A 43594-nucleotide genomic window follows, 5' to 3' on the forward strand; every position below is an offset into this window, starting at 1 on the left:
TCTTTTATTCATTTTTCTATTCACTTCTTACTAATGGGTATTCATTTTTACTTTAAGTTGTCGTGCAATTTATTAGAATGGAATTTTTGAAAGAGCCAGCACCTTGAATGGGCTGACTCTTTCAATGTCACTTGTAATTGACAAACTGGAATTTACTTGTTTTTCTTCTCTTTGCTGCGTCTCACTAATGCGATAAATAGTTCAATGACTCCGCCACATAGCCATATGATACCTAACGCAATATTTTCTGCCCAGAACCAAAACGGTGACATAACAATCCATGTAATCGCTAAAATAAAAATTCCCCTACTGCTCATGATTTTCCTCCTGAAACTCCGATTTGTATAACAGTAGTCTAACACACGTTGTTTAAAAATACTACAGCCAAGCCAATGTCTGTAATTTGCCCTAAAATTTCATTTTATGGAATTTGGACTACTTGATTTTCTAATTGCATACGTAATTCGTGAAATGTATAATTATACTGTTGATACATCAGACACACAAATGTAAATAGGGACTTTGAAAAAACTTCGAGATATTTTCTACAATGCTTAAATCCATTCAGACAGCACGGACAGGCAAAAATCCTGCTCATCTTATCCCGAAGAGTTTCATAATCTCTCTTTTCTACCAGTTCATCCAGTTCTTCTTCTCTGAAAAATTCATTATCCCGGTTTTTCATGCATTCCCCTCCGACACAATTCGACACTTTTTATCTGTTTTTATAATAATTACGAATAACCTGCCTGTAAACTACCCGAAAGTGTAGGTTTTTCATTTACCCGGGAATTTTTTTAAACAGGGAATTTAAAACACTTGACCTGAAGATAAGTTCAAGTGCAGGAATTGCACTGCACAGTAAAACAGCAAGAGTCAGCTATTGCAAACTCTTGCTGTTCGAATATACCTTTAAAAAAGGGACTATTAATATTTCTATTTTCTCTGTAACCGTTTCTGCAGCACACCCTTTGGATCTTTGATTAAAAACATTACCAGCCAGATGATTAATCCTAAGACCACTACGGATATCCCCAGGAAAAAATCATTCAGCATGTCCACCGGTTCCGGTGTAAAATACGCTGCCTTTAATTCTATGTACTCAACTACCGCATCTACCAGCCACATCAGTGTGGCGCCCCAGTACATAAGACTTAAGGTTCCTATTCGCATCTCGTTGGTGCCGTCCTTAAAATACCATACCAAAGTTACAATCACTGCCGCAATGGCTGCTGTAAGTAAAGTCATTACTGTATCTCCTTACCTGTTCCGATAACCGGACGTTTCTCGATTACATTGGATACTGCCACCATACCAGCCCACACAGCCGTAACAAGTACTGCCATGGCAACACCGGTTGTTGCCATCTCATGGAGCATTGCCATCGCATCCTCCGGATTTCCTGCTGCTGTTAAAAATGGGAACCATGGTGTCACTTCGCCATGCCAGATATGTTCAAATGCCAGCAGTGCAGAACCGCCCCAAAGCATATGGTTTAACCATTTTAATTTATGAGAAAATGGTGTCTTGCTGTTCTCACTTAAGGTAAGTTCCTCTTTATTTGCGCGTTCCTCTTTCCCCTTTACCACATGCTCTGCAATTGTGGTAACTGCAGCTTCCGTTGCCGGAACTAAAAAACATGCCATATTTATATCCTCCTTATAAAACTTATACTTTTATTATATGAGGGAATTTTCTCAAAGTCAATTGTATTCGGCTGTTTCTGCGGGTTTCTTTCTACTGCATTTTTGCTCGAAGATATATACCATCACCGTAAGAATTGCGGAAGTTATCAACAAAAAGTAGAAATTTATTCCACGGGATACACACATGGATGCCGTAAGAAAAGTTCCCGGAAATACCCCGGCGAAAATGCTCTTATACATCAGCTCCGTAATTCCCTGTGCCCCCGGCAATGGCAGCATATCCACGGCGATATAGACGGATGCCTGGAGCATCATGACCGTAAGCGCATCTGTGCCCTTTAAATGAAAGCCAAGATATACAAGATAAGTCAGGAAAAATACACTACATCTTTGCAGCACCGTAAATAATGTAACCGCCACGATTTTGCCCTTATGTCTGGCAAAAAAATGCACCGTCTCCCGGTATTTTTCCGCAAAACCGGAGAGCTTTTCAATCCGTTCCTCCGAATGCTTTAGCAGATGTATCCGCACGCAGAACCGCTCCACTCCTGTCACAATATTGTGAAACAGCTTTGGTCCGAACATTACGATTAAAAGGAAAATCACCAGCACTGTATTTAACAGAAGTCCCAGATAAAAAAGCCACATATAGCTTCCCAGATAATTCTTTAGCGGATGATAGCCAAACAGCAGCATGAAAAGTCCAATCACCACCAGCACAAATTTGTAAAGCACTGCTACCGTCATTAAGACTACCGTACTTTCCGATATCTTTAACCCATCTTTTTTCATATGATAGAGCTGCATCGGCTGTCCGCCTGTGGCGGACGGTGTAATTCCCGAATAGAAAAATCCGATAAAAGAATATTTGATGCACCTGCCTGCTGCAACGGGATTTCCCAGTGCCCGCAGAAGATAGCAGATCATCAGCCCTTCTGCCGATACGAAGAAAATCCCCAGACCCATGGCCCCAAAGAGATACCACGCATCCATTTTTCTTACTGCCTTTGCAACCTCTGTCATATCATTTCCCCTACAGATAGCAGAGAAAGTCAGTGCCGCCAGTAAGAGAAACAGCAGGACACTGATGAGATTCTTTTTATTCTTATGCAATTTCTGTCCGATACTGCTCCATACGGATGAGCTGCTTAAGTTCTCCTTCATAGATGACCTCTTTCTGCTCTAATTCATAAAAATCTTTTGGAGTTACCAAGGAAAAATGCTTCGAAAAAAGCTTTAACCCATTTTCCTCTAGCACCCGGGCAACAAAGGAGGAACAGGTATAGCGTTTCTCCCGGAAGAATTCCTTCTGCAATAAAATAAAAGGCAGTCCTGCGATGCAGTAATGATATTTGTAGCGGTTTTCATAGCATTTTTTCAATTGCTTTCTGATATTTTCCTTCTGCTTTTTTGTGCAGTCTATGGCAAATATCATGTAACGCGCCGTTGGAAATGCCCGTATGATTTTCTCCTTTTCTTCCCGCTCGAAACCCGCCAGAAGCGGTATCGAAGGAAATCTTCTTCCCACGCTGTAGCACTCATCCAGCATCTCGTCCATGCCAAGCACCACATGTATGTAATCCTGCCGAATGGCTTTGCGGATCATCCACGCAAACAGCCCCGGCGTATCTACTAATCCGATGTATAATTTTTCCATTTTCTTATCCTCTTGTACAATTCCTGCTGTTTCTTATATTGCTTTTATGCAGCCTTATGCTGTAGTTTTTGCATTGTTGGCTGTCCTGTTTCTTACTGGAACTGGTACATTTTCCGTGCCAGGCGATAGCCGGTCAGGGTTACAAAGCCGCCTGCCGCACCACCCGGCAGATAAGTAAATCCGCTTAATCTCCGGTATTTTAAAATGCTATAAAGCTTTGGATGCAGTGCCTTTATATGCTCCCAGAGATTCTCCCGTTTCGCATAAGCTTCCTTATCTCCAATCAGCAGCAGGTGGATGGAAGAAATTGCCATCATGACAGAGATATTTCTTGTCATATAGGCTGCCAGCTTCGGATAAGTTTTTGACACCTCACCAAGGTTCACACAGTCTGACACCAGTTTGGTTACCTTAATCTGCTGGTCAATCCGCTTCATTAAGACTTTTTCATTTACGGACTGGTCATCTCTTCCCAGAAAATAGTGATACAAATCCAGATTCAGATAGCAGATATTTTTTACATAAGGTAATGGTTTATATGCAAATATGTTATCCACATAAAAAGTATGCTTCGGCAATTGCAGCCTGCAGTCCCGCAATATCTGGGTGCGGTAAAGCAACGCATGCATCACAAGGTACTGGGACGGCTTAAAATTGCCCATGTCATTCCAGGTACAAAGCTTCTTCTCCGGAAATACATTGGTATAGCGCATTGGCTTTGTCCTGTTCTCATAAAGGTGGTCATAGACGTAATTGCAGACTACCAGATCCACTTCTTTTTCCTGCCATTCCCATTCCCGAAGCTCTGAAAGAAGCTCCTTTAAACTTTCCTCATCCAGCCAGTCATCGGAATCCACCACTTTAAAATAAGTTCCTGTGGCTGCCTCAAGTCCTGCATTTACGCCGGAACCATGTCCACCGTTTTCTTTATGTATGACTTTCACAATATCCGGATATTCCTTTGCATACTCGTCGGCAATCTCTCCGGTTCTGTCGGTAGAGCCGTCATCTACAATGATAATTTCCCCTTCCTCTTTGCATACCAGAAGAGAATCTATGCAACGTTTCATATAATCCTGTGAATTGTAACAAGGTACTGTAAATGTAATTTTCTTCATTTTCCTAACCTCCTGTATCTCTGTTAACTAAAACGAATAAACTTTCCTTTTGTCTTCAATTTTCTTTTTGTGTATTACTCCATTAATACAATTACACAATTAAAGTAATTTGTCAATTTACATTTCCTTAAGATTTGTTAAACAATAAATAACAAATTTTTAAATCCGGCTTTTAAAATCTTATGTTTGACAAATTTTAAGTTACCCCCTATAATGGGGATAATTAAGGCAGTTACAGGCTTTGATGGGAACAAGTAATAGCAAAGGAAACCTACAGAGAGTCACCGGTTGCTGAGAGGTACAGGGGCAGCTTGTTATGAATACATCCCGGAGCTTCGCACCAAATATTCAACATTTGTCAAATTAGAAACATAGTTTGCAAGGGAATGGCTTATGCAAATTTGAATGAGTAGGCTGCGACGGATTAGCACACGTTATCGATGCGTAAGTTGCCAGGTATCCCTAAGGCACTGCAGATGGCAGTCCTGTCGGTGACGGACACTTACTGAGGCAGGTTATGCGAATAATCTGTGAAAAAAGGTGGTAACACGAGACTTCGCCCTCGTCCTTTCATAGGACGGGGGCTTTTTTATGTGGGAAACAGAATAAAAACATTTCCCAAAATTTTAAAAATTATATTTTCAGAAAGGATTTTTATTATGACTTTATATGATGAATTAGTTGCCCGTGGACTGATTGCCCAGGTAACCGATGAAGCTGAGATTAAAGAGCTCATCAACAATGGAAAAGCTACTTTTTATATTGGATTTGACCCAACTGCAGACAGCCTTCATGTCGGACATTTCATGGCACTTTGCTTAATGAAACGTCTCCAGATGGCTGGCAACAAGCCAATCGCCCTGATTGGTGGCGGAACTGGTATGGTCGGCGACCCATCCGGACGTAGTGATATGCGTCAGATGATGACACCGGAAACCATTCAGCACAACTGTGACTGCTTTAAGAAACAGATGAGCCGCTTTATTGATTTTTCCGATGATAAGGCTCTTATGGTAAATAACGCTGACTGGCTCATGGACTTAAATTACATCGAACTTCTTCGTGACGTCGGTGCTCATTTCTCCGTAAACCGTATGCTGACCGCAGAATGCTACAAACAGCGTATGGAAAAAGGCTTAAGCTTCTTAGAGTTTAACTACATGATTATGCAGAGCTACGACTTCTATACCTTATACCAGAAATATGGCTGTAATATGCAGTTTGGTGGCGATGACCAGTGGAGCAACATGTTAGGCGGAACCGAGCTGATTCGTCGTAAACTTGGAAAAGATGCTTACGCGATGACCATCAACCTTCTTCTGAATTCCGAAGGTAAGAAAATGGGTAAAACACAGTCCGGTGCTGTATGGCTTGACCCGAATAAGACTTCTCCATTTGACTTCTATCAGTACTGGAGAAATGTTTCCGATGCAGATGTATTAAAATGTCTGCGTATGTTAACCTTCCTGCCATTAGAGCAGATTGACGAAATGGATAAATGGGAAGGCAGCCAGTTGAACCAGGCAAAAGAAATCTTAGCTTACGAACTGACCAATCTGGTTCATGGCGAAGAGGAAGCCAAAAAAGCACAGGAGAGTGCAAGAGCATTATTCTCCGGCGGCAATCATGCAGATATGCCTGCTGCTGAAATTGCAGAGGCAGACCTTCGCGATGGCGTTATCGATATCATGGGACTTCTTGTTTCTGCCGGACTTTGTGCTTCCCGTTCCGAGGCACGTCGTGCCGTAGAGCAGGGTGGTGTTACCGTCAACGGCGAAAAAGTAACCGACATCAAGACCACATATACTCCGGATGATATCAAAAATGCAGAAGAATTTGTTCTGAAACGTGGAAAGAAGAAATTCTGTAAAATTGTAATGAAATAATCTATTAAAAAGCCAAAAGAGTTGTACCGATTTGTCCTGATGGACGTTCCGGTACAACTCTTTTTTGTCCTATAACTCGCTATTTCTTTCTAAATCTTATCGCTTTATAAATCCAAAGTCTTTCCATACTTTTCTAATACCTGTTTTGCCTGCTCTTCCGTTATCTGTAATTCTTCCTGCAGCAATGCCAGGATTTCGGCATCTGATTTTCCAAATTTACGACCGAGCTTTATGATTTCTACTTCTTTTCCCTCCTGCAAGCCTTCTTTCAAACCTTGTTTCCGAATCCGCTCTTCTCTCTCAAAACTCTTCATATATGCAAGACCTACCTCTCCATCCCGCTTGACTGCCGTTACCATCCGATGTAACTTTTTCAAGTTTTCAGATGGAGCATTCTCTATGGATGAATGCTCCATGTAATGCAGTAGCTGTTTTAATTCCTCCGGCGGGTTTCCTTCCCTTCCCCTTGTATACAGGAATATCGTCTGTGCGCCATCCTCATATTCTAATTCCGGTACTTCGATACATCCATTTTTAATTGTATACACCATGCGATTCAGTCCAAAGGGGTCATAAGTTGTAATAAAGATTACGATGACATTCCGAAGACTCCCATAGGTATCCCCTGCTGTCAGATTTCCTGCGTCAATCTTCGCATGGTAAAACCGGACTCTTCGGGGCAGTGATACGATTTCTTCTTTTCCATCATTCTGGTCTGGTTCTATATCAAAGATTTCTCCGTTCTCTTCATCCAGATATACATCCAGCCGAATGCCGTGAGTCTCTGTATTCTCTCCACAGAAGAAGCGCTGCGGCACTACTGTAAGCTTTCCTATCTGCCGACGCAGAATGCATTCCAAAATGTACCTCGCCGACTGTTCCCCGTAAATTTTGTGACTGGTCAGGCTGTTTACCAGAAAGTCATCCACCAGATTCAGTTCTTCTAAAGTTTTCATGTTTCCTCCTTTTCCCATAGTGCAAGGAAAAGCAGGATGATATACTTGGCTTTTCGTAAGAACGAATTTTCATATCGTTCAAACTTATTTGTCAGGTACTGTTATCATAATCTCATTTCCGATTCTGAAATTCCACCTATCCAATGCACTATGCGTTTGTTAATTGTAATTAGAATTTAAAAGCATAGAATTCATTGAATTGATACCAGAAATTTAGATTGGCTTTCGCCACTCGAAAATCAGAATATATGCTTTGTGTTGATTGTAACAAATGCCCTTGAAGAAAACAAGTAAAATATTTATAAAATAAACTGCCTCTCCATCCCACTTTACTGCCATTACCATCCGGTGTAACTTTTATCCATTATTTTGGGGTTTATCAGACACTAAAACGATACTAACTATTGCAAGTATAATTAACACATGCAGTATAATATGATATAAATCCGGAACATATCTTCCAGAAATGTTTACTACCTGAATACAATCCTTAAAATATTTTATCTTATTTTCTACATTTCCCATAAATCCATTTCCAAAGATTGTATACCACTCGTGGCTTAAAAATTGTGTTATAAACCACATGGAAAGCCATATCAAATGAATATATTTACCGATTTTTCCTGCAAAAACAAATAACAAAAATGTAACTACAGGAATAACCATAAACATCCATTCATCCCTGAATGCTCCCTCTACCAAATATTTGCTGCCAATTTTAACTCCTGTCATAGCAAGAAAATACCAGATTAATAGTATAACATTTGCTATTATCGCATATTTCTTTTTATCCATTCTTTTCTTCTACCCCCGGAACCGGTCTTTTACTTTCTCTACATATTGAACGCACAGTTCTTTCCGTTCTTCTACAAAGCTGCTGCAGCGCTCCTTCTTCTCTTCCACAAAACTGCTGCAACGCTCCTTCTTCTCTTCGAAGTAAATTTTACAGTACTCCTTCTGCTCCCCCGCCATATAAAGGTAACATTCTTTCCGGTCCCGCATCTGCCGTGCCAGCTTTTCCATTCTTGCACGGACGGTTTCCATATGTACGGTCGTATAAACCACATCAACTACAAAGAGAATATATAGGAAAAGTACCACTCTGGTGAGCACCAGCTCCGGAATTGCTGCGGTAAGCTGCATGATTACCGGATGAACGAAGCAGAGCAGTATCACGTTTCCGATTCCAAATATGATGCAGCCATAAAGACAGATTCTCCCGTTCAGATTATATCTGTATCTGGTATAATCCCACCAGCGTTTGTGGAACATACGCTCCATCGCATAAGAAGTAATATACTCTACTACGCCGGAGGTAAACATGGCTACCACAAAGATTGCCGGCACATTTCCAATCCAGCCGATGAGCCAGTAATTAAGCACTGCTCCCGCTCCATAAATCGGAATCCACGGACCTCTTAAGTAGCCACGGTTGATAAATTTATGATATTTTATCTGGGAGCAAATGGTAGATTCATAAAGCCATCCTGCTGCACTGTAAATCACAAACCAAAGGAAATAAATTCTGCCGGCTACCAGAAAATGCAGGAACACATTTCCGCATGTGCCCATAAATTCTCTTACCTGTACTAACATACTTCCTCTCTGCATCTGCGCTGTAAGGTCTCTCTGGCAGAACATTTCTTGTCAATCCAGCAGACAATCCAGCTTTCTAAATATTTCGGCGGCACCAGCGTCAGCGGAAACATATGCTTCTTGATAATGTCATGCTCTATCGGAGTTAATTCTACATCCATGCTGGCATTCCGCAATGCTACACCCGGATGGAAAAATCCATGCAGATGATGTGGCGTCAGCTGGTTATGCCAGTCATATAAGAAATAATCATGAAGCAACGCCCCACGGATCAGCTGCTCCATTTCTACTTTAAGCTGATGTTCCTTTGCAAAAAGGTAACTTTCATATGCCACCTGAACGCAATGCTCATATACTTCGGTGGTTCCATGCTGGATATGCTCTCTGGACTGCAAAATTCTGGTTTCTGCTTCAACCTGTTTTAATATATTCATGAAATAAGTATCTTTACTATAAGCTTCCATTTCTTAAACTTCCTTATCTCTCATCTTATTCCATCTTAATCAACATCATATATCACGTCAATGCCCGGATTCTTACGATTTTCTTAACCTGCAGTTACCAGTCTTCCCCAGGATATTTCATATTCCAGTCTTTTCTTATTTTTGTCATGATATCCATGACATCCCTTGAAAAAGCAAGCTTCATATCATCCGCATTCTGCCGGCTTACTGCCTGCTCCATATCCGTCAGTTCATATCGCAATGCATCTGCGGTACAGCCGCAGTCTATCTCTGTTTTTGCTCCTGTTACAGCATCTACAATGGTTGCTTTCTCTGCTCTTGGAAACTCCATGATTTCTATATAGCCCTTCTCGCAACTGATCATCGCCCGCTTTGGCTGCTTGGAATGCATGGAAAGTGCTACTACTGCCATCTGATTTAAATCATTTTTTAATAAAATGGTTGCCTGCTCGTCTGAACCAGTCGGTGATACCTTTCTCTGGCTGACAATCTCTTCCGGCTTTTTATCCATAAAGCTTCTTACAATGGAAAGTGCATATACACCGATATCAAGCATTGCCCCGCCTGCAAGATTCATATTGAAAAAACGGTTTTCCATATTGTATTCTTTAAAACTGCCAAAATTAATGGTAATCATCTGAACTTTTCCAAGCTCACCATTCTTAATGATCTCCCAGAGTTTTTTATAAAGCGGCATGTGCCAGATTGTCATCGCCTCTGCCACAACGAGATGGTTCTGTTTTGCCAACAGAACCATCTCGTTTAATTCTTTACTATTTAATGTAATTGATTTTTCTACCAGAATATGTTTTCCATGCTGTAATGCAGCTTTCATAAATTTGTAATGGGTATTGTGGGGCGTTGTAATATAAATAATATCCACTTCATCATCTACAAAAACTTCATCTATCGAATCATAAACTTTGGCAATCCCGTATTTTTCTGCAAATGCTACTGCTTTTTCATGGGTACGGTTGGCTACTGCATACATGGTTTTTCCCATTTTCTGCAATGCCTGCGCCATTTCATTTGCAATTACACCGGTACCCAGTACTGCCCAGTTTAAATCCTTTTCCATATTATTTCTCCTTTTCCCATTCCAGCATTCCAAGCTTCATGGAACCCAGTACACCCGGATTTTCACCCAGACCAGGTGCCACAATATAATCATCCATATGCTCTGAAATCATCGGATGGTAAACGTAGCCGTGTAACATCTCCTTCACATTCTCCCGGATCATGGCAAATAATTTCTCCTGGTGCATCACACCCCCCCAGAGAATAATCTTCTGTGGGGAATACATCAGAATATAATTGGTGATTGCCTGTGCCAGATAATCTGCCTCTAATTCCCATACCTCCGGCACGTCAGTAAGCTCCTTCGCTTCTTTTCCGTATCTTCCGAGAATGGATGGTCCGGAAGCCAGACCCTCCACGCAATGTGTATGGAACGGACAACAGCCGCCATAAGTATCTTTCGGATTTTTCTGAATCAGAATATGACCACCTTCCGGATGTACCAGTCCATGAACCAATCCGCCATTGACGTACACTCCCACACCAATTCCTGTGCCAACGGTAATATAAATGGCATTTTCGCAGCCTTTTGCTGCTCCCCAGGTCACTTCGCCCAGGATAGCGGCATTTACGTCCGTATCAAAACCTACCGGAACCTGAAGGGCTTCCTTCATTCTGCCTACAAAATCTGCTCCTGCCCAGCCCGGCTTCGGTGTTTTTGTGATATGTCCGTAAGTTGCTGAATTTCTGTTTAAATCCACCGGTCCAAAGGAACCGATGCCCAATGCTTCAATCTTTTTCTCCTGAAAATATGCAATCATTTCAGGAAATGTTTCATCCGGTGTACATGTCGGAATGGAAATCCTCTCCAATACCTCTCCGTTTTCATTTCCGATGGCGCAGACCATCTTGGTTCCGCCAGCTTCAAGTCCTCCAAAAATCATTGTATTCTCTCCTTTGCTCTATTAAATTTTAACCCTTTACAGCACCTGCTGCAATTCCTTTTACAATATTTTTTTGCATAAGAATATAGAATAAAATAATCGGAATACTTGAAATTACAAAGTTTGCTAAAATTAAATTCCATTGATTGCTATATGTTCCATAGAAGTACTGCTGTGATAACGGTAATGTCATTGGTTTTCCGTTTCCATATACAAGAAATGCTACCAAAAATTCTCCCCATACCCATAACGCATTCAAAACCGCAACTGTTGCAAGTATTGGACGCATCAGTGGAAGTACTATTTTACCAAGCATTTTAAATCTTGAACATCCATCAATTATAGCTGCTTCTTCCAGTTCCCGTGGCAAACCCACACAATAACTTCTGCATAAGAAAATTGGTACTGGCATTCCTAATGCAAGATAAACCAAAATTAATCCAAATAAATTGCCAACTAATCCAATTTTACGAACTACTACAATCAATGCTACCATATAAACCTGAAATGGAACAAATAAGGTTGTCATAATTACCAGCATAATAATACTGGACACCTTAGAATGCCATCTGGCCAATGCATATCCAGTAATTGCTGCAACCAATACTGTTAATGATGTTGTTACAACAACTGTAAAAATACTTGTCATAAAAGAGGATACAAAATTACTTTCCGTAATTATCGTAATATAATTATCCAGATTCCATGTCTGAGGCAGTGCTAATGCAGATGAACTAATTTCTGCTTTTGTTTTAAAAGAATTAATAAATACCAGAAGAAGGGGAGCTACAAATAAAATTGCAAACACAATTGTTACTGCATATTTTATTATGTTAAGTATAGTATTACTTTTCTTTTTCATGATAATCGCTCCTCCTTCTTCTTCATAATTGCGTTAAGTACAAGCGAAATGCCTGCAATAATCAGAAACAGGATGATGGACTGTGCAGATGCATATCCATTTCGGCTGGCACCAAATGCAGTTGTATATATTTTATATACCATGGTACTTGATGCGCCTACCGGACCTCCGGATGTCATAGTGTATGGCAGTTCAAATACTTTCATATGCGCTGCTACTGACAAAATAAGACAAGTCATAATTGTCGGTGCAAGAATCGGAAGCTTAATATACCAGATTGTTTTTAATGTTCCTGCACCATCGATTTTTGCAGCCTCTATCAAATCATCTGAAATACTCTGTAAACCAGCAATATATATCACCATATAATATCCAGCTACATTCCATATTCCAACAATAGCCAATGCTAAAATTACCAGTGATTTATTACCTAATAACGCTACTGATGTACCGGATATTGTTTTTGTCATTTCAGGTAAAACTTTTGTGTATACAAAATACCAGATATAACCTACAACCAGCAGACTCATTGTATTCGGAATAAAAAATATTGTCCGGAAGAAATTTTTAGCTTTTAATTTTGCATCTAATAAAAAGGCCAGTAAAATAGATACTAAATTTCCTGCAATAACCGCTATCAAAGTATAGCTCAATGTATTTTTTATTGTTTGTGTAAATGTCTTATCTTTAAATGCCTCTTTATAATTGTCGAACCAGATAAAATTATACTCTGTTTTCATTCCATAAGAATCGGTAAAAGAAAGCCAGAAACTTTGAACTACCGGAATTATAAAGAATAAAACAAACAATATCATTGCTGGCAATAACAGGCAAAAATAAAATAATGTCTCTTTTCTTTTTTTTCTCATGTACTCTCACATCCTGTTAAAAAAATCGGAGCTATTATATCAACTGTATTTTTTTCAGATCCGTCAAACTGACAAATCCAATCTACATTCGATACAACAGCTCCGGTATTATTATCAATTACTGCTGTTCTTTATATGCCTTATCCCAATACTCATCCAGAGTGGCAGCTGTTGTCTCCCAATCACTTTCGCCTAACATATAGTAAGAGAAGATCTCCCAGAGTTTATCTGTAAAGGTTGTTCTTAAAACTCTGTCGCCAAGCGGTGTAATCTTACCTGAATTAATGTAAGAATTAATATCTGCTGCAACCGGATCATAATCTACATTAACACCATTAATTGCAGAGGAAACTGCACATTTTTCTGCCCAGATAGTTCCAGCTTCTTCACTTGACATATATGCAAGGAACTTCTTTGCAATATCTGCATTTTCAGAATCTTTACAGATAGAAAGTGAAGTATCCGGGAAACATAACAGAACACTGTCATCCGGGTTATCAGAAACCGGGAATGCCATAATTCCAATATTAGCATCACTGTTTACTCCTCTGACACTTGATAATGCCCAGGAACCTTCAAAATAAAATGCATTCTCACCATTAGCAAAATTTGCTGCGCAGTCATCATAAGAAAGGTTGTATGCGTTATCCGGGTCACAGTATTTATAAACAACATCTGTTAACTCATCAAAAGATTTTTTCCAGCCTTCATCTGTTGCAAAAGAATGTTCTCCAGCATCACGCTCTGCACTCCAATCCGGATTTTTTGCATATACATTTTCTGCAAACAGACCAATTAATGCAATATACGGAACACTCAGGTCACTTAAACTGGAAGCAAATGGTGTAACCCCATTTTTCTGAAGTTTTTCACATGCTGCTACTAAATCTGAATAAGTAGTCGGAACTTCTATATCATTTGCTTCGAGGACATCCTTATTATAGAATAATCCAATCCATCCATTGTCTAATGGCATTGCATAAGTGCCATCATCATATATCTTATTTGCACCTGCCAATGTGTCTGAATTGATGTTAGATAAGAAATCTTCTCCAGATAAATCCAAAAGATAATCTTCATCAATTTCTTTCATCCATGTAACAATATCCGGCATGTCACCTGATGCTGCTCTGGAACGTAATGTGGTTTTTAAGTTATCAGAATTCATACTCTGCACTTCAATTTTAACTCCTGGATTATCTTTTTCAAAATTACTGATAATCTCATCCAGTGCTTCTTTTGGCGCATCCTCAACCTTACAGGACAGGAATTCCAATGTTACCTCGTCCCCTGATGAATCTGCATCTGCTGCTTTCTCTGTGTTTCCCCCTGTGCTTTCACTACTGTTGTCGCTTGTTGAGCCACAACCTGCCAACATTGAAATTGTCATTGCTGCTGTCAACATAATGGACACAATCTTCTTTTTCATGTAAAGTACCTCCTATAAAATATAATTTATTTATAATTCCTGGCGGAATTATTGCACCATATCATTATGCATTTAAGGAGAGCTTTGGTTTTTCAAGAATATGACTTAAGACATGGCAGCAGGCACCCAGTGGATATTCTTCCTGCTTTAAAGAGCCAACTCTTATTTCAATCTCATTTTCATATCCTCTTGTCAGATAATTCTTTGCCGTATTCTTAATTTCATTAACAAATTCGGTATCTTCAATCTGTGTACAACCACCAATAATAACTGTAGTAATTTCCAGTGTTTTAATCAGATTTGCTATCGCTATTCCAATATAAAAGCCGGAACGCTTTAATACCTGACGGCTGATCTCCTCTCCTTTTTCTGCTTTTTCAATAAAATCCTGTACTGTTAAGTGTTCTTCATCCTTTGAATACTCTTTGCCTGCTTCTAAACAAAGTTTTTTATATTCATTGTTCATCGCCATTTCACTTGCAAATGCATCCAGGCATCCACATTTTCCACAGGTACATAACGGGCCTTCCGGATTTACTGTAGTGTGTCCAATAAATCCTGCATTTCCCTGTCTTCCTTCTATCAATCTTCCGTGATAAAAAATTGCACTACCAATACCGGATCGAAGTCCTATGTAAATAAAGTTTTCTATATCTGATACCATGTATTTTTCTCTCTCTGCAACAGAAAGCAAATGTACATCATTTTTAATATAGACAGGTACATGGAATTTTTCTTCTAATATGTCCTTAATATGTATGTCATTCCAATTCTTAATACGTTCAATATGAACGGAAATTCCATTTTTTTCATCAATATTTCCAGGAAGTCCAAGTCCTATCCCCAATACCTTTTCCATACTGATGCCAACTTTTTTTACAATTTCTTCAATTTCATTTATCAATCCTTGCAAAACTTCATCTGCCTCAGCATCTGCCTCGTAACGAATTTCTTTTGAACCGATAATTTCTTTTGCTGCATTTGTTACTGCAATTCTGGTTCTGTGAATTGGAAATTCCAAATCTATTCCAATTGCATAACATGCCTTTGCATTTACAAGTATCAGATCTGCAGGTCTTCCCCCGGTACTTCTGACCTGACCTTTCTTAATAATGTAACCGTTTTCCTGCAGCTCTTTAATCACTTCAAGAACCGTTGGTCGGCTCACCATTGTTTTTCTTACAATCTCTTCTATCGTAAGTGGCTGATACGATAAAATACATTGCATAATCAGGTACTTGTTTGCTTCTTTTAAAACTTTTGTAGTGTTTTTCATTCACTTGTCCTCCCTTGACATGTATCATAGCACCTCTCATTTGTTTTGTAAAGTACTTTTACAATAATATTTTATAAATTATTTTTGCAAAATATATTTAAAAAACTATTCTTTTATGTTATACTCTGATAACAACAGCATGTTTTTTTCTGATAATTACATAATGAGTGCTATATTTTTTAATTATTTATTATTTAAGAAAGGATATCATATGCATATGAAAAAGAGTCTTTATCAAACGATTCAATATTTAACAGACAGTTCTTCTGACCTGTTAAAAAACTGCAAAGTTACTACTACCAACGGAATTACTATTTTTACCCCGGATGGTGTCTCAAGTTATAATGCATTATGGCTTAGGGATTTTTCTTATATGGTAGAATACGCCGGTGACTGTATTTCAAATGATGAAATTATTGGCTGTATACAATACGCAATTGACCATAGACGTGCTGATGATGGGTGGATGCCTGACCGTATCTACGAAGATGGTGTCACTGCCTATGCAGCAGGTGTTGTAGGAAAACCTATTGGAGAAGCCAATCTGGATAATACTCCTTTTCTGATATTTACTGTCCACTCTTTAATGACAAGACTAAAACCTGGTGAATTTCAGGAATTATTTAAGAAATGGGAACCCTATTTACGTCAGGGCTTAAATGCCATTCCGCTAGACAAACATGGACTTGTCTATAATGATCCTGTAAAGCCCCATTCTCCATATGGATTTACCGATACTGTTGCCAAGACCGGCTCTCTTTATATGGAAAGCCTGCTTTACTGGCGTGCATGCCTGCACATGTTCCGCATGACAAGTTCACCTTCTGATAAAGAATTATATTTACAACGTTGCAACGCAATTGAATCATCCATCAAATACCTGTACCATTCCGATTCTCATGCTTTTCTTGCTGCAACAGATGACTGTGCACAGATTGATATCTGGGGAATTGCTTATATGTTATATATCAATTTTCCATGCACCGATGAGATAAAGAGTGATATTCTTACCTTCCTTAAAGATTATTATGACAGATATGTATTACATGGTCAAATCCGTCATCTGCTTTCAGGAGAATACTGGGAACGGTTATTAATCGAAATACCGCATGAAGAATACCAGAATGGTGCATATTGGGCAACTGCAAGCGGCTGGGTTATCTGGTGCCTTGCACAAATAGATGAAAAGCTCGCTGCCCGGACACTTTATGATGTTGTTTCATATTTTCAAAAGGAAGGTTCCTTTGAGTGTATAAATCATGATTATCAGAAACTTTCTTCTTTTGTAGTGAGCACCACTAATGTTCTTGGAGCTGCCAGACGGCTGGAACAAAATAAAAATTTCTGCGATGCTTTTGCAGCAATTACTGAATAGTAAATGATATAAGGAGGTTTTTACTATGAACTATGGAATCTATTTTGCATATTGGGAAAAAGAATGGAATGCTGATCAAAAACAATATATACGCAAAGTAAAAGAATTAGGTTTTGATATTCTGGAAATATCCTGTGCAATGTTAAAAAATATTTCCATGGAAGATTTAGCTTCACTGAAAAAAGAAGCGGATGATCAGGGAATTATTTTAACAGCCGGATATGGTCCAAATGCCAGTGAGAATCTTGGAAGTCCGGATTCTGCAATTGTGAACAATGCAATTACATTTTATACTGATATTCTTAAAAAGCTGGAATTTCTTAATATTCATACTTTGGGTGGAGGCATCTATTCTTACTGGCCAGTTGACTATAGCCAGCCGATTGATAAAGCCGGAGACTGGGAGCGAAGTGTCAAAAATGTCCGCACAGTAGGAAAGATTGCAGCCGAATGTGGTGTTAATTATTGCCTTGAAGTACTGAATCGTTTTGAGGGATATCTTATCAATACCTGTGCAGAATGCAGACAATTTGTAGAAGAAGTTGATGTTCCTTCCGTAAAAATTATGCTGGATACTTTCCATATGAATATTGAAGAAGATAATATGGTGGAAGCCATTCTTTTAGCCGGAGATAAACTGGGTCATTTTCATGTTGGTGAAAACAACCGCCGGTTGCCTGGAAAAGGAGGTTTTCCATGGTATGAAATTGGAATGGCTCTTCGTGCTATTGGATATCAGGGGAATGTTGTTATGGAACCTTTTGTAAGAAATGGTGGTACTGTTGGAAATGATATTAAAATCTGGCGTGATTTAAGCCAGGGTGCCAGTCTGGCACAGCTTGATTCAGACGCCAGGAATTCGGTTGCATTTCTCCGCAACGTATTCAGTGGCCCAACGTCTGATTATCACAGCATTTTACATAAAAATTGAAATTAATAAGGAGGTATTTTACTATGAAAACATATCCTGTTATTGGCATCAGACCAATTGTAGACTCCAGACGTTTAGGTATACGTGATTCACTGGAAGAAAAAGTAGCCCAAATGGCTGCCCAGGCAAAGGCACTGATTGAGCAAAATGTATTTTATGCAGATGGAACACCTGCAAAAGTAATTATTTTTTCTGAAGGAAGCATTGCCGGCAGTGAAGAAGCCGCACGCTGTCAGGCTGAATTTACTTCCAAAGGTGTAACCGCTACTTTAAGTGTGACTCCAAGCTGGTGCTATCCTTTGGAAACCATTGATATTGATCCTCTTACCATCAAAGCCATCTGGGGGTTCAATGGCACAGAACGACCGGGGGCTGTTTATCTGGCTGCTGCCATGTCTGCTCACAACCAGATGAAACTGCCATGTTTCTCCATCTATGGACATGATGTGCAAGATATGGATGAAAATGAAATTCCTGAAGATGTGAAACAAAAAATTCTGTTATTTGCAAAAGCTGCACTGGCAGTGGGGCAGTTAAAAAATAAATCATACGTCAATATTGGCTCTGTTTCCATGGGAATCATGGGTTCCTTCTTCGACCCATCTTTTTATATACATTATCTCGGAATCCGGCCGGAATGGATTGATATGACAGAAATTTTACGTCGTATTGATCATGAAATTTATGATAAAGATGAATTTACAAAAGCCCTGAAATGGGTACATGAAAATTGTAAAGAAGGTATGGATCCCAACCCGGAATGCCGTGCACACAGTCCAGCGCAGAAATCTCAGGAATGGGAATTTGTTATAAAAATGACTTTAATTATTCGTGATATTATGCTTGGCAATCCAAAACTGGCTGAAATAGGCTATCAGGAAGAATCTCTTGGACGTAATGCATTATTTGCCGGTTTCCAGGGACAGCGTATGTGGACAGATTATAAACCGAATGCAGATTTTACAGAGGCAATTTTAAATTCTACCTTTGATTGGAACGGTAAAAAACAGCCACTCGTTTTTGCAACAGAAAATGATAATCTAAATGGTCTCTCCATGATGTTTGGAAATCTTCTTACAGGAAAGGCCAGTGGATTTTCTGATATCCGTTGTTATTGGAGTCCTGATGCAGTAAAGCGTGTTACTGGCTGGAAGCCAACAGGCGATGCGGAAAATGGTTTTATTCATCTGATTAATTCGGGTTCTACCTGTCTTGATGCCTGCGGAAAATCTTCAGATGAAAATGGAGTTCCAGTCATGAAATCCTGGTGGGATATGACAGAAACTGACATCAATGCCTGTCTTCAGGCAACTGACTGGTGTCCGGCAGAATTATGCCAGTTCCGTGGCGGTGGATTTTCCTCTCACTTTAAAACAGATGCTAAAATGCCACTGACTATGGTAAGAGTAAACCTTGTAGAAGGCATTGGACCTTGTTTACAAATTGCGGAAGGATACAGCATTACTCTTCCGGATGAAGTTCACAAAATAATTGATAACCGTACTGATCCAACCTGGCCTACCACCTGGTTTGTTCCTAACCTTACAGGAAACGGTGCTTTTCAGGATGTATACAGTGTTATGGCTAACTGGGGAGCAAATCATGGTGCCTTTATCTACGGACATATTGGTGCAGAATTAATTACTCTTGCATCTATGCTTCGCATCCATGTTTCCATGCACAATGTTCCGTCCTCCGCTATTTTCCGTCCACATGTCTGGAGTTCTTTTGGAACATCCGATATGGAAGCCGCAGACCTTGCTGCATGTAAATTCTATGGACCTTTATATTAAAACATGTCAGTATAAAATATTATATGAGGCTAAAAATATATGATAACAGTAAAAAAAAATTATGAAATCATAAATGACACCATTCAGTTGGTTAAAAAACAATTTGGCGCAGACAGTAAACTGGCCACCATGTTTGAAAATTGTATTTCTAATACGCTTAATACTACTATAAAAATATTAGATGATGGTTCTGTATTTGTAATTACCGGTGATATTCCGGCCATGTGGTTAAGAGATTCTGCCTGCCAGCTCCGCCCTTTTCTATTTTTTGCAAAAGAAGATCCTTCTATCAGAGAACTTATCTGTGGGCTGATTGCAAAACAGATGGACTGCATTCTCATTGATCCTTATGCAAATGCATTTAATGAGTCTGCAAATGGAAACTGCTGGGAACATGACAAAACAGATATGAAACCGGAATTATGGGAACGAAAATTCGAAATAGATTCTTTGTGTTTTCCGATTCAGCTCTCTTATCTGCTGTGGAAAAACACCGGTTGTACCAGCCATTTTACTTCAAAATGGCTGGAAGCAGCAAAAACCATTCTTTCTGTTTTCCGGACAGAGCAGGATCATGAACACCTGTCTCCTTACTCCTTTGAAAGAGAAAATTGTGTTCCTACAGATACTCTTTCAAGAAATGGAAAAGGTGCCCTGGTAAAAAGTAATATTAACCTTATCTGGTCAGGTTTTCGTCCAAGTGATGATTCATGTACTTATGGATACCTGATTCCTTCTAATATGCTTGCTTCTGTCATATTGGAAAATATTGCTGAAATTGCTGAAAAAATATATCAGAACCGGGAACTTTATACATATGCCCATAACTTTTCGTTATGTGTTCGTGCAGCAATTGAATCCTATGCAATTGTACCCGGACAGGAAAAAGAGTTTTATGCTTACGAGGTAGATGGTTTTGGAGAATATAATATTATGGATGATGCAAATCTCCCAAGTCTCCTTTCACTTCCCTATATTGGATATTGTGACAAACAAGACAAACGTTATCTGAACACCAGAGAAATTGTTCTCAGTGACAGAAATCCTTACTATTATGAAGGAAAGTATGCCCGGGGAATTGGCAGTCCTCACACTCCTACGCGTTATATCTGGCATATCGGACTGGCCATGCAGGCATTAACTTCCTCATCTTCAGAAGAAAAAGAACAGATTTTGAAAATACTGTCACAAACAGATGCCGGTACAGGCTTTATGCATGAATCATTTCTTGTCGATGATCCGTCCCAATATACAAGACCCTGGTTTTCCTGGGCAAATTCTGTTTTTTGTGAATTAATTCTTGATTGTTGCGGATATCAATTAAATTTATAGGGGGAAAAACATGATTATACTAAACCCTGTTTTTACACATAATATCTGGGGTGGTACCAGATTAAAAACTGACTTTGGATATGACATACCTGGAAATGATATTGGTGAATGCTGGGGTATTTCTGCACATCCCAATGGAGATTGTACCATTGCTGATGGGTTTTATGAAGGAGAAACCCTCTCGCAATTATGGAACGAGCATCCTGAATTATTTGGGTATTCAAACCTTTCTAAATTTCCGCTTTTGGTAAAAATTATTGATGCAAAAAACGACCTTAGCATACAGGTTCATCCTGACGATACTTATGCCTGTAAAAATGAGCATGGCTCTCTTGGAAAAACAGAATGCTGGTATATCCTGGATTGTAAAAAAGATTCCTCTCTTATCATTGGACACAATGCCAGAACAAAAGAAGAATTGTCTGATATGATCCTGCATGGTAAATGGAATGAATTTATCCGGGAAATTCCGGTAAAAAAAGGAGATTTTATACAAATTGACCCAGGGACAGTCCATGCCATAAAAGGCGGTATCGAACTTCTTGAAACACAGCAGAACAGTGATATTACCTATCGTGTATATGATTATGATCGTCTTTGGAATGGGAAACCACGTCAATTACATATCCAGCAAAGTATTGATGTTATTACTGTACCGGCCAAATCCATAGAACATAGTATTATGCATACCGATGGGCTTCCTGCCAATACACTAAATGAACTGATTTGCTGTAAATATTATAAAGTATTTTTACTGAATGTTGCCTCACAATTTTTATTTCATCAGGATTTTCCTTTTCTCTTGTGTAGCGTAATCAATGGTTCTGGTTCATTAAATGATATTCCAATACACAAGGGAATGCATTTTATTCTTTCCTATCATTATGGAAATGTTTTATTAAAGGGAAATCTCTCTTTCATTTGTTCTACTATTCCGACAACAACTTAAATTAGTTTGCATACATCCTTCCTTAAAAAGGGGCTATAAAGTAAAGTCCCATCGACAAAGAAATGCCAGTTCCTGTAAATACAGGTTCTGGCGTTTCTTTGTCTCCAGTCATCTGTAAGCAGCTGCTGGTGGCAGGTTCTGTAGATATCTGGTTTAAAGAAACCGATATCCAGTGCTTTAATCTTTTCCCTACTTTATCAAATCGATGCAGTCCGGTTTTATCTGATACAATGCTTCCGTAAGACTGCCGTCTTCATTGCGGAAAACAACGGAAATCCGAAGCGTGGAAGCACCTTCTTTTCCATCAGTTCCTGACATGGTAATTGCACTGACGCTGAAATCTTCATCCTCTGCAATCCAGTTGGAAACTTCGCCGCTTCCGCCATTTGCAACATAATCCTCTTTTTCAATATACTGTGTTCCGAAATCTACCCAGCCATTTTCGTCCGGTGTAGCAGTAAATACCGGATAATCCTTTACGATTTCAAAATAATCCGATAAATTATCCGCTGTAATGCCATCCACGAAATCTCTGACTTTCTGGTTCATATAGCCTGCTGCAGCTTCGCTTTCTGCTCCGGTGATTACGCTGGCTTCTGCTCTGCCGGCAGTTCCTTTCGCATCTGCTGCTTCATCTGCTGCCTCATCTTCTCCCGCAGCTTCTTCAAGCTTCTTAAGGTACGCCTCCGCTGCCGCCGGATCTGCCTTTGTGGTATCTAATGGCAGGGTGAAAAGTGCAATTGTGCCAGCATAGTCTTCCACTTTACGGTAAGTGCCACTTTCATTGTCCATTCGAAATGCAGCCGCTTCGCTCCCGAAGCTGTCCAAGATTCCTAACTGTACGCCGCGGTCTGCAAAAATTTCCAAATCATCACATTCTATCAGCTCATAAAGAACTCCATCTTTACAGAACCAGGTAAGTGTCTCATCCATGGTTGCTGCATTGGCATCCAAAACAGACACGCCATTGATTAACGGTGCCACAAAAAAATTACGGTATTCCATATCGGTTCCATCACTTTTTGCAATTGCAACAGCTGCATAAGTATGTGATTTGCTGACATTTTCCCGAGTTTCCTGTGGTACACAAAGCTCTAATTTTTCTCCGGACACCAGTCCTAATAAGGTAATATCATAGCCATTGCTCTGCTGCGTCTCATTGACGCTTACCGCATCCTCTCCGGCAAATGCCCGGCTCAATGCTCCATTTTCCGCTACTTCATCCGCAATCTGTGACGGACTTAAGAAATGATACGCTGCATAGGCACTGCTGCCACCTAACAACAATATGGCGCAGGCACTTGCTGCGATTAATTTACGTGTTGGATGAAATTTTCTATTATGATTCATATTGACCTCCAAAGAAATATGTCCGGAGGCATGCAAAGAAGAAAAAGCCTGTTTATATCTTTCTTTATCTGTCATTTTCCCATTCCTCCTTTAATACATTTCTGAGCAGTCTGCGACCACGCGTCAACCTGACCTTCACGTTGCTTTCTGTCACATTCATAATCTTCGCGATTTCCCGGATGGTGTAATCCTCATAATAAAATAAATGTATGACGATTCGATACTTCTCTGGAAGCTTCATGACTTCTGTAAACAGTGTCTGGGCTTCTGGTGTCTCAAATGTCAGTGTCTCCATATATTCTTCTAACGGCACACCCTTCTGCCGCCAGAAAGAAAGATTGATATTCTTTGCTTTATTGATTGCCACCCGAATGAGCCATGCTCTGATATGCTGCTCATTTTCAAATTGTCTGTTGGTTGTATGATATTGAAGAAAAGTATCCTGCACCACATCATCGGCATCTGCTGCATTTTTACAGACATTGAATGCCGCTGCAAATAAATGGTCTTTATACTTTTCCGCTAATACCTCCGTTGCTATTCTCATGAGTGATCCCTCATATTTCTTTTCTGTTTAAAAGGCCTTTCACTATATATACAAGTGAGGATGGGAAAAGGTTACAAAAAAAAGAGCTGACCGACCCAACCTCTGACTGTGCCACAGCTCTTTTTATTGTCCAAATCTTTTTATAAATTATAACATATTCCTTTGAAGAAGTTCTTCTATTTCACTCTTTTTTGGTATTGCACGGATAACACCTTTTCTGGTTGTCACTATAGCTGCCGCTGCATTTGCCAGCTTTAAAAGTTCCTCCAACTGCTTTTCTGTCAAATTATTAAAATCATGTTCCAGAAGATAATTCAGCACACTTCCCATAAACGTATCTCCTGCACCTGTTGTCTCGATTGTCTTTACAGAAAATCCACTACATTCCACACGCATTCCCTTATAATAAGCGCGGCTTCCTTCTTTTCCCATTGTTAAGAGAATGAGTGGTATCTGATATTTTTCCTGAAGGCATCTGATTCCCTCATCATAATCTTCTTTTCCAGTAACAAACTGAATCTCATTATCAGAGATTTTCAATATATCACATTGACTAAATCCATAATTCATCTGTTCTTTGGCTAATTCTAATGAACTCCACAAAGGTTCCCTTAAATTTGGATCAAATGAAATGAGTACTCCACTCTCCTTTGCCGCTTTAACCGCTTTCTTTGTTGCAGCTCTTACACTATCCTGTGTCATAGATAACGTTCCAAAATGGAAAATTTTTGCCTGGGAAATAAATGTTGTATTAATTTCATCTTCTGTCAGCATCATATCAGCACCCGGATTACGATAAAAAGAGAACTCACGGTCACCATCCGGAAATGTATGTACAAATGCAAGTGTTGTATTTACAGTACTGTCTGTAAAAAGATTGGAGGTATCAATTCCAATATCATTTAACGTATTTCGAAGCAATTTTCCAAACTGGTCTTTTCCAACTTTTCCAATAAATGCTGTTTTCTTTCCCATTTCATTTAACATTGCCAGAACATTACATGGCGCTCCACCAGGGCATGCTTCAAACAAATCATTCCCCTGTTCACTCTGTCCATTCATCGTAAAATCAATTAATAATTCTCCCAATGCAATAACATCAAAGCTCTTTTTCATATTACGATTCCTCCTATATTTCTTCCTTTTGTTTTTATAGAAATGAAACCAGTTCTTTTCCGAACTGGTTTATCATTTCCTTTTCTTCTATATCATCATACCATGAAATGAAATTCATTTTTTCACGGCTCAATTCCATACACTTCTACATTTTCCAGCACAACACTTCCTTCTACTGCCTGAAAATATATTTTATTTTGTTCATTTCCCGCAAATACATTCATAGAATGATTATTTTGATAATTATCAGTAAATAATTCTAAGGAACTTTGATCAGATAAAATATGAACATCTAATACATCTTTTTCTTTTAAAAAGAGTATACTGTGTGATATCCCTTTACTCCATCCATCTGCCTTATTACGATTTACTTTTAATTCTCCATTCTTCAAATCAAATATACAAACTGTTTGATTTATTTCATCGCATCTTAATTTTACAAGTAATTGCTGTGCATTGCTCGCTCGTAAATTTATATTAAATTTCAGCTCAAATGCTATTCCATCATCTGATTTTAACTCTTGTTGCGAATCACAAATCACCAACTTGTCCTGAACATATTTACCAGTTTTTTTTCTATATTTTTTTAACTCCCGTATCGGAACAAAACTCAATCTTCCACTTTTGGTCATATTAACTTCGCGCGGAAAATTAAAGAATCCGCACCAGTCTTCCCTGTAAGTCGGTCCCCAGTCTTTAAAAAACGGCATCCATTCCCATTCATTTGCCCATGCAACCATAATTCTTCTTCCATCAGGTGCCTGAAATGATTGTGGTGCATAATAATCAAAACCCCAATCAATTTCTCCTGAAACATCATAATCAAACTTTCCGGTATCATAATCAAACGAACCGGTTAAATACACACAAGTCCTCTCTCCTGCATCAATAGGTGAAAAAGTTAAAACATACCGGTTTCCTATATGAAAGAAATCAGGACATTCCCACATGGTTCCCCATTCTCCCCTGCTTTCTGCTAATACATTTATAAATGTCCAATGTATCAAATCTTCCGAGCGATACAATAACGCCTGTCCTTTTTGATTTTTTGAAGCTCCGCATACCATATAATAGCTGTCTTCGTGTTTCCATACCTTGGGATCCCGGAAGGAATCTGGCGAAATCCCTTCCGGTGCTGTTAAAACTGGATTTTTTTCATATTTTTCAAAATGAATACCATCTTCACTATAAGCAACACACTGTGTCTGGACAAATCCATTTCCATGATTCGTTGCTGCTGTGTATATTAAATATAGCTTTCCGTCAAATTCAATTGCACTTCCGGAAAAACATCCACCCTTCAAATGATCTTCATAAGGTTCACTTGGTGCTAATGCAACCGGAAGATACTCCCAATGAATCAAATCATCACTGACAGCATGTCCCCAGTGCATATTTTCCCAAAAACTCTGATATGGATTATACTGATAGAAAAAATGATACTTTCCTTTGAAATATATCAATCCATTTGGATCATTAATCCATCCCGTTTCTGCCATAAAGTGGTATTTCTGCCTCATTTTTCCCTGTGAAACTTTTTCTTTATTCTGATTAATTACTATTTGTGCCCGTTCAATTTCCTGAAGCATTTTTTCCTTTGACATCAATTGACCTTTCTGCTCCCTTTTCTATCTTGGCCATCTTTTTTCTTTCTCAGGAAGCTTTGAAAAAACATTATGTGGTTCCTTCTGATACCAGTATGCAACACTTGACAAATCATCCTGACGTTCAAATAAACCTTTATGTCCAACACCAATCTGTTGCACAGTAACCTTAAGCTCCTCATCAAAAAATACTGGATCCATGACATGCCAGCGATAAAAACCGCGCATTGGTGGACAATCATCATTATGATATAAATTATTTACCAGATCATCATGCCTTGAATAATATGGATATCCAAGAAAAGGAGTTGTATATGTCTGTTCTATCGTTTTACCGTCCTCATGTCTGGCAAAACTCCAGGAACCTCCAAAATAATCTTCCATTCCGGTTCCACAGATTGTTGGATATTGTTCATCTCCATCAATATAGAACTTTACTTCTCCTTCACCCCACCAATATCTTTGAAGTGTAGACAATGCTATATATGTACCGATATAATGACCACTACCTTTTATTCCATCTGCAATAACATAATCTTTTCCCAGCTCGGTAAGAGCTTCTCTTCTCCAGCTTGCGTGAAAATATTCCGTTTCTTCTGGCAGATAATTGTATAAATTATAATCAATCTGATAAAAAAAAGCCGGAATTGCATTTGCATGCTGATTTTCTAATGTAATAACTGCTCTCTTTTTAAATGGCATCTGAATATAAGAATTTAACCCTCTGGATGGGACAACTGTTATAAGACTGGAATTAATATAACACTCTTTTCCAAATCCACAACAGAAAAAATCCCCTAACGGTGCTTCTACTGATGGATTTTCCTCGCCGTCCCAATACATTCTGAGAACCAGGTCCCTAAGAACAAAGCAATCTCCTTCTGACGTTTTATTATCCGTTGTTATCCATATATGATGAATAATTCCCGGACCATCTATTTCTCCTAAAACAACCGTCTCTCCCGGCTGGATATCATTCAAACACGGACTGCCTTTTCTTGATTTTCCGAGAACGCTGGCTGCCATACCACCTTTTCCCTTTTCTCCTGTCCTGTTTTCAGCATTAATCGCCCTGCTTTTTCCATGTGTCAGATAGGGAAGCATTGCTGCTGTTCCTGGCAGCATAATCATATTTTTATCCATTTTATACCTTATCCTTTCGTTGCACCCATAGTCATTCCAGCTGTTACCCATTTATTTAATGCAAAATAGATTACCAGTGGAGGAAGAATTGAAATTGCTATTGCAGCAAATGTTGAACCCCAGTCCACATTTCCAAATGCTCCGACATAATCTTTTAATCCCATTGCCACTGTCTTGGCTGAAGTATCACTAATAAATGTATTTGCAAAAATAAAGTCATTCCAAATCAGAATACTATACATGGAAGCAATTGTAATAACGGTATTTCTTGCTAATGGGAACACAATCTGAATAAAAGTCCGAAGCGGTGAACACCCATCAACAACCGCTGCCTCTATCAATTCATTCGGAACAAATTCGTAAAAACTTACAAACATCATAACTGATAAAGGTAATGCAAATCCTACCTGTGGTAATATTAAAGAAAAACTTGTATTTAAAATACCTAGTTTACTATAAAAAATAAATAATGGTATTAATGTAATCTGTACTGGAACCATAATTCCAAATGTAAAGAAAGAATAAATTGTTTTTGTTCCTCTTACTTTAAATTTTGACAATGCATATCCTGCAGTAGAACTTAATACTACAATCAGAATCAGCGAAATAACGGTCACCTTTAAACTATTCCACATATACATACCGATTTTACCATCTGATAAAACCTTAGAAAAATTTTCCAGCGTAATACTCTTTGGAAATGCAAATGGAGCTGCTGACAACTCTACGGTTGGTTTCACACTTGCAACAAACAACCATATGACCGGATATATCTGAATGATTAAGAAGAGAATAATCAATACTGCAAATATTATTTTTATTATTTTTTTCTTCAATGATTTCCCCTCCTATTCCTTCTGATGCGTTCTTTTTCAATTCTTTTTTCTTCTTTTTGTTCCTTTGAAGTAAAAATTTTTCTTAAAATATAAACAACTAAAATACTTTCAATAATAATAAACACCGCTAAAGTACTGCCATAACCATACTGGTTACTTGAAAACGCCTTTTTATACATATATGTAGACATTAATTCGCTGGCATTTCCCGGTCCACCACTTGTCAATAAAAATGGAATATCAAATCCTCTTAATGCTCCTGTCAGACACATCGTCAAAGTCAGAAGTATAATATCTTTTATCAATGGCATTTTAATTTTAAATAATATCTGCATTTCAGAAGCGCCATCTATTTTGGCAGCTTCATATACAGAAGGATCTAATGAAACCAGTGCAGCATAAAATATAACCATATACATTCCAGTAAATCTCCATCCTTCCGGTATGGATACAGCTGGTAATACAGTACTTACTTTCGCAAGCCAGGACGTTACCATTCCACCTAAACCTACTTTTTGTAATATCTGATTCAATAATCCCATAGGCTCTGTTGAGTACATACTTCTAAAAAGCTGTGTGATAGCAACTGTTGTAATAATACATGGTACATAATACAACGTTTTAACCAGTGTCACATGCTTTGTCATATATGTCAGCAATATTGCAAAAAACAGTCCAATTAATAATTGCATGGAAACTACAATAACAAGGTAAATCAGATTGTTAAAAAATGCCTTATAAAAAACTTCGTCGTGAAACATAGTCACATAATTTTCCAATCCGACAAACTGCTTTTTTCCTATTCCTCCCCATTTCATAAAACTTAATCGAATAGACTCTTCTATTGGATAAAATACTGCCAAAATATAGAACAATAATCCTGGAAGTAAAAATGCCAGAAAGGCCTTTTTGTTTCTTATAACGCCCATTATAACTCCTTCCTTTTCATTTATATAAATCTGTTACGAGATATGTATTACCAATCATGATAATACATATCTCGATATGTCATTTACTTATTTTGTATATTCTGCAATAGAATCATCTACCAGTTTACAAAAATCGTCTACTGATAAATCACCGGATGCCAGCAATAATAAATTATCCTGCATAACGGTATTGGTATTGGAATCAAGGTATGTATCCCAAGGCTTCAGGAAGTTTTCACCTGTAGACTGCATATCTTCCTGAATTTTCAGATAAAGATCTGAGTATTCAACATCATCCGGTAAATCGGTTTTAATTGGAGACATCTGCTGTTTTCCAGCATATAATTTACCATAATTATCAATTACATATAAGATAAAATCTTTTGTTTTTTCATCAAATGTTTCTGCATTAAATGCCATACCAATTCCAGAATTTATACAAAATTCATTTGGCTGTGTTTTTGCACCTTCAATAGTAGGAAGATAAAAATAATCAATTTTACCCTGCTCATATGCATCCTGCATAGCGCCGATTTCCCAGTCACCAATATAATACATTGCAGATTTTCCATCTAAAAACATTGATTGTGCTGTTGCATAGTCTGTTGCAGCAAATCCATCATTAAAATACTGACCCATTTCTTTCATAAATTCTGCTGCTTCTCTTCCGGTTTCACTGTCCATTTTCTCTTTTCCATCTCTTAAATTAATGATAAAATCATTTCCGGTTTCTCTAAATGGAAGCATTGCTAAGTATCTCTGTACCGGCCATCTGTCAACACCATCTACCGAAATCGGTGTAATTCCATTATCTTTTAAGGTTTTACATACATTCAGCCACTCATCCATGGTAGTTGGTGGTGTCAGATTATACTGTTCAAAAATTTCTTTGTTATACCATGTCATTTCCACATGATATTCTAATGGTAAAGTATACATGGAACCATCTGTAAATTCCTGATATTTTAATGCAATCGGATAGAAATCATCATATCTGTCATTATCTTTTAAAAATTGTTTTACATCTACTAACATTCCTGCATCTACCAGCTCCTGACAATATGGATCGGCATCAATATCAATTATATCCGGCATATTGCCTCCGGCAATTAATGTCTTTAATTTCTGTAAATAGGAAGGTCTGTCCGCTGTTGTTTCAAATTCAATTTTCCACTTTCCGCCTTTTTCTTTACTGTACTGATCTGCAATTTCATGCATTACCTGATCTATTTCACCATCCACAGGTCTTGATGTCATCCACGTAACAGTTACCACATCATCATCATCATTTTTTGCTTCTTTTTTTGTAGAACCACAGCCTGCAATCAACCCTGTTACCATTGTTGCTAACAATAAAATACTCATCATTCTCTTTTTCATTTTAATCCCTCTCTTTTCTTGTTTTTATCACAAAATTGTTTAATTCTACTTCTCCCTGTACCACATAAACACCGGCATAGCCACCTTTGTGATCATACATTCTGGTAGATAATACAATTTCATCATTAATATACACAATACAGATATCATCTTCTCTTATTATCAGTAAATGATATTCATCTGCATCCGGAAGCCTTCTGGATGTTTCTATCTGGTATGGTACATCACCTTTTATCTGCCACTGATAGATTCCCTTTTCTGAACGTGGCCACATATCCCATGCTGCTTCCTTTTTCCGTTGATTCATTCTTAAAAAATAACCCTTTTCCATTTCAGAATCAACATGTAACGCTATTCCGAATTCATGTCCCCGCTTCACACAGACATCCATTTCAATTGAAAAGCAATCTTCCGGAATTTCATAGACACCGGAGCCTAAGGTATCACTTATTACATGAATTCCTTTTTCTGTCTTTATTATCCGGCTATTATAGCCTGCTGCTGGTTTCAAATCCTGTACTTCATCATAGAACTCTTTCACACCTGGAATAACCCGGACTTTTAATGTTCCATCTTCCGGATTCTGAATCAATTCATGGAACACCATTGTTCCACCCCATTCCCATGGTCCAAAATCTTTATTTCCATATTTGCTTGCAATCCATCCAAATGCAAATCTTCTCTGTCCATCTGATGCGGTTTTGATTGCATAATCTGATCTGGTGTCAAAGACATCATCTTCAGGAATTTCCCATGGTCCGTTTGGACTTTTTGAAATTCTATAATGTGTAGTAAATTGATCCGAAAAAGTGGAGAAAACCAGATACCAGTAATTTCCCATCTTGAAAATTTCAGGACATTCCATGGTGATATACATGCCAGGGGCATAAAACGGTTTTTCATAGGTCCATTGTTTCAAATCCTTTGACTTACACAATGCAATACAGCCTCCCCTTAATTCACCTCCTCCTTTAATTCTTGAAGCCAGAAGCATGTCATAACATTCATCTTCTTCGTTCCAGTATACAAATGGATCCCGCCAGTCAAATTCTTCATATTGCTTTCCATCAGAAACAAACAAAAATTCTTCTACCGTATTAAGATGTTCTAAATCTGTTCCTACTGCCTGCATTACAGACTGTACACTTTTTCCATTAATTTTTATATCTTCATTATACGCAGTAAAAAATGCATGATAAAGATTTTCTTTGTCTTTTATTACGGAACCAGTGTAAGCATTCTTATTTGGCTTGTCATCTCCTCCTCTCTTGATTGCTTCCCCTTTGTATTCCACATTTACAAAGTCTTTTGTTGTTACAAGATGCCAGGTAGTTTCTTCTGCATACTCCTTGTCTCTGATTCTTGGATCATGCAGATAATAACCATAAAAAGTTCCATTTTCATAATACGGTATTAAATCTCCAACCCATGCATCTTTTGGTCTGTACAATAATTTTTTCATATGCACCTCTCTTTGCACTATTTGCATGTTTTTTCTCGTTCTTTTTATGCTCAAATTTTAGCATATGCACTATTTATTTTCAACATACCTTTCTCAATTTTATCATTTTCTATTTTTTTTACATAATAAAAACTGTTGTTTTATACATGTTATACATCTTTTCATTGTTATTTTGTGCATTTCGTGCATTTTTATTTTTCGCACATTTTCTTCTTCCTTTATTCTTAATAAAGTGTTACAATAAATCTGGAGGTGGAAGTATGAAATGCACGATTAAACAATTAGCCGAAGAATTAAACTTATCCAGAAATACTGTTGCTAAAGCTTTAAAAAACAGTAATGAAGTTTCTTCGAAAACAAAGCAGCGGGTTTTAAATAAAGCCAGAGAACTGAATTACAATAACATAAACAAAGAACTTTTTTCCGAATCGGGAGATGTTACTTCTCCATCTAATGTGAATAATGGTTCTATCCTGTTTCTTACCAAAACCTATGCACCAGACTCTGAATTCTGGACTGCGGTTTTAACAGGTATTGAATCCATCTTATCTAATGCACATTATCATCTTGTAATTGGAATCATGTCTGAAAGTGATTTGAAAAAAATGGATTTTCCTACTGCATTAAAAGATCCTTCCATTAAAGGTATTATTCTTGTGGAAATTTGTGATGGGGCTATCTGCAATGCATTGTTACAATATAATCTTCCAATTATTACTGTTGATTTACCAAAGGATTATAATCCTGCTTTAGATATGATAGATATTGTTACTATGGAAAACAAAAGAAATATTCACCGGATTGTAAATCATTTAATTTCCAAGGGTGCCGAGCGTTTTGCCTTTGTTGGAGATATTTATTCCGCAAATGTAGGACGAGGTTTTCAGGAACGTTTTGATGCATTACAAGAATGTCTTTCTGATAATCACCTGGAACTAGACTGGAAACATTGCTTATTAACAGAAACTTCTGATGAATTTCAGGACTTTCAAACAGTCGTTAAAAAATTACAAAAGATGGCTTCTGTCCCGGATGTATTTATTTGCGGGAATGACCGTACAGCAATCCAATTAATATATGCTCTTCAATTTTTGGGTTATCAGATTCCAAAAGATGTAAGTGTAGTAGGATTTGATGATATTCCTGCTTCTGAAAGGATTACACCTTCTCTCACTACAATACAGACTCCAAAAAAATACCTTGGTATTGCTGCAGCCCGCCAGATGTTAGAGCGGATACAATATCCAAACTCTCCTCATTCATATATGGAATATGAAACAAAACTTATTATCCGGGATTCCACAATATAGAATTAATTTTGAAAGGATATTATACTATGGAAAACTTCTTTTCACTTGATGGTAAATTTTTTCGATTTATCAACAAATTTACCAGTTTAATTGCTTTAAATTTTTTATTCATTATTACATCCCTTCCTATTATTACAATCGGGGTATCCTTTTACGCCCTTTATCAAACAAATTTAAAACTTTCACAAAATACAGAATCCTATATTGCAAGAACTTATTTTTTCTTTTGGAAAAAAAATTTAAAGCAGAATATTCTTCTTTGGTTACCTGTAATGATTTTATTTATATTTTGTCTGATTAACTTATACATTTTACCTTTTATGCCAGAAACCTTTTTCAGGTCTCTCACTCTCTGTATACAATTTCTTATTTTGTTGTTATTGCAGGGATTTCTTATTTATGCATTTTTTCTTCCGGATCAATACAGAACTACTTTAAAACATACCGTAAAAAATGCAGTTATATTGACTTTTAAATATCTTCCAGCTACTTTTTTATGTATTTGCATAAATGCACTACCAGTTTCTATTCCCATATTGTTACCAAAAATAACCGGATATGTGTTAGCAGCTTTTATTATAATAGGCTTTTCCGGAATTTCATTTCTACATACTTTCATATTGCAACTACTATTAAAAAAAGAGAACCTCTTCGGTTCTCTTTAAAAAGGCGTCTGCCGGATTTGAACCGGCGATAAGGGTGTTGCAGACCCGTGCCTTACCACTTGGCTAAGACGCCGCATATTTAATTGTGTCAATTCACACTCATATAGTTTACCAAAGCAGCACAAATCCGTCAAGAGAGAATTTACAGATTTCTACCTGCTTTTTACACAATTCCATGCAAATTTATTTGCTTTTTTTACATAAGAACAGTATACTTATAATGTTATAAAATATTAAACCATTTTTAGGAGGAACAAATATAATGGAAAAAGGTAAGTTAGGAATCAGATTATCATTTTATGCAGTAGCCGCATTTATCCTTGCATTCTTAGGATACAGCACTGTTCTTGCATTACTGACTGGTTTCGTTCTCATCGTGGAGAAAAATGAATGGGCTTCCCGTCAGGTAATTCAGGCATTTTTCTTATGTATCTTTGCAGATATCGTAAATGGTATTTTAAACATTTTCGATTTCTTATACCAGATACCTCTTATGGGTTCTGTATGGGGAACAGCAATTTCTGTCATCGATGGTATTGTAAGCCTTGTAGTTCTGATTTTCTGTATCATGGCTCTTGTAAACACAGCCAAAGGAAACGAAGCAAACGTTCCTGGATTAAACGGACTTGCAAACTGGGCTTACGGCATTGTAGCTCCAAAGGTAAATCAGGCACAGCAGGCTTATTATGGACAGCAGCAGTTTAACGGACAGCAGCAGTTTAACGGACAGCAGCAGTTCAACGGACAGCAGCAGTTCAACGGTCAGCCACAGCAGTTCAATGGTCAGCAGCAGTATCAGCAGCCAGAACAGCAGAATCCAAATCAGCCACAGTAGAATTATTACATAGCGAAAAAATTTAAGCGCAGAGCATTCATTGCCCTGCGCTTTTCTTATGCAGTTCTTCAAAAGATTATAAGGAAATCATCAGATAACGGATAACAAAGAGTGCGGATAATACCACGGTGATAATGTTTAACTCCTTGAACTTTCCGGTAAAGATTTTAATTAATGTATAAGCAATCAATCCAACGGCAATTCCGTTTGCGATGGAGTAGGTAAGCGGCATCATGATTAATGCCAAGTATGCCGGAATTGCTTCAGATACATCATCAAATTCCATATCTTTGATGGCACTTAACAAAAGACCACCTACGAAGATTAATGCCGGTGCTGTTGCACAGGATGGGATGATGCTTACAAACGGAGCAAAGATGATTGCTGCTAAGAACATGATTGCTGTAAATACAGAAGTCAGTCCGGTTCTTCCTCCTACGCTGATTCCGGAGATACATTCACCATAAGTGGTAACGGTGGAAGTACCAAATATAGAACCGCCAACCGTTGCAATTGCATCACAGAGAAGACTCTTCTTTGCATTTGGAATATTTCCATCTTCATCTAACATATTTGCGGATTTTGCAGTTCCGATTAAGGTTCCGATCGTATCAAACATGTCAACCATGGAAAAGGTGATAATCAGCATGATTAAAGTTAAAATTGCCTGTCCTACCGAGCTTCCCATAAATAATTCCCGGAAACCGCGGAAGCATGCGAATAAGGAAACATCTGCGAAATCTTTTACCTGGGCACCGAAGTTAATCTGGAAACCATCAAATACCGTATTTCCGGTGAAAATTCCAAGAATAGTTACTACAAAAATACTGATTAAAATAGAACCGGTTACTTTTTTCTTATAAAGAACGGTGGTAAGCACGATTCCAAAGAAGGCTAAAATTGCGCCCCAGCAGGCCACAGGATTTTCAGAGAAAGTAGAGAAATCCACCAAAGATACCATGGTGCTTTCATTTCCTACAATAAGACCGGCATCCTGGAAGCCGATAAATGCAAGGAATAATCCGATACCCACTGATATGGCAACTTTTATATTTTTCGGAATTGCCATTACAATTTTTTCCCGGAAGGAACATAAAGTAATCAGGATAAATAATGCACCGGAAATGAATACCATTGCCAGTGATGCTTCATAGGAATAACCCATGCCAAGCATTACGGTGTAAGTAAAGAATGCGTTCATTCCCATACCAGGTGCCTGGGCAAACGGCAATCTGGCAAGAACTCCCATTAAGAAGGTTCCTAAAAATGCGGACAGACAGGTGGCAAAAAATACGCCATTGAATACCTTGTCATACATATCGGTTCCTTCAAAAGGTGTGGCAAGCATTGCCGGATTTACCATGATGATGTAAGCCATGGTAACAAATGTTGTGATACCTGCGATAAACTCGATTTTTACGCTGGTACCATTTTCTTTCAGTTTGAAAAACTTTTCCATATTAAACGTCCTTTCTTTTGTTTTATCTAAACCAGTTCACAAACTGGAATAAATCGATTATTTATAATATCCAATAATCCCCGGTTGGTAATTGCCATCTCCGGAATGACGGCAAGGGAAATCTGAAGACTCATAGTGAGGATTGGATTCTTAAGAATACAGCCATGTTCCCACAAATCAGCTAAAAGTCTATCTGTTTCCTCTACAAATACATCCATTGGCTTCTGACTTAAAATGCCAAGTACCGGAAGCCCCACAAATTGTTTCTCTTCTCCATCCCTTACATAAGAAAGACCACCCTGTTTTGCAATGACCTGATTAAATGCCATCGTCATATCCGAAAGAGAAGTTCCAAATGCAATCAGATTCTGGGTATCCTGTCCTACCGAACCGGCAAATGCTCCCTGCAGTGCTCCTGCCTGGCTGATGATGCCGATTCCGATGGAACCATCTTTCCGGTAACGGTCTACTACTGCACAATACATTAAGTCATCCTCTAAAATGAGTGCACCGTTCTTTACCGGAAGCTTTCTCTCTTCGTGAATTGTCTCTAAGGTTCCGTCCACGATTTTTACAATATTGACTTTTACTTCGCCATCTATGCAGCCTTCCGGCAATGGAATCGTAAGTTCTCCTTCTTTTAAATCATCCCGCTTTATGGAATGGATCACTTCTTTCGGATAATCCATTCGCGGATAAGAAGCCTTTGCAATTTCTCCGTTTACAATAACATCCTGCACCTTAAAGTCTGTTAAATCCTTCACAAGTATCATATCTGCACGATATCCCTCTGCAATGACACCTCTGTCCTTTAATCCATAGGCTGCTGCCGGATAAACCGTAGCAAGCTTGATTGCCTGAAGCGGCTCCACACCTTCTTCCACAATCTGCGCCAGTGCATAGTTCATATGTCCATGCTCTGCCATATCTTTCGCTGTAATACAGCCATCGGTAGAAAGTAAAATATGGTCGCTGTCTCCTGCTTTATCTAAGAATTCTTTTGCACTTGCGGGCTCTTTTAAGGAGCCACGGCGGATAATGACATACATTCCTTTCCTGAATTTTTCTAACATTTCCTCCACCGTTACACTCTCATGGTCGGAGCTTACGCCTGCTGCAATATAGGTATCTAAGTCAGCTCCCAATACACCCGGCGCATGTCCGTCTATTTTTAAACCTTTTTCTTTTCCATAATCTAAGATTTCTTTTAAAGAAGCTTCCTTTGCAATGACCCGGTTATAATCCATTGCTTCTGCAATTCCATACATGCCATATTCTTCCACCATCACTTTGACATCGGAAAGCATCACCTGTCCATAACAGTCTTCATATCCCGGTGCTGACGGAACACAGGGAGATGCCATCCAGACCGGTGTAAGATCTGTCTCCTTCATCTCTTCCATCAGATATTTTGCACCTTTATGTCCTAAGACATTTACTGCATCATGAGGGTCTAAGACTGCTGCTGTGGTTCCGTTTTGTATCAGTGCCTCTGCAAAAGATGCACTGCTTAACATGCTAAGCTCCACATGGGTATGGGCGTCAATTAATCCCGGCAGGGCAGTAAGCCCTTCCCCATTGATTACCGTAAGATGCTCCTTTTCTTCTATTTCACCGGCATCAATATGCTCTGCAATTTTCTCAAAACGACCATTTCTGATATAAATATCCCCGGTTTTTATCTCATCTTCCAACACATCTGCAATCGCAACATTCTTAATCAACAGGCTCATAGGATTCTTTTCCTTTCTGAAACAATGGTAGTTTCTGTAAAAATGTGATATCTGTCCGCTCTGCCGCTTTTCCCTCTGCCAGAATTGCAAGCCTGCTGCAAACCTCTCCTCCGGCTTTCTGCACCAGACGCTCTGCCGCAGCCAGGGATTCTCCTTTTGAAATCACATCATCCACAATTGCAACTTTCTTTCCCTTTAACTTCTCTGCATCCGTTTCATCCAGAAAAATGTCCTGATTTCCTTCTGTTGTAATGGAATGCACCGCATCCTGGATAAATGATTTCACATAGGACTTCACACTTTTCCGGACTACCACAAATTCCTTCATATGAAGCTGCTTTGAAATTTCGTACGCCAGGGCAATTCCTTTTGCTTCAATAGTCAGGATAATTTCTGCTCCATTGGCAAATGCCGCCAGTTCCTTACCTGCTTTCTCAATCAGCTCTGTATCACTGATTACCACAAAACTTGCATACGCTGTTCCATCTGACAGTTTAACAAAAGGCAGTTCACGTTTCAGACCACATACTTCTAAATCATAATGTTCCATTTTATCTATATCCTCTTATCCATCATTATATATCCGCCGGAAATGTTCTGTCTCCTTCGGATGTATTGTAACTATGAAAAACACGAAAGGTACAACACGTCCCCGTATTGCACCTTTGCTTTACATACATTTGCATTATAATAGAAATCGTATTATAATAAAAATACTATTTTTACTTGGTTTCTATAATATTTTTATTATATTGTGTAGAGGGGAATTGTAAAAATATTTACTTCAATATAATTAGCCGGTTATGCAGGAAGATTATTTTATCTGATATGAAATGTCTGCAAGGGGCACTAAGAATTTCGACCTATAACTGAATAAGCCTGGCAACCGGCGCAAATTCACATCCATGTTCATATGCGCCTCGCTGGCACTTCCCTGTGCCAGCCTTGCCGGATGCCAGACGAAATTTCAAGTGTCCCTAACAGCCCTTAAAATGCATCCGTACTTCGGCGAACCGGGCAGTTATCATGTCAAACATTGGAAAGACTGTTTTGATAACAGAAAGAAAAACATGTGCTTTAGAACTGCGGCATTTCATATCAAAAATAATCTTCCCTGCATACCCGGAACTATATTGGAAATCCTATATTTTTTACAATCCCCCCTACAAACCACATAAATTATATTTTCAAATGATTCCTACAAAACAAAAGAGGTATTTTATTATGACATTAGACTCCTACCGTAACTTTGTAACCATTGTAGATTGCGGCAGTATCGTAGCGGCTGCCAATAAGCTTCTGATTGCACAGCCTTCTTTGAGTAACCAGCTAAAAAATATTGAGAAAACCTATGGTGCGAAGCTTCTTCTCCGGGGAAACCGTTCTTTAGAGCTGACGGATGCAGGAAGAATCTTTTACAAACGTGCCAAAGAGATTTGCATGATGGAAGAGGGCTTACGAAATGAATTGCTGAATCAGAAAGCCGGCTTCTCTGAACTGTTGAAGATTTCGATTCCAGCCGGTAACTCTCCTTATTTTCTCCACAAATTTTTTGATGCCTTTATTGCAAAGCACCCGAAAGTAAATTATGACTTTTATGAGATTCCAAGCGAATTTGTTATTCCGAATGTCTTAAATGGAATTACGGAGATTGGGCTGATTCGCTCTGCCGCACCCGGACATGGTGCGCTTACACTTTATCCATATGAAAGAGAGGATATTGTTGCGCTGTTTCCAAAAGACCATCCCCTGGCTAAAATCAAAGGAAAGCTTTCTGTCCCGGACCTTGCCAACTACCCGCTGGCAATTCCTTTTGACTGTCTGGATATTGTTTATGCTTCTTTTGGACACTATCTTCTTTCGCCAAATGTTTCCATGATTACTTCTCCGAAAACCACTGCCATTGAATGGGCGCGTTCTTTTGGAAGTGTAGCCTTAGTCTCCCTGACGAAAGAGGACATACGTGAAATTAAGGATATGTGCATCAAATATATTTCCGATGAAAATCTTTATATTATGAGTGCTTTTATTATCAGTAAAGACCGGCACCTTTCGAAGATTGCGAAGGAATTTTTGCAGGTGCATGGTATTGAAGTTTCTTAAGGTGCTCGCCAAATCTGCATGCAAGCATGCGATTTTTCTCGCTACTCGCATAAAAAAAAGAGAATCTATAAAAGATTCTCCTGAAAGAGGCGACAACCAGATTCGAACTGGTGATAAGGGTGTTGCAGACCCGTGCCTTACCACTTGGCTATGTCGCCATATTCTGTTGTAACACTTCCAGTATATGCAGTGGCACATTTTTTATGCCTCATATTCCGTTCGTGTAATGACTCCGACGGGAATCGAACCCGTGTTACCGCCGTGAAAGGGCGATGTCTTAACCGCTTGACCACGGAGCCAGATACGTTCCAACGACCGTCAGAACGTGTTTTAGTATACCATAGAGTAGTGGTGATGTAAAGCGTTTTTTAAGAATTATTCGTCATAATTTTGCTGGAGTAATTTTGCTCAAAATTTTGTCTCAAAATTATTCTCTTTAAGGGTACACTTCTTTTCCCTTTCTGTCCATCTTTTAAAATTTTCTTCTTGACATTACTGTCTTAGTGTATTATTGTAGTAATACAAATAAAGAAGGAGATATGTTTATGGAAACAATATTGCAAACAACGAATCTTTCCCGGCAATTCGGTAAGAAGATGGCTGTAAATAATGTAAATATGACCATTCACAAAGGTGATATTTACGGATTCATTGGAAAAAACGGTGCCGGAAAAACAACTTTTATGCGCCTTGTTTTAGGTACTGCTTTCCCTTCCAAAGGAGAAATTAAATTATTCGACGGCGAGCCTTTCGATAAAGCCAGACGCAAAATCGGTTCTTTAATCGAAGCACCTGGACTTTATAAAAACTGTACCGCCTATGAAAACTTAAAGCAGTTTTCCTTAATTTACGGTGGCACCGATGCAGAGATTAAGGAAATCCTTTCTCTGGTTGGGCTTGCTGATACCGGTAATAAAAAAGCCGGCAAATTTTCCCTTGGAATGCGCCAGCGTCTTGGTATTGCCATTGCACTTCTCGGCAATCCGGAGTTCTTAGTCTTAGATGAGCCGGTAAACGGTCTTGACCCTGCCGGAATGAAGGAAGTCCGTGATTTGATTTTAAAGCTGAATCATGAGAAAAATATTACAATTCTCATTTCCAGCCACTTATTAGATGAGCTGTCCAAAATCGTTACCAGATATGGAATTATCAACGACGGTATGCTGATTGAAGAAGTTACTGCTGCAGAATTAAATGAACGCTGCCAGCACAAACTGATTTTTACAGTAGATGATGTGCAGAAAACAGCCGCTATTTTTGCAGAAACTATTCCGGCAGAACAGATTCGCATTGCCGGCAATCAGGTGATTCTCTCCTCACATCTTGAGGAAGCCGCTGAATTAAACAAACGTCTGGTTCAGCAGAACGTTGCGGTAAACGGTTTCTGGGTGCATGCAGAAGGACTTGAACAATACTTTATGAAACGGATAGGTGGTTAATATGGGACAATTATTTAGATTTGAATTTCGAAAATTATTCCGTCAGAAGAGCTTTTACATCTGTGGCTGTGTGTTAATCGGATTAATTCTTCTGACCGCAGTAACATTAAATATGATTTACAGTTTATCACAGGGAAATATGGAAGCTGGCGGCGTAACCGTAAGTGCTTCTGACGATGGATTCCTTTATACCGGCATATATATGCTGGTTGGTGCAGTATCTTCCAGCAACTTTACGATTGTACTGGCTGTATTTCTTTCCCTCTTTGTATGCAGCGACTACACCAATGGCACTTTAAAAAATATCATTGCAAGAGGCTACAGCCGCACCCGCATTTATGCGGTAAAATACATGGTATCCTTAGCTGCCACAACGGTTTATACCATTGTCTGCTGGCTTACCGGATTCCTTGCCGGCACTGCATTCTGGGAAGTTGGAAGCCTTTCCGGTACCACAGGAGATCTGGTTATAACCCTGCTTTTACAGCTTCTTGGTAACTTTGCATATACCTCCCTTTTCTTCCTGATTGCAGTTCTATTTAAGAAAACAGGCGGTTCCATTGCAGTCGGTATCATCGGTCCACTGGTTTTATCCATGATAATCTCACTGGCAGACACCCTGACCCACAAGAAATCCTTTGATTTTGCCGACTACTGGCTGGATAACTGTATGGTTGAGACTGCAACAGACCTTATGGCTTCAAATATGATTACCCGCTGTCTCATTTGCTTCCTTATCTATGCGGTACTGTTCTATGTAATCAGTATCTTCGTAGGAAGACGCAATGAAGTGTAACTATATGAAAAACTCTTTATGAGTTATTCACCATAAGAACTTGCTACCGGCAGCTTCTTACGGATGCTGAGCAGCATAAAAAACTCCCGCAGATATGTCATGATATCATGAGCAAAATCAGTTCATCATATCATGATGTTATCTGTGGGCGTTTTTTTGTGCTATTTTTTAACGCTATTCTTCAGTGATACTTATAGTGCTATTTCTTAACGTTACTTCTAATGCTGCTTTTTAACGCCATTTCTTACACCTATGACAATTTCCATTTTTCATTTGCCCTGTAAGCTTGTTGCCTGTGTTCACCGTCATTGTGTTTTCACTATCCCGGAAGAGCTTCGTGCTTATTTTCTCAAAGACAGATCTCTCTTAGATTGCTTATTCCATCCTGTCCGCGATGTTGTCCTTCGTACGTTTTCTAAAATGAACAAAACGGAAAACTGCACTATTTACCATTCGCTTTTTTGTCATGTCATTTTTTATTTCCAGTTCATTATACATTATTTCTGACGATTTAAGGAATTTCCTATAAATTAAAAAACTCGATAGCAAAATCTGCTATCGAGCAATCAGCTCCCCGAGTAGGACTCGAACCTACGACAGCGCGGTTAACAGCCGCGTGCTCTACCAACTGAGCTATCGAGGATTATTAAGTTAAAGAATGACGTTCGCCTGAAATCAGGTAACGCCATTGTTAAAGGTACATACCTTCAAAACTTCATACAGATTACTTTCCGAGTTGCTTTGGTCAAGCCCTCGACCGATTAGTAACAGTCAGCTCCACACGTTA

At 38.6% G+C, this 43594-nt stretch carries 41 protein-coding genes, 4 tRNA genes and 2 pseudogenes; 13 read left to right on the forward strand and 34 right to left on the reverse strand.

Going from position 1 to position 43594, the window contains the following annotated elements:
- Positions 1-152: 152 nt before the first annotated feature.
- From DXB39_RS14960 to DXB39_RS12740, 7 genes are all read right to left on the reverse strand, one after another.
- The gene (locus DXB39_RS14960) at positions 153-317 is read right to left on the reverse strand and encodes a hypothetical protein (RefSeq protein ID WP_171024793.1); all 165 of its coding nucleotides are present in this window, start codon (positions 315-317) and stop codon (positions 153-155) included.
- Between the two features lie 104 nt (positions 318-421).
- Complete coding sequence (locus tag DXB39_RS12715; protein ID WP_117901609.1) at positions 422-685, reverse strand: hypothetical protein; 264 nt, start codon at positions 683-685, stop codon at positions 422-424.
- 251 nt (positions 686-936) lie between these two features.
- Positions 937-1248, reverse strand: a complete 312-nt coding sequence (locus DXB39_RS12720; RefSeq protein ID WP_022242543.1) for a hypothetical protein — start codon at positions 1246-1248, stop codon at positions 937-939.
- Positions 1248-1646 (reverse strand): hypothetical protein, encoded by a 399-nt coding sequence (locus DXB39_RS12725; protein WP_117842205.1) that lies wholly within the window; start codon positions 1644-1646, stop codon positions 1248-1250. Before DXB39_RS12725 ends, DXB39_RS12720 begins: the two co-directional genes overlap by 1 nt.
- 57 nt (positions 1647-1703) lie before the next feature.
- On the reverse strand, positions 1704-2810 hold the full coding sequence (locus DXB39_RS12730) for a lysylphosphatidylglycerol synthase transmembrane domain-containing protein (RefSeq protein ID WP_117842204.1): 1107 nt from the start codon (positions 2808-2810) through the stop codon (positions 1704-1706).
- Positions 2752-3303, reverse strand: a complete 552-nt coding sequence (locus DXB39_RS12735) for a hypothetical protein (protein WP_117842203.1) — start codon at positions 3301-3303, stop codon at positions 2752-2754. Before DXB39_RS12735 ends, DXB39_RS12730 begins: the two co-directional genes overlap by 59 nt.
- A gap of 92 nt (positions 3304-3395) precedes the next feature.
- A complete protein-coding gene (locus tag DXB39_RS12740; protein WP_117699002.1) occupies positions 3396-4421 on the reverse strand; it encodes a glycosyltransferase family 2 protein in 1026 nt (341 codons plus the stop codon).
- 659 nt (positions 4422-5080) lie between these two features.
- Between DXB39_RS12740 and tyrS the strand changes: the two genes are divergently transcribed.
- Complete coding sequence (gene tyrS, locus DXB39_RS12745) at positions 5081-6307, forward strand: tyrosine--tRNA ligase (protein ID WP_117699246.1); 1227 nt, start codon at positions 5081-5083, stop codon at positions 6305-6307.
- A gap of 104 nt (positions 6308-6411) precedes the next feature.
- Here the strand turns inward: tyrS and DXB39_RS12750 are convergent, their stop codons facing one another.
- From DXB39_RS12750 to DXB39_RS12795, 10 genes are all read right to left on the reverse strand, one after another.
- A complete protein-coding gene (locus DXB39_RS12750) occupies positions 6412-7263 on the reverse strand; it encodes an Rpn family recombination-promoting nuclease/putative transposase (RefSeq protein WP_117699245.1) in 852 nt (283 codons plus the stop codon).
- 357 nt (positions 7264-7620) lie between these two features.
- Positions 7621-8058: a hypothetical protein gene (locus DXB39_RS12755; protein ID WP_117699244.1), complete on the reverse strand. Its 438-nt coding sequence runs from the start codon at positions 8056-8058 to the stop codon at positions 7621-7623.
- Between the two features lie 9 nt (positions 8059-8067).
- Positions 8068-8859 (reverse strand): putative ABC transporter permease, encoded by a 792-nt coding sequence (locus DXB39_RS12760; RefSeq protein ID WP_158565997.1) that lies wholly within the window; start codon positions 8857-8859, stop codon positions 8068-8070.
- Positions 8853-9323: a phosphohydrolase gene (locus DXB39_RS12765; protein ID WP_117842201.1), complete on the reverse strand. Its 471-nt coding sequence runs from the start codon at positions 9321-9323 to the stop codon at positions 8853-8855. Before DXB39_RS12765 ends, DXB39_RS12760 begins: the two co-directional genes overlap by 7 nt.
- A 94-nt stretch (positions 9324-9417) precedes the next feature.
- The gene (locus DXB39_RS12770; RefSeq protein WP_117842200.1) at positions 9418-10401 is read right to left on the reverse strand and encodes a Gfo/Idh/MocA family protein; all 984 of its coding nucleotides are present in this window, start codon (positions 10399-10401) and stop codon (positions 9418-9420) included.
- A gap of 1 nt (position 10402) precedes the next feature.
- Complete coding sequence (locus tag DXB39_RS12775) at positions 10403-11284, reverse strand: ROK family protein (protein ID WP_117842199.1); 882 nt, start codon at positions 11282-11284, stop codon at positions 10403-10405.
- A gap of 28 nt (positions 11285-11312) precedes the next feature.
- Complete coding sequence (locus tag DXB39_RS12780) at positions 11313-12146, reverse strand: carbohydrate ABC transporter permease (protein WP_117842198.1); 834 nt, start codon at positions 12144-12146, stop codon at positions 11313-11315.
- Complete coding sequence (locus DXB39_RS12785) at positions 12143-13015, reverse strand: carbohydrate ABC transporter permease (RefSeq protein ID WP_117842197.1); 873 nt, start codon at positions 13013-13015, stop codon at positions 12143-12145. Before DXB39_RS12785 ends, DXB39_RS12780 begins: the two co-directional genes overlap by 4 nt.
- A 118-nt stretch (positions 13016-13133) precedes the next feature.
- Entirely contained in the window at positions 13134-14444 is a 1311-nt protein-coding gene (locus DXB39_RS12790) for an ABC transporter substrate-binding protein (protein ID WP_117842196.1), read from the reverse strand.
- A 64-nt stretch (positions 14445-14508) separates the two neighbouring features.
- The gene (locus DXB39_RS12795; protein ID WP_117842195.1) at positions 14509-15720 is read right to left on the reverse strand and encodes an ROK family transcriptional regulator; all 1212 of its coding nucleotides are present in this window, start codon (positions 15718-15720) and stop codon (positions 14509-14511) included.
- A gap of 217 nt (positions 15721-15937) precedes the next feature.
- Between DXB39_RS12795 and DXB39_RS12800 the strand changes: the two genes are divergently transcribed.
- Genes DXB39_RS12800 through DXB39_RS12820 form a run of 5 tightly spaced genes read left to right on the forward strand, consistent with a single transcriptional unit; the run spans position 15938 to position 22100 of the window.
- Positions 15938-17095 carry a hypothetical protein gene (locus tag DXB39_RS12800; RefSeq protein ID WP_147343735.1) on the forward strand — a complete coding sequence of 386 codons (1158 nt, stop codon included), beginning with the start codon at positions 15938-15940 and terminating at the stop codon, positions 17093-17095.
- A gap of 25 nt (positions 17096-17120) precedes the next feature.
- Positions 17121-18026: a D-psicose 3-epimerase gene (locus tag DXB39_RS12805; protein WP_117842193.1), complete on the forward strand. Its 906-nt coding sequence runs from the start codon at positions 17121-17123 to the stop codon at positions 18024-18026.
- 23 nt (positions 18027-18049) lie between these two features.
- Positions 18050-19819: an L-fucose isomerase gene (locus tag DXB39_RS12810; RefSeq protein WP_117842192.1), complete on the forward strand. Its 1770-nt coding sequence runs from the start codon at positions 18050-18052 to the stop codon at positions 19817-19819.
- A gap of 39 nt (positions 19820-19858) precedes the next feature.
- Entirely contained in the window at positions 19859-21151 is a 1293-nt protein-coding gene (locus DXB39_RS12815; RefSeq protein WP_117842191.1) for a glycoside hydrolase family 125 protein, read from the forward strand.
- Between the two features lie 10 nt (positions 21152-21161).
- The gene (locus DXB39_RS12820) at positions 21162-22100 is read left to right on the forward strand and encodes a type I phosphomannose isomerase catalytic subunit (RefSeq protein WP_117842190.1); all 939 of its coding nucleotides are present in this window, start codon (positions 21162-21164) and stop codon (positions 22098-22100) included.
- Between the two features lie 189 nt (positions 22101-22289).
- On the opposite strand, the gene DXB39_RS12825 is transcribed toward DXB39_RS12820, so the two are convergent.
- The 9 genes from DXB39_RS12825 to DXB39_RS12865 all read right to left on the reverse strand — a co-directional run bounded on the left by DXB39_RS12825 (position 22290) and on the right by DXB39_RS12865 (position 32467).
- The gene (locus DXB39_RS12825) at positions 22290-23525 is read right to left on the reverse strand and encodes a DUF4179 domain-containing protein (RefSeq protein ID WP_117842189.1); all 1236 of its coding nucleotides are present in this window, start codon (positions 23523-23525) and stop codon (positions 22290-22292) included.
- Entirely contained in the window at positions 23515-23997 is a 483-nt protein-coding gene (locus DXB39_RS12830; RefSeq protein ID WP_117842188.1) for an RNA polymerase sigma factor, read from the reverse strand. Before DXB39_RS12830 ends, DXB39_RS12825 begins: the two co-directional genes overlap by 11 nt.
- A 147-nt stretch (positions 23998-24144) precedes the next feature.
- A complete protein-coding gene (locus tag DXB39_RS12835) occupies positions 24145-25113 on the reverse strand; it encodes a PfkB family carbohydrate kinase (protein ID WP_117842187.1) in 969 nt (322 codons plus the stop codon).
- 122 nt (positions 25114-25235) lie between these two features.
- Positions 25236-26717 (reverse strand): glycoside hydrolase family 32 protein, encoded by a 1482-nt coding sequence (locus tag DXB39_RS12840; protein ID WP_117842186.1) that lies wholly within the window; start codon positions 26715-26717, stop codon positions 25236-25238.
- Between the two features lie 24 nt (positions 26718-26741).
- On the reverse strand, positions 26742-27848 hold the full coding sequence (locus tag DXB39_RS12845) for a glycoside hydrolase family 172 protein (RefSeq protein WP_117699250.1): 1107 nt from the start codon (positions 27846-27848) through the stop codon (positions 26742-26744).
- A 20-nt stretch (positions 27849-27868) separates the two neighbouring features.
- Positions 27869-28696 (reverse strand): carbohydrate ABC transporter permease, encoded by an 828-nt coding sequence (locus tag DXB39_RS12850; RefSeq protein ID WP_022242530.1) that lies wholly within the window; start codon positions 28694-28696, stop codon positions 27869-27871.
- Positions 28693-29625, reverse strand: a complete 933-nt coding sequence (locus DXB39_RS12855) for a carbohydrate ABC transporter permease (protein WP_117842185.1) — start codon at positions 29623-29625, stop codon at positions 28693-28695. The genes DXB39_RS12850 and DXB39_RS12855 overlap by 4 nt, the downstream gene beginning before the upstream one ends.
- Before the next feature lie 87 nt (positions 29626-29712).
- Positions 29713-31005, reverse strand: a complete 1293-nt coding sequence (locus DXB39_RS12860; protein WP_117699248.1) for an ABC transporter substrate-binding protein — start codon at positions 31003-31005, stop codon at positions 29713-29715.
- A 1-nt stretch (position 31006) separates the two neighbouring features.
- On the reverse strand, positions 31007-32467 hold the full coding sequence (locus DXB39_RS12865; protein WP_117842184.1) for a glycoside hydrolase family 32 protein: 1461 nt from the start codon (positions 32465-32467) through the stop codon (positions 31007-31009).
- A gap of 146 nt (positions 32468-32613) precedes the next feature.
- On the opposite strand from DXB39_RS12865, the gene DXB39_RS12870 reads away from it, so the two are divergent.
- Together DXB39_RS12870 and DXB39_RS15335 are read left to right on the forward strand one after the other, a co-directional pair.
- A complete protein-coding gene (locus tag DXB39_RS12870; RefSeq protein WP_243006046.1) occupies positions 32614-33777 on the forward strand; it encodes a LacI family DNA-binding transcriptional regulator in 1164 nt (387 codons plus the stop codon).
- A 26-nt stretch (positions 33778-33803) separates the two neighbouring features.
- Positions 33804-34070 (forward strand): annotated as a pseudogene (locus tag DXB39_RS15335) (DUF624 domain-containing protein); the annotation flags it as partial.
- 125 nt (positions 34071-34195) lie between these two features.
- Here DXB39_RS15335 and DXB39_RS15110 read toward each other — a convergent pair.
- On the reverse strand, positions 34196-34396 hold the full coding sequence (locus DXB39_RS15110; RefSeq protein ID WP_118542276.1) for a hypothetical protein: 201 nt from the start codon (positions 34394-34396) through the stop codon (positions 34196-34198).
- 48 nt (positions 34397-34444) lie between these two features.
- Positions 34445-34515, reverse strand: a tRNA-Cys gene (locus DXB39_RS12880).
- Positions 34516-34704: 189 nt separating this feature from the next.
- On the opposite strand from DXB39_RS12880, the gene DXB39_RS12885 reads away from it, so the two are divergent.
- The gene (locus DXB39_RS12885; protein WP_117842181.1) at positions 34705-35277 is read left to right on the forward strand and encodes a hypothetical protein; all 573 of its coding nucleotides are present in this window, start codon (positions 34705-34707) and stop codon (positions 35275-35277) included.
- A gap of 76 nt (positions 35278-35353) precedes the next feature.
- Here DXB39_RS12885 and DXB39_RS12890 read toward each other — a convergent pair whose 3' ends face one another.
- The 3 genes from DXB39_RS12890 to DXB39_RS12900 are packed head-to-tail and all read right to left on the reverse strand — an operon-like array spanning position 35354 to position 39019.
- A complete protein-coding gene (locus DXB39_RS12890) occupies positions 35354-36736 on the reverse strand; it encodes an NCS2 family permease (RefSeq protein ID WP_117699227.1) in 1383 nt (460 codons plus the stop codon).
- 26 nt (positions 36737-36762) lie between these two features.
- Complete coding sequence (locus DXB39_RS12895) at positions 36763-38469, reverse strand: adenine deaminase C-terminal domain-containing protein (RefSeq protein WP_117842180.1); 1707 nt, start codon at positions 38467-38469, stop codon at positions 36763-36765.
- On the reverse strand, positions 38453-39019 hold the full coding sequence (locus tag DXB39_RS12900) for a phosphoribosyltransferase family protein (RefSeq protein WP_022242521.1): 567 nt from the start codon (positions 39017-39019) through the stop codon (positions 38453-38455). The genes DXB39_RS12895 and DXB39_RS12900 overlap by 17 nt, the downstream gene beginning before the upstream one ends.
- 674 nt (positions 39020-39693) lie before the next feature.
- Here DXB39_RS12900 and DXB39_RS12905 point away from each other — a divergent pair.
- Positions 39694-40572: a LysR family transcriptional regulator gene (locus DXB39_RS12905; protein WP_117842179.1), complete on the forward strand. Its 879-nt coding sequence runs from the start codon at positions 39694-39696 to the stop codon at positions 40570-40572.
- 87 nt (positions 40573-40659) lie between these two features.
- On the opposite strand, the gene DXB39_RS12910 is transcribed toward DXB39_RS12905, so the two are convergent.
- Together DXB39_RS12910 and DXB39_RS12915 are read right to left on the reverse strand one after the other, a co-directional pair.
- A tRNA-Cys gene (locus DXB39_RS12910) sits at positions 40660-40730 on the reverse strand.
- 69 nt (positions 40731-40799) lie between these two features.
- Positions 40800-40871 (reverse strand) — tRNA-Glu (locus DXB39_RS12915).
- Between the two features lie 246 nt (positions 40872-41117).
- Here DXB39_RS12915 and DXB39_RS12920 point away from each other — a divergent pair.
- The 3 genes and pseudogenes from DXB39_RS12920 to DXB39_RS15340 form a co-directional block, all read left to right on the forward strand.
- A complete protein-coding gene (locus tag DXB39_RS12920; RefSeq protein WP_117842178.1) occupies positions 41118-42011 on the forward strand; it encodes an ABC transporter ATP-binding protein in 894 nt (297 codons plus the stop codon).
- A gap of 1 nt (position 42012) precedes the next feature.
- Entirely contained in the window at positions 42013-42807 is a 795-nt protein-coding gene (locus DXB39_RS12925) for an ABC transporter permease (RefSeq protein ID WP_117842177.1), read from the forward strand.
- 282 nt (positions 42808-43089) lie between these two features.
- Positions 43090-43251 (forward strand): annotated as a pseudogene (locus DXB39_RS15340) (IS91 family transposase); the annotation flags it as partial.
- Between the two features lie 126 nt (positions 43252-43377).
- Here the strand turns inward: DXB39_RS15340 and DXB39_RS12935 are convergent.
- Positions 43378-43450, reverse strand: a tRNA-Asn gene (locus tag DXB39_RS12935).
- Between the last annotated feature and the right edge of the window lie 144 nt (positions 43451-43594).

It is taken from the genome of Roseburia sp. OM03-7AC (assembly GCF_003462625.1).
Lineage (GTDB): Bacteria > Bacillota > Clostridia > Lachnospirales > Lachnospiraceae > Roseburia_C > Roseburia_C amylophila.

What these genes read in the sequence shown, in the direction of transcription:
- DXB39_RS12770 (WP_117842200.1), bottom strand. Translation starts at nt 10,401, where the DNA reads ATGGAAAAGGATTTAAACTGGGCAGTACTGGGTACCGGTGTAATTGCA.
- DXB39_RS12830 (WP_117842188.1), bottom strand. Translation starts at nt 23,997, where the DNA reads ATGAGAATAGCAACGGAGGTATTAGCGGAAAAGTATAAAGACCATTTA.
- DXB39_RS12820 (WP_117842190.1), top strand. Translation starts at nt 21,162, where the DNA reads ATGATTATACTAAACCCTGTTTTTACACATAATATCTGGGGTGGTACC.
- DXB39_RS12720 (WP_022242543.1), bottom strand. Translation starts at nt 1,248, where the DNA reads ATGACTTTACTTACAGCAGCCATTGCGGCAGTGATTGTAACTTTGGTA.
- DXB39_RS12925 (WP_117842177.1), top strand. Translation starts at nt 42,013, where the DNA reads ATGGGACAATTATTTAGATTTGAATTTCGAAAATTATTCCGTCAGAAG.
- DXB39_RS12755 (WP_117699244.1), bottom strand. Translation starts at nt 8,058, where the DNA reads ATGGATAAAAAGAAATATGCGATAATAGCAAATGTTATACTATTAATC.
- DXB39_RS12840 (WP_117842186.1), bottom strand. Translation starts at nt 26,717, where the DNA reads ATGTCAAAGGAAAAAATGCTTCAGGAAATTGAACGGGCACAAATAGTA.
- DXB39_RS12865 (WP_117842184.1), bottom strand. Translation starts at nt 32,467, where the DNA reads ATGAAAAAATTATTGTACAGACCAAAAGATGCATGGGTTGGAGATTTA.
- DXB39_RS12885 (WP_117842181.1), top strand. Translation starts at nt 34,705, where the DNA reads ATGGAAAAAGGTAAGTTAGGAATCAGATTATCATTTTATGCAGTAGCC.
- DXB39_RS12795 (WP_117842195.1), bottom strand. Translation starts at nt 15,720, where the DNA reads ATGAAAAACACTACAAAAGTTTTAAAAGAAGCAAACAAGTACCTGATT.
- DXB39_RS12735 (WP_117842203.1), bottom strand. Translation starts at nt 3,303, where the DNA reads ATGGAAAAATTATACATCGGATTAGTAGATACGCCGGGGCTGTTTGCG.
- DXB39_RS12725 (WP_117842205.1), bottom strand. Translation starts at nt 1,646, where the DNA reads ATGGCATGTTTTTTAGTTCCGGCAACGGAAGCTGCAGTTACCACAATT.
- DXB39_RS12860 (WP_117699248.1), bottom strand. Translation starts at nt 31,005, where the DNA reads ATGAAAAAGAGAATGATGAGTATTTTATTGTTAGCAACAATGGTAACA.
- DXB39_RS12855 (WP_117842185.1), bottom strand. Translation starts at nt 29,625, where the DNA reads ATGGGCGTTATAAGAAACAAAAAGGCCTTTCTGGCATTTTTACTTCCA.
- DXB39_RS12780 (WP_117842198.1), bottom strand. Translation starts at nt 12,146, where the DNA reads ATGAAAAAGAAAAGTAATACTATACTTAACATAATAAAATATGCAGTA.
- DXB39_RS12730 (WP_117842204.1), bottom strand. Translation starts at nt 2,810, where the DNA reads ATGAAGGAGAACTTAAGCAGCTCATCCGTATGGAGCAGTATCGGACAG.
- DXB39_RS12870 (WP_243006046.1), top strand. Translation starts at nt 32,614, where the DNA reads ATGTTATACATCTTTTCATTGTTATTTTGTGCATTTCGTGCATTTTTA.
- DXB39_RS12900 (WP_022242521.1), bottom strand. Translation starts at nt 39,019, where the DNA reads ATGGAACATTATGATTTAGAAGTATGTGGTCTGAAACGTGAACTGCCT.
- tyrS (WP_117699246.1), top strand. Translation starts at nt 5,081, where the DNA reads ATGACTTTATATGATGAATTAGTTGCCCGTGGACTGATTGCCCAGGTA.
- DXB39_RS12740 (WP_117699002.1), bottom strand. Translation starts at nt 4,421, where the DNA reads ATGAAGAAAATTACATTTACAGTACCTTGTTACAATTCACAGGATTAT.
- DXB39_RS12785 (WP_117842197.1), bottom strand. Translation starts at nt 13,015, where the DNA reads ATGAGAAAAAAAAGAAAAGAGACATTATTTTATTTTTGCCTGTTATTG.
- DXB39_RS12845 (WP_117699250.1), bottom strand. Translation starts at nt 27,848, where the DNA reads ATGATTATGCTGCCAGGAACAGCAGCAATGCTTCCCTATCTGACACAT.
- DXB39_RS12765 (WP_117842201.1), bottom strand. Translation starts at nt 9,323, where the DNA reads ATGGAAGCTTATAGTAAAGATACTTATTTCATGAATATATTAAAACAG.
- DXB39_RS12715 (WP_117901609.1), bottom strand. Translation starts at nt 685, where the DNA reads ATGAAAAACCGGGATAATGAATTTTTCAGAGAAGAAGAACTGGATGAA.
- DXB39_RS15110 (WP_118542276.1), bottom strand. Translation starts at nt 34,396, where the DNA reads ATGAAAGTATGTAGAAATGAAATTCCGGAAAAGCCTATTATAATAAAA.
- DXB39_RS12810 (WP_117842192.1), top strand. Translation starts at nt 18,050, where the DNA reads ATGAAAACATATCCTGTTATTGGCATCAGACCAATTGTAGACTCCAGA.
- DXB39_RS12920 (WP_117842178.1), top strand. Translation starts at nt 41,118, where the DNA reads ATGGAAACAATATTGCAAACAACGAATCTTTCCCGGCAATTCGGTAAG.
- DXB39_RS12815 (WP_117842191.1), top strand. Translation starts at nt 19,859, where the DNA reads ATGATAACAGTAAAAAAAAATTATGAAATCATAAATGACACCATTCAG.
- DXB39_RS12895 (WP_117842180.1), bottom strand. Translation starts at nt 38,469, where the DNA reads ATGAGCCTGTTGATTAAGAATGTTGCGATTGCAGATGTGTTGGAAGAT.
- DXB39_RS12800 (WP_147343735.1), top strand. Translation starts at nt 15,938, where the DNA reads ATGAAAAAGAGTCTTTATCAAACGATTCAATATTTAACAGACAGTTCT.
- DXB39_RS12890 (WP_117699227.1), bottom strand. Translation starts at nt 36,736, where the DNA reads ATGGAAAAGTTTTTCAAACTGAAAGAAAATGGTACCAGCGTAAAAATC.
- DXB39_RS12775 (WP_117842199.1), bottom strand. Translation starts at nt 11,284, where the DNA reads ATGATTTTTGGAGGACTTGAAGCTGGCGGAACCAAGATGGTCTGCGCC.
- DXB39_RS12760 (WP_158565997.1), bottom strand. Translation starts at nt 8,859, where the DNA reads ATGTTAGTACAGGTAAGAGAATTTATGGGCACATGCGGAAATGTGTTC.
- DXB39_RS12905 (WP_117842179.1), top strand. Translation starts at nt 39,694, where the DNA reads ATGACATTAGACTCCTACCGTAACTTTGTAACCATTGTAGATTGCGGC.
- DXB39_RS12825 (WP_117842189.1), bottom strand. Translation starts at nt 23,525, where the DNA reads ATGACAGATAAAGAAAGATATAAACAGGCTTTTTCTTCTTTGCATGCC.
- DXB39_RS12750 (WP_117699245.1), bottom strand. Translation starts at nt 7,263, where the DNA reads ATGAAAACTTTAGAAGAACTGAATCTGGTGGATGACTTTCTGGTAAAC.
- DXB39_RS12805 (WP_117842193.1), top strand. Translation starts at nt 17,121, where the DNA reads ATGAACTATGGAATCTATTTTGCATATTGGGAAAAAGAATGGAATGCT.
- DXB39_RS14960 (WP_171024793.1), bottom strand. Translation starts at nt 317, where the DNA reads ATGAGCAGTAGGGGAATTTTTATTTTAGCGATTACATGGATTGTTATG.
- DXB39_RS12790 (WP_117842196.1), bottom strand. Translation starts at nt 14,444, where the DNA reads ATGAAAAAGAAGATTGTGTCCATTATGTTGACAGCAGCAATGACAATT.
- DXB39_RS12835 (WP_117842187.1), bottom strand. Translation starts at nt 25,113, where the DNA reads ATGAAAAAGAGCTTTGATGTTATTGCATTGGGAGAATTATTAATTGAT.